This is a genomic window from Spirosoma knui (genome assembly GCF_054780635.1).
In genome coordinates this window covers 804724-862394 of the sequence record NZ_BAAGVY010000002.1, presented here as the reverse complement: position 1 = coordinate 862394, position 57671 = coordinate 804724, and the positions used below count along the sequence as shown (strand labels likewise).

At 50.8% G+C, this 57671-nt stretch carries 47 protein-coding genes and 1 tRNA gene (2 of these 48 only partly in view); 25 read left to right on the top strand and 23 right to left on the bottom strand.

Annotation, left to right across the window (positions count from 1 at the left end; translation table 11 throughout):
• The 9 genes from ACYVIY_RS08370 to hisG all read right to left on the bottom strand — a co-directional run.
• Positions 1 to 76: the start of a phosphatase PAP2 family protein gene (locus tag ACYVIY_RS08370; RefSeq protein ID WP_460975850.1), read on the bottom strand. It extends 782 nt beyond the left edge of the window; the window shows 76 of its 858 coding nt (coding positions 1-76); the start codon lies at positions 74 to 76; its stop codon lies off the left edge, out of view.
• A gap of 16 nt (positions 77 to 92) precedes the next feature.
• Complete coding sequence (locus ACYVIY_RS08365) at positions 93 to 3434, bottom strand: UvrD-helicase domain-containing protein (protein WP_460975849.1); 3342 nt, start codon at positions 3432 to 3434, stop codon at positions 93 to 95.
• Positions 3435 to 3543: 109 nt separating this feature from the next.
• Positions 3544 to 4080, bottom strand: a complete 537-nt coding sequence (locus ACYVIY_RS08360; RefSeq protein ID WP_460975848.1) for a hypothetical protein — start codon at positions 4078 to 4080, stop codon at positions 3544 to 3546.
• Between the two features lie 45 nt (positions 4081 to 4125).
• Positions 4126 to 5250, bottom strand: a complete 1125-nt coding sequence (gene hisC / locus ACYVIY_RS08355; RefSeq protein ID WP_460975847.1) for a histidinol-phosphate transaminase — start codon at positions 5248 to 5250, stop codon at positions 4126 to 4128.
• 38 nt (positions 5251 to 5288) lie between these two features.
• Entirely contained in the window at positions 5289 to 5795 is a 507-nt protein-coding gene (locus tag ACYVIY_RS08350) for a peptide deformylase (RefSeq protein WP_460975846.1), read from the bottom strand.
• A 162-nt stretch (positions 5796 to 5957) separates the two neighbouring features.
• Entirely contained in the window at positions 5958 to 6338 is a 381-nt protein-coding gene (locus ACYVIY_RS08345) for a type II toxin-antitoxin system VapC family toxin (protein ID WP_460975845.1), read from the bottom strand.
• On the bottom strand, positions 6338 to 6580 hold the full coding sequence (locus tag ACYVIY_RS08340; RefSeq protein WP_460975844.1) for a hypothetical protein: 243 nt from the start codon (positions 6578 to 6580) through the stop codon (positions 6338 to 6340). Before ACYVIY_RS08340 ends, ACYVIY_RS08345 begins: the two co-directional genes overlap by 1 nt.
• 33 nt (positions 6581 to 6613) lie before the next feature.
• Positions 6614 to 7903 carry a histidinol dehydrogenase gene (hisD, locus tag ACYVIY_RS08335; protein WP_460975843.1) on the bottom strand — a complete coding sequence of 430 codons (1290 nt, stop codon included), beginning with the start codon at positions 7901 to 7903 and terminating at the stop codon, positions 6614 to 6616.
• Positions 7904 to 7997: 94 nt separating this feature from the next.
• On the bottom strand, positions 7998 to 8858 hold the full coding sequence (gene hisG / locus ACYVIY_RS08330) for an ATP phosphoribosyltransferase (protein WP_460975842.1): 861 nt from the start codon (positions 8856 to 8858) through the stop codon (positions 7998 to 8000).
• A gap of 339 nt (positions 8859 to 9197) precedes the next feature.
• Between hisG and ACYVIY_RS08325 the strand changes: the two genes are divergently transcribed.
• Positions 9198 to 9971, top strand: a complete 774-nt coding sequence (locus ACYVIY_RS08325; RefSeq protein ID WP_460975841.1) for a MerR family transcriptional regulator — start codon at positions 9198 to 9200, stop codon at positions 9969 to 9971.
• Between the two features lie 241 nt (positions 9972 to 10212).
• Here ACYVIY_RS08325 and ACYVIY_RS08320 read toward each other — a convergent pair whose 3' ends face one another.
• The 3 genes from ACYVIY_RS08320 to ACYVIY_RS08310 all read right to left on the bottom strand — a co-directional run bounded on the left by ACYVIY_RS08320 (position 10213) and on the right by ACYVIY_RS08310 (position 12776).
• Positions 10213 to 10896, bottom strand: a complete 684-nt coding sequence (locus tag ACYVIY_RS08320) for a response regulator transcription factor (RefSeq protein WP_460975840.1) — start codon at positions 10894 to 10896, stop codon at positions 10213 to 10215.
• On the bottom strand, positions 10897 to 12474 hold the full coding sequence (locus ACYVIY_RS08315) for a sensor histidine kinase (protein WP_460975839.1): 1578 nt from the start codon (positions 12472 to 12474) through the stop codon (positions 10897 to 10899).
• Positions 12475 to 12638: 164 nt separating this feature from the next.
• On the bottom strand, positions 12639 to 12776 hold the full coding sequence (locus ACYVIY_RS08310) for a tyrosine-type recombinase/integrase (protein WP_460975926.1): 138 nt from the start codon (positions 12774 to 12776) through the stop codon (positions 12639 to 12641).
• Between ACYVIY_RS08310 and ACYVIY_RS08305 the strand changes: the two genes are divergently transcribed.
• The 7 genes from ACYVIY_RS08305 to ACYVIY_RS08275 all read left to right on the top strand — a co-directional run bounded on the left by ACYVIY_RS08305 (position 12721) and on the right by ACYVIY_RS08275 (position 21501).
• Positions 12721 to 13101 carry a hypothetical protein gene (locus tag ACYVIY_RS08305; RefSeq protein WP_460975928.1) on the top strand — a complete coding sequence of 127 codons (381 nt, stop codon included), beginning with the start codon at positions 12721 to 12723 and terminating at the stop codon, positions 13099 to 13101. The two genes, ACYVIY_RS08310 and ACYVIY_RS08305, sit on opposite strands and share 56 nt — an antisense overlap.
• A gap of 3 nt (positions 13102 to 13104) precedes the next feature.
• Positions 13105 to 13266: a hypothetical protein gene (locus ACYVIY_RS08300; protein WP_460975838.1), complete on the top strand. Its 162-nt coding sequence runs from the start codon at positions 13105 to 13107 to the stop codon at positions 13264 to 13266.
• Between the two features lie 239 nt (positions 13267 to 13505).
• Entirely contained in the window at positions 13506 to 16013 is a 2508-nt protein-coding gene (locus ACYVIY_RS08295) for a T9SS type A sorting domain-containing protein (RefSeq protein WP_460975837.1), read from the top strand.
• Positions 16014 to 16353: 340 nt separating this feature from the next.
• On the top strand, positions 16354 to 17133 hold the full coding sequence (locus ACYVIY_RS08290) for a GLPGLI family protein (RefSeq protein ID WP_460975836.1): 780 nt from the start codon (positions 16354 to 16356) through the stop codon (positions 17131 to 17133).
• Positions 17134 to 17211: 78 nt separating this feature from the next.
• The gene (locus ACYVIY_RS08285; protein ID WP_460975835.1) at positions 17212 to 18003 is read left to right on the top strand and encodes a GLPGLI family protein; all 792 of its coding nucleotides are present in this window, start codon (positions 17212 to 17214) and stop codon (positions 18001 to 18003) included.
• 11 nt (positions 18004 to 18014) lie between these two features.
• Positions 18015 to 20771 (top strand): TonB-dependent receptor, encoded by a 2757-nt coding sequence (locus ACYVIY_RS08280; protein WP_460975834.1) that lies wholly within the window; start codon positions 18015 to 18017, stop codon positions 20769 to 20771.
• 169 nt (positions 20772 to 20940) lie between these two features.
• A complete protein-coding gene (locus tag ACYVIY_RS08275; RefSeq protein ID WP_460975833.1) occupies positions 20941 to 21501 on the top strand; it encodes a type 1 glutamine amidotransferase domain-containing protein in 561 nt (186 codons plus the stop codon).
• Between the two features lie 127 nt (positions 21502 to 21628).
• Here ACYVIY_RS08275 and ACYVIY_RS08270 read toward each other — a convergent pair whose 3' ends face one another.
• Both ACYVIY_RS08270 and ACYVIY_RS08265 read right to left on the bottom strand, forming a co-directional pair.
• Entirely contained in the window at positions 21629 to 22015 is a 387-nt protein-coding gene (locus ACYVIY_RS08270; RefSeq protein ID WP_460975832.1) for a ribosomal maturation YjgA family protein, read from the bottom strand.
• A 3-nt stretch (positions 22016 to 22018) separates the two neighbouring features.
• The gene (locus tag ACYVIY_RS08265) at positions 22019 to 22891 is read right to left on the bottom strand and encodes a glycerophosphodiester phosphodiesterase family protein (RefSeq protein ID WP_460975831.1); all 873 of its coding nucleotides are present in this window, start codon (positions 22889 to 22891) and stop codon (positions 22019 to 22021) included.
• 169 nt (positions 22892 to 23060) lie between these two features.
• Between ACYVIY_RS08265 and ACYVIY_RS08260 the strand changes: the two genes are divergently transcribed.
• From ACYVIY_RS08260 to ACYVIY_RS08245, 4 genes are all read left to right on the top strand, one after another.
• Complete coding sequence (locus ACYVIY_RS08260) at positions 23061 to 23648, top strand: TetR/AcrR family transcriptional regulator (RefSeq protein ID WP_460975830.1); 588 nt, start codon at positions 23061 to 23063, stop codon at positions 23646 to 23648.
• Positions 23649 to 23709: 61 nt separating this feature from the next.
• Entirely contained in the window at positions 23710 to 24453 is a 744-nt protein-coding gene (locus ACYVIY_RS08255) for an SDR family oxidoreductase (RefSeq protein WP_460975829.1), read from the top strand.
• Positions 24454 to 24596: 143 nt separating this feature from the next.
• Positions 24597 to 24893 carry an ArsR/SmtB family transcription factor gene (locus ACYVIY_RS08250; protein ID WP_460975828.1) on the top strand — a complete coding sequence of 99 codons (297 nt, stop codon included), beginning with the start codon at positions 24597 to 24599 and terminating at the stop codon, positions 24891 to 24893.
• 78 nt (positions 24894 to 24971) lie between these two features.
• Complete coding sequence (locus ACYVIY_RS08245) at positions 24972 to 25985, top strand: LLM class flavin-dependent oxidoreductase (protein WP_460975827.1); 1014 nt, start codon at positions 24972 to 24974, stop codon at positions 25983 to 25985.
• Between the two features lie 433 nt (positions 25986 to 26418).
• Here the strand turns inward: ACYVIY_RS08245 and ACYVIY_RS08240 are convergent, their stop codons facing one another.
• Entirely contained in the window at positions 26419 to 29409 is a 2991-nt protein-coding gene (locus tag ACYVIY_RS08240; protein WP_460975826.1) for a leucine--tRNA ligase, read from the bottom strand.
• Between the two features lie 138 nt (positions 29410 to 29547).
• Between ACYVIY_RS08240 and ACYVIY_RS08235 the strand changes: the two genes are divergently transcribed.
• From ACYVIY_RS08235 to ACYVIY_RS08195, 9 genes are all read left to right on the top strand, one after another.
• Positions 29548 to 31377, top strand: a complete 1830-nt coding sequence (locus ACYVIY_RS08235; protein WP_460975825.1) for a hypothetical protein — start codon at positions 29548 to 29550, stop codon at positions 31375 to 31377.
• A 128-nt stretch (positions 31378 to 31505) separates the two neighbouring features.
• Entirely contained in the window at positions 31506 to 32699 is a 1194-nt protein-coding gene (locus ACYVIY_RS08230) for a S8 family peptidase (RefSeq protein WP_460975824.1), read from the top strand.
• A gap of 191 nt (positions 32700 to 32890) precedes the next feature.
• A complete protein-coding gene (locus ACYVIY_RS08225; protein WP_460975823.1) occupies positions 32891 to 34033 on the top strand; it encodes a DUF819 family protein in 1143 nt (380 codons plus the stop codon).
• 186 nt (positions 34034 to 34219) lie between these two features.
• Positions 34220 to 35251: a sulfite exporter TauE/SafE family protein gene (locus ACYVIY_RS08220; protein ID WP_460975925.1), complete on the top strand. Its 1032-nt coding sequence runs from the start codon at positions 34220 to 34222 to the stop codon at positions 35249 to 35251.
• Between the two features lie 103 nt (positions 35252 to 35354).
• Complete coding sequence (locus ACYVIY_RS08215) at positions 35355 to 36548, top strand: trans-sulfuration enzyme family protein (RefSeq protein WP_460975822.1); 1194 nt, start codon at positions 35355 to 35357, stop codon at positions 36546 to 36548.
• A 34-nt stretch (positions 36549 to 36582) separates the two neighbouring features.
• Positions 36583 to 37683: a Gfo/Idh/MocA family protein gene (locus ACYVIY_RS08210; RefSeq protein ID WP_460975821.1), complete on the top strand. Its 1101-nt coding sequence runs from the start codon at positions 36583 to 36585 to the stop codon at positions 37681 to 37683.
• 44 nt (positions 37684 to 37727) lie between these two features.
• On the top strand, positions 37728 to 38459 hold the full coding sequence (locus ACYVIY_RS08205; RefSeq protein WP_460975820.1) for a phosphoadenylyl-sulfate reductase: 732 nt from the start codon (positions 37728 to 37730) through the stop codon (positions 38457 to 38459).
• 96 nt (positions 38460 to 38555) lie between these two features.
• A complete protein-coding gene (gene cysD, locus ACYVIY_RS08200; RefSeq protein WP_460975819.1) occupies positions 38556 to 39458 on the top strand; it encodes a sulfate adenylyltransferase subunit CysD in 903 nt (300 codons plus the stop codon).
• Between the two features lie 104 nt (positions 39459 to 39562).
• Complete coding sequence (locus ACYVIY_RS08195) at positions 39563 to 40813, top strand: sulfate adenylyltransferase subunit 1 (RefSeq protein WP_460975818.1); 1251 nt, start codon at positions 39563 to 39565, stop codon at positions 40811 to 40813.
• 56 nt (positions 40814 to 40869) lie between these two features.
• Here ACYVIY_RS08195 and ACYVIY_RS08190 read toward each other — a convergent pair whose 3' ends face one another.
• The gene (locus tag ACYVIY_RS08190; RefSeq protein WP_460975817.1) at positions 40870 to 42741 is read right to left on the bottom strand and encodes a M61 family metallopeptidase; all 1872 of its coding nucleotides are present in this window, start codon (positions 42739 to 42741) and stop codon (positions 40870 to 40872) included.
• Positions 42742 to 42894: 153 nt separating this feature from the next.
• Between ACYVIY_RS08190 and ACYVIY_RS08185 the strand changes: the two genes are divergently transcribed.
• From ACYVIY_RS08185 to ACYVIY_RS08175, 3 genes are all read left to right on the top strand, one after another.
• Entirely contained in the window at positions 42895 to 45918 is a 3024-nt protein-coding gene (locus ACYVIY_RS08185) for a tetratricopeptide repeat protein (protein WP_460975816.1), read from the top strand.
• Between the two features lie 75 nt (positions 45919 to 45993).
• The gene (locus tag ACYVIY_RS08180) at positions 45994 to 47679 is read left to right on the top strand and encodes a TonB-dependent receptor (RefSeq protein ID WP_460975815.1); all 1686 of its coding nucleotides are present in this window, start codon (positions 45994 to 45996) and stop codon (positions 47677 to 47679) included.
• Between the two features lie 18 nt (positions 47680 to 47697).
• On the top strand, positions 47698 to 48831 hold the full coding sequence (locus tag ACYVIY_RS08175) for an HU domain-containing protein (RefSeq protein ID WP_460975814.1): 1134 nt from the start codon (positions 47698 to 47700) through the stop codon (positions 48829 to 48831).
• A 148-nt stretch (positions 48832 to 48979) separates the two neighbouring features.
• Here ACYVIY_RS08175 and ACYVIY_RS08170 read toward each other — a convergent pair whose 3' ends face one another.
• The 5 genes from ACYVIY_RS08170 to ACYVIY_RS08150 all read right to left on the bottom strand — a co-directional run bounded on the left by ACYVIY_RS08170 (position 48980) and on the right by ACYVIY_RS08150 (position 54640).
• Positions 48980 to 49843 carry a sigma-70 family RNA polymerase sigma factor gene (locus tag ACYVIY_RS08170; RefSeq protein ID WP_009282104.1) on the bottom strand — a complete coding sequence of 288 codons (864 nt, stop codon included), beginning with the start codon at positions 49841 to 49843 and terminating at the stop codon, positions 48980 to 48982.
• 75 nt (positions 49844 to 49918) lie between these two features.
• Positions 49919 to 52045: a polyribonucleotide nucleotidyltransferase gene (locus ACYVIY_RS08165; protein ID WP_460975813.1), complete on the bottom strand. Its 2127-nt coding sequence runs from the start codon at positions 52043 to 52045 to the stop codon at positions 49919 to 49921.
• Between the two features lie 235 nt (positions 52046 to 52280).
• Positions 52281 to 52556 carry a 30S ribosomal protein S15 gene (gene rpsO / locus ACYVIY_RS08160; protein ID WP_460975812.1) on the bottom strand — a complete coding sequence of 92 codons (276 nt, stop codon included), beginning with the start codon at positions 52554 to 52556 and terminating at the stop codon, positions 52281 to 52283.
• A 104-nt stretch (positions 52557 to 52660) separates the two neighbouring features.
• A complete protein-coding gene (locus tag ACYVIY_RS08155; protein ID WP_460975811.1) occupies positions 52661 to 54169 on the bottom strand; it encodes an LptF/LptG family permease in 1509 nt (502 codons plus the stop codon).
• 78 nt (positions 54170 to 54247) lie between these two features.
• Positions 54248 to 54640 carry an START-like domain-containing protein gene (locus ACYVIY_RS08150; protein WP_460975810.1) on the bottom strand — a complete coding sequence of 131 codons (393 nt, stop codon included), beginning with the start codon at positions 54638 to 54640 and terminating at the stop codon, positions 54248 to 54250.
• A 112-nt stretch (positions 54641 to 54752) separates the two neighbouring features.
• On the opposite strand from ACYVIY_RS08150, the gene ACYVIY_RS08145 reads away from it, so the two are divergent.
• Positions 54753 to 54826: transfer RNA gene (locus ACYVIY_RS08145), tRNA-Met, on the top strand.
• 455 nt (positions 54827 to 55281) lie between these two features.
• On the opposite strand, the gene ACYVIY_RS08140 is transcribed toward ACYVIY_RS08145, so the two are convergent.
• On the bottom strand, positions 55282 to 56880 hold the full coding sequence (locus tag ACYVIY_RS08140) for a Na+/H+ antiporter (protein WP_460975809.1): 1599 nt from the start codon (positions 56878 to 56880) through the stop codon (positions 55282 to 55284).
• A gap of 173 nt (positions 56881 to 57053) precedes the next feature.
• Positions 57054 to 57671: the 3' portion of a molecular chaperone DnaJ gene (gene dnaJ / locus ACYVIY_RS08135; protein ID WP_460975808.1), read on the bottom strand. 546 nt of this gene lie beyond the right edge of the window; the window shows 618 of its 1164 coding nt (coding positions 547-1164); the start codon falls outside the window, past its right edge — the gene reads right to left on this strand; the stop codon is at positions 57054 to 57056.

Genomic DNA, 57671 nt, shown 5'->3' with positions numbered 1-57671 from the left:
CAGTCGATTGCGCCAGACCAGCTAGCGACTGCACGGCCAGCCACAGAGAAACGAATAAGGTTTTTTGTCTCAACATTCAAAGAATTAGGGGCTTACATGACGCGAACCACCTGCGGTTCGTCGGATAGATACACGATTCGGCCTTCGACTTCGTGAAAGCCCATCTCGCGGTATAAGCCAGTAAAATATTTCAGGGATTTAACGGGATCATAACTGGTATCAGACTCGCTGGCCTGCCATTCTACGCCCGATTCATACTGCACCAGCACAACGCTTCCATCGGGGTAATGCACCACCCGGTGCGGGGCACCGTGAATGCGCGTACGACTTAAAATGCTCCGGTCGGTATCGATACGTAGCGTCGGGTCAAATAAGTCGGCCAGGTTTGGATGCGTCACAATCGTCAGCAGACTCTGTTTGAGATCCGCACATTCGACGCTCCGGACGAGCCCTTCGCTGACCAGTTGCCGAAGTGTTTTGTCGATGCAGCCGGGTCCTTTAATCAGACTCAGGGCCGCGCCCAGCTTACGGTCACGTTCGCGAGTACGCTCAAACGTAGCGACATCGAACACCCGATCGGCCTGCCGACGTAACTGCAAGTCCTGCCCCCGGTGGCCGCTGATGACTTCATCGAGTACAATTTCCTCATCGACAGCATCAACCCGATAATGCGAATTTCCGTCCGTACACTGGCAAATTTCGTACTTCATCTGGCCCTCCTGCCAGGCGTAACCGCAGGAGCGGGCCACCTCACTGTCGCGCAGAAACGAATGCAGCCAGTAGCTAACGTCTTTCTGGCTTCCGCCTTTGGTAAAGTCAGCCGCTTCGGCAATGACGTACAGCCGGTCGGTTGGCCGCGTGAACGCTACGTAGAGCAGGTTCATATTTTCCAGAAAAGTCCGTGTCAGCTCGTCTTCGTACTGGGCCGCCACGGGTTCGGGGGTTTTCGCCAACGTACTGCTCGCGACGACAGGTGCCGCCATGAGCCGAGTTACCTCCCCCGTGTGGCTTTCGTGCGCCAGCAGGTCGGCCCGGATCTCGGACAAATTGAGCCAGATGGAACTGTTTCGGTTGGGCTCAACCGACCAGTTGGCAAACGGAATAATAACGACCGGGAACTCCAGCCCCTTCGATTTGTGAATGGTTTGAATACTAACCGCATTCCGCGCGTTTCCTTCCACCGAAATCTTCTGCCGAACGCTTTCCCAGTACAGCAAAAAATCGCTCAGGTGCCCGCTCCGTTTCTGATTGAACGTCAACACTTCGTCGAGGAATCGGAACAGGAACGGGTTGTGTTCGGCTTGGTTGAACAAATGAAATTGGTCCGTCAGCCGTTCGGCCAGTTCATAGGGGTTCAGCTGCCCCAGCGCATACGGATCGAGGGGGTAGCCCTGCGCGCCGAGGTAGTCATACATGCCGCCGATCTCCCCTTCCGCAACATTCCGAATCGTTTCCGTCAGGGCATCATCGGGAAATACGCCCTGCACCACCCGGTGGAATAAATACAGCAGTTCGTAGCGTAACAGCTTCTGATCGGGTTGCTGAAGCAGCCGCATCAACGTAATGAGCCACTTCACCGGATCGGAAAACTCCAGCGACAACGAATCCGCCGATACCAGCGGAATTTGCCGGGCGTTGAGTTCATTGGCCAGGGCTTTAGCCTGCGCTTTTTTCCGACAAAGAATGGCGATGTCGCCGTATTGATACCCTTCGGCCAGAGCCCGTTCCAGATGCTCGATCGTTTTCTCAAGCATCATCGTCGTCAGGTCTTTAGCTTCTGCTTCGTTTTTGGCGACAAAATCAATCTGTACGTGACCTTCTTTGCGAGCGCTGGGCTGCGCAACCTGATGAAACTCCTGCTTAACGTCGAAAACATCCGCCAGTTTCGGGTGCTGGTGTTCGAACCGGCGGGCGGTGAACTCGAAGAAATCGTTGTTGAAACGCACAATCGGCTCCGCGCTCCGCCAGTTGGTCTTCAATAGTTCGGTATGAATATGCCCGTCGAGCATGTCGATTCGGTCGGCGGTCCATGAGCCCGGCTTATGGGCTTCTTTCAACGTAGTCAGATCCTGCCGATGCAGCGCGACGATCTGGTCCATATCGCCCCCCCGGAATCGATAAATCGCCTGTTTGCCATCACCCACGGCCAGGTTGAAGTGGTCGCCCCCCAGCGAGTTCTCAATGAGCGGCAGCAGGTTGGCGAATTGCAGCCGCGATGTGTCTTGAAACTCGTCGATGAGGATATGGTTGTATTTCGTACCCAGCCGCTCGTACAGAAACGGCACGGGTTCCGAAGCGACGATGCTCAGAATTTTCTTATTGAACTCGGAAATGTGTACGCGCCCGTCTTTCCGCAGCAGGTCATCAAATTCCACACGCATCTGCTTCAACAAGGCCAGCTTCTGCAAATGCGGCAGCAGGCATTCGAACAAGACCATCTGCTTGCCCCGCTCCTCTCGGATGCGGTTAATCTGCTCGATACAATCACAAAGTTCAGCGGCCATGCCGTCGATCATATCCTGTACCGGCTTCGGCGTTTTCTTGCCGTACCAATCGCCGTTGTTTACCGCATTGTTTACCCGCGCCCCAGCTTCTTTCCGGTATTCGCCGTTGGCAATGGCTTTCAGATACCCCCCTACACCCGACGCTCCGTAGGCAAAATCCGTTACGTCCAGCCCCGCATCAGCGACGAGTTTCCAGGCCCGCTGTGCGTGCCCGACGATTTCCGTTTCGGCCTGGCGGTTATAGTCCAGTAATTGCAGGCGAATCGTACGTAACGCCGTCGGCGATAGTTCCTGCGCAGAGCTGACAGCCTCGTAAAACTGGTCGGAGGTGAGGTTTCTCCCAAACTCTTTGAGCAGTTCGGGAAGCATGTTCCAGCTTTTCCCTTCGGCCGCCGTGTGCGTATAGTACTCACCCAGGATGGTCGTAATCTCGTCCATTTCCTCGGTTCCGGCCTTCTCGATCAGGTTGTCGATGGCCAGTTCGAGTACTTCGTCGGTTTCCATCTCGACCTCGAACGAATACGGAAACCCTAATTCGTCCGTAAACGCCATAACGACCCGCTGCGTAAACGAGTCGATGGTAGTAACGCTGAAATCAGCGTAGCGGTGCAGAATGGTTTTAAAAACGGACCCGGCCTTTTTACGCACCTCAAGTTTGGCAGCCTCAAACGCGTCGGTTCCGGGGGCATGGGCATACAGTTCTGCAACCAGGTCATCGAGCAGCGGCATTGGCTTGCCATCGGCAATCTCGCGCAGCCGCTCCAGAATCCGGTTCTTCATCTCGTTGGCGGCCGCGTTCGTGAACGTAACGGCCAGGATGTGGCGAAAGTAATCGTCGCGCGCGTCGGGCCGGAGTGCCAGTTTCAGGTACTCCTTGGTGAGCGTATACGTCTTACCCGAACCAGCCGAAGAACTGTAGATCTTAAACATGAGGAGGAAAGGGACGAGAGGGACGAAAGGGAAGAGAGGGATAGGATGATATGCGTAAGCGCTTTTGTTCCTTCATCCCATTCCTCCTTCTACGCCCTTTTCTCCCTTCTTAAAAATTATACCGCAATCCTAAACCCGTATTGAGGTTCAGGAAAAAGGGTGCCTGAAGAAGTTCGACGTAGAGACCGCCTTCCAGAAAGAAGGAATAGGGCTTATTGGCCGGGAAATACTCCAGGCCGCCCACGCCCGATCCGCCAATGGATAACGCATTCTCGTACTGGCCCACGCTGGCAAGCCGATCGGCGTAGTATCGACGCGTATTGATCTGTCCGCCAAAGCCGTAATATCCGCGCAGACTCTCGCTGCTGGTTAGGGCCTTATGCCAGATGTAATGCCCCTGAACAGCCAGTCCTACGCTTCTGTAATCACCTGAACGGTAGCTCCGCCGATTGCCGTACAGCCCACCATACGTACCAATATTCAGGTCGAATGCGTGATTGCTGCCGAAGTATTTTCGGATGTTTACGCCCGCGGGTTCACCGATGCGGAAACCGACCGACCAGTTGTTGTATTGCGCCCGTGCCTGACTGGGCAGTAGCAGCCAGCCCGAAATGGCCAGCAGCGCGACTATACGTAGTGTTCTCATAAACTGATATTTGCCGTCTGTTTCGCTTCGTTCTATACGTACCAGTTAGGCGTTTGATACCACTTCCGGCCGGGTGGCTATATCCCCTGTTCCTAACGGCAAATTGCCCGTAACCGGTGTATGACTCATAGTCCGTAATACGTCGAGCAGCCGCTCGTTTTCGGCCCGTGTGCCAACGGTTATACGCAGACACCCATCGCACAGTTTTACGTTCGAGCGATCGCGCACGATTACCTGCTGGGCAATGAGGTGTTCAAACGTTCCTTTGGCATCGTCAAACTGCACGAGCAGAAAATTGGCGTGCGACGGATGCACGACCTGCACAGCAGGCAAAGAACGCAGTTTTTCCGCCAAAACGTGACGTTCCGCCAAAATTTGGTCTACCATCTCGTTCTTTTCCGCTTCGCGCTCCAGGGCTTCAAGCGCGAGCTGCTGGGTCGGCGCGGATATGTTGTAGGGCGGTTTGATTTTGTTCAGCACCTGAATCAACTCCTCGGAAGCAAAACACATACCCAGCCGCAAAGCTGCCAGCCCCCACGCCTTTGAAAAGGTTTGCAGCACCACCAGGTTTGGGTATGTATCCAGTTCGCTTGTCCAGGAAGGCGTATCGGCAAAATCGATATAAGCCTCATCGACAATGACCAGCGAATGATCGGCCGCTTCAAGTATCGCTTTAATGGCATCAGCCTGCAAAAGATTCCCCGATGGGTTATTGGGTGAGCAAAGCCAGATCAACTTTGTTGTAGGCGTAATAGCGGCTAACACAGCCTCAACATCAACGTGGAAATCGGGTGTAAGCGGAATCCGGGTGATATTTACGTTGTTGATGGCTGCCGAAACCTCATACATGCCGTAAGTGGGCGGCATAATCAGGATCGAATCGATACCCGGCGCACAGGTAGCTCTGACCAACAGGTCGATGGGTTCATCCGAGCCATTACCCAGAAAAATCTGCTCGGGCCGGACTCCTTTTATTGGCGCTAGCCGCTGCTTGATGGCCCACTGATGCGGATCAGGATACCGGTTATACGTTCCGGTCGTAGTGGACCCAATTGGATTTTCGTTGGCATCCAGAAACACGCCTTCCTTCCCGGTGTATTCATCCCGAGCCGATGAATAAGGGGTTAGCGTAAGGATGTGCGGACGAAGAAGCGATTGTAGGTAAAACATAAGATCTTGCTAGAAAACGTATTGAATCAGTTAGTCCGCTAGTTACGTTCGGCAGGCGTTGGCCGCCAGCGAAACGCCTGTTGGTCAACCGCCCGCATGGTGCATAATACACCATTCAGGTGATCGTATTCATGTTGAATGAGTTCTGACATTGCCCAGTCGGTTACGTGCCAGTGTTGGGGGTGCCAATGCTCATCGCGGTAGCTCATCGTCAGCGAACGATGTCGACGAACGCGAACAAGCAGGTTCGGAAAGCTCATGCAATCGTCCCAAAGTTCCTCGGTTTCGTCGCTTACCGCACTAAATTCGGGGTTTATAATGATCTGCGGCCGGTCAACATTCAGATAGATCAGCCGTTTCATAATACCCAGTTGCGGAGCGGCAATCCCCCGCCCGAACTGGTACTTCGCCCGAATCTCTTCCATTACGTTGTGCAAATCGGCAACCCAACCGGCAACCAGCGATAACTCCGATTCCAGAACCGGTTCGCAGGTTTCATACAATCGCGGGTCGCCAAGAAGCAGTAAGTCGGCAAGGTACTTCATAGGTCAAAGCTTTATAGAACCGCACCGGCCCTATCCCTCATTTTAGAATTTGTGTCAGCGTTAAACCAAGGCGGCAAGATGCGTAGAGCCATTCTGAAGCTTGTCTTTGTTTGTGTGAACGACATGTTCAATATCCGATGCAACGACGCGAAGAAAGGACGATCATGCATTCAGAACATCAGCCAGCGCAATGAGTTGCAAATCATCAATATCGGCGAAGTCGGCTACGTTGTGGGTAAGAACTGGCAACGAATACAGTAACGCTGTAGCCGCAATGATCGAATCGGCCAGCGAACGTTTACGCTGCTGGCGCAGGCGGATGGCTTCCGTAATGACTTCGTGGCTGATGGGTAGTACAGTAATCAGGTCAAAAAATTGCCTAAATTGGCTCTTCTCACTGTCATCCAACTTATAAAATCCCAGCACCTCCAGCTTAGTAATTGATGAGACGTGAATCTCATCTATCTTATTAACTAGATAGTTCAAAAGCCGAGTATAATCAGGCTGAATTGAATAGGTTATGATGTTACTATCTACGATCATCAGTCTCTGCCAGGCAAGGGTCTATCCTGTCGAGCATCCAGTTGCCATTTCGATGGGTCACCGTATTTTTCGGCAACACCGCTCTTAATTAACTGATCAAAGACCGCTCTCAATTGCTCTTTCTTTGCCTGGTCGCTTAGAACGGCCTTCTCTTCGACAACTCGTGCGTTTAATTTTGGTAACAACGCCCGCAGTAAGGCTTCATCCGCTGGCGTATCTATTTCGATCAATAGCTGACTCATGACAATACCTTCTTTTAGGACAAGATATCAAAATCAGGCCGGATTCGCTTCGGCCAGGCTCGCCAGTCGCAGACTTACAGCCCGCTTATGCGCGTCGAGCGACTCAGCTTCGGCCATAGCTTCCACAATCGGACCCAGGTTTTGCAACCCCTCCGGTGTAATGTGTTGCACCGTAATCTTCTTCACGAAACTATCCAGCGATACGCCACTGTAGGCCCGGGCGAAGCCGTTGGTAGGCAGCGTGTGATTGGTACCTGACGCGTAATCACCGGCTGATTCGGGGGTGTAGTTTCCCAGGAAAATAGACCCGGCATTAACGATCTGTTCGGCTACAGCTTCGGCATTGTCAACGCTCAGAATCAAGTGTTCGGCGGCATACGCATTCAGCAAGTCAATCGCTTCGGCCTGACTTTCCACCAGAATCATCTTACTATTCTCCAGCGCCTTCACGGCCAGGTCCTGTCGGGAGAGTCTACTTAGCTGGGTAATCAGAACCACATTGACCAGTTCAACCAACCGTTTGCTGGTCGACACGAGCAATACCTGACTATCGGCCCCGTGTTCGGCCTGCGAGAGCAGGTCAGCGGCCACAAACGCGGGCACAGCCGTGTCGTCGGCATACACAGCCACTTCACTCGGACCAGCGGGCATGTCGATGGCTACGCCTTCTTTAGCAACCAGCATTTTGGCGGCTGTTACGTATTGATTACCCGGTCCGAACAGTTTATAGACCTGGGGCACGGATTCGGTACCGTACGCCATGGCCGCAATGGCCTGTGCGCCCCCGATCCGGAATACGTTTGTGACGCCCACCAGCTTCGCGGCAAAGTAGATCGCCGGGTGATTGCTGGGGGTGCAAAGAACAATTTTGCGGCAGCCCGCCAGTTGAGCCGGTACGCCCAACATCAGCACCGTACTGAACAAGGGTGCGGTTCCGCCGGGGATGTACAGACCCACGTTTTCGATACCCACACTCCGACGCCAGCACGTAACGCCGGGCATGGTTTCTATTTTTTCGACAGGCTGCCGCTGCCGCTCGTGAAACAGGCGGATGTTCTGGTACGCTTGCAGAATAGCCGTTTTGAGCTCCGGACTCAGTTGCGCTTCGGCGGCATCGAGTTCCGCTTCCGAAACGCTTAGGTCAGACTGGGCCAGGTCGACCTTGTCAAATTTCTGGGCAAACTCAACGAGGGCCGCATCGCCCCTGGCTTTTACCTGCGCCAGAATTGGAGCGACCGTTGCTTCAATCTGCTGGTTCGACTGCACGGGCCGGGCTAAAAGAGCAGGCCATTCGGCACGGCTGGGAAAGGGAATGATTTTCATTTTGAAAAGAGTGTGGAGCGAGGAGATACGAGAGAGAATTCAGTCACTTTAGCGGAGCATTCTCGCTTCTCTCTCCTCACTTCTATATACTAGTTCAGTAAATCATTTTCTCAATCGGAATGACCAGAATACCTTCGGCACCGGCCGCCCGAATCGCTTCGATATTTTCCCAAAACTCATTTTCGTTCAACACGGAATGCACGGAACTCCAGCCTTCCGTGGCCAAAGGCGTTACCGTCGGGCTTTTCATACCGGGCAACAAGGCCGTAATCTGATCAAGCGCGTGGTTAGGGGCGTTCAGCACAATGTATTTGTTGTTCTTGGCCGCCTGCACCGATTTGATCCGGAACAGTAGTTTCTCCACTAACGCCTGCTTGTCGGCTTCCAGTTCAGGGCGAGCAATCAGAATGGCTTCCGAGCGAAAAATTGTTTCAACTTCTTTCAGGCCATTGCTCAACAACGTACTGCCCGAACTAACAATATCGCAGACGGCCTCGGCCAACCCAATGCTGGGGGCAATCTCTACCGATCCACTGATCTCATGAATCTCGGCCTTCACGCCCTGCTCGGCCAGGTATTTTCCTAACAGGTTTGGGTACGAAGTCGCAATGTTTTTACCATCCAGGTATTGAATGCCTTTCCAATCGGTGGCGCGGGGTACGGCAATAGACAAGCGGCACTTCGAGAAGCCCAGCCGATGCACGGTTTGTACGGGTCGGCCGGTTTCGACCGCTACGTTCTCACCGACAATACCCAGATCAGCCACGCCATCTTCAACATAACCCGGAATATCATCATCGCGCAGAAAAAGAAACTCAGCCGGGAAGTTCGACGACACTGATTTGAGCTTGCCAGTGCCGTAGTCGAAGCGAATCCCGCATTCTTTAAAGAGCTGGTACGAGTCTTCGCTCAGCCGACCCGATTTTTGTAAGGCAATACGTAATACAGAAGACATAATTCAGGAGAACAAACGCGTTAACCCACAGTCACCGAATCGGCTTTAGTGAGCTATAATCAACAAATTGAGGGCAAAAGTAAGCAAAAGAGAGGGTTCGGCGGGTCAGCGACAAGAACTTAACAGCCGCCATGATGGCGACGATGTCGAAACGAGGAGAAAAGAGCCCAGCCGATAATCATGCCGCAAAGATAGACCGCGATCGCGAATGACAAAAACGAATTTTCGTGGTCTTGTTTCTGCCTCTTCCTCACAAGAACAAAAAAAGTCAAAATTTCCCTTGACTCTCCCCTTACGTCATAGTCTACATTTACCCCGTCAATCAAGCATAGGTAGTTTATGAGGCAGTATTCTGTTAAAAAACTAGCCGCGTTAGCCGGTGTCAGCGTGCGCACCTTACACCACTACGACCGGCTGGGCCTTCTGAAGCCATCCATCCGTACCGAGGCCAGGTACCGGCTGTATGGCGAAAATGAGTTAATCCGACTGCAGCAGATTCTCTTTTACAAGGAACTGGATTTCCCGCTTAGTGAAATCCAGCGCATCCTGGAAGACCCTGATTTTGACACCTTGACCGCCTTAAACCAGCACAAAGAATCCCTACTGCGTCGTAGAGACCAGCTTTCGGTTCTTTTGACTACGATTGACAAAACGATTAAATCACTTAAAGGCGAACAACGTATGTTGACAGACGAAGAATTGTATGAAGGCTTTCCGAACGGGAAAGCGTATCGTCGGGAGGCCGTAGAGAAGTACGGTGCCGACGTTATTGAGGAATCGGAGAACGGGCTCCGGCAACTAGGAAAAGCGGGCTTTGAGCAGCTAAAAGCCGATGCCAAAGACATCGGCGAAAGGCTGTTGTCCCTGATGCACCAGGACCCGACCAGCGCGGTCGTCCAGCAGCAGATCGCCCGGCACTACCGCAACATCAGCGGTTTCTGGGGCGAGTCGGTATGCGCGAGCAAAGACATGGCCGAAGCGTATAAGGGGTTGGCACAATTGTACGTAGACGACCTCCGGTACACGAGCTGGAACGGGCAGGAAAACCCGGAGTATGCCGCGTTTCTGAACAAAGCGATGGTTCATTTTGCGAACACCCAATTGCGTAAATAACCAGCAAGGCCGGGCAGGACGCCCGGCCTGCTTCACAATCAGACTACGATGTCAATCACTTAACGTGAATGAAATGCTGACGCTAGGCCCTTCGACTCCGCACAGGGTGACATTCCACCTCTAGCTGTTTAAGTAAACAAAATAGTAAGCTGTCACCCTGAGCGGAGTCGAAGGGCTGTACGTCAGCAATATTATACCACTCAATTAGTTAACATAGGCACGATCCATAATTCACGTTAGCTCAAATAATCAGTTTATAGCCAATGCCGCGAACGTTGATGATCTGCACTTGCGGATCGTCGCGGAGGTAGCGCCGGAGTCGGGTGATGAACACGTCCAGACTACGGCCGTTGAAAAAGGAATCATCTCCCCAGAGTTCAGTAAGCACAATGCTACGTTCCAGAACCTGATTACGTTGTTCGTACAACCTGCGGAGTAGTTCAGCTTCGCGGTGCGACAGTACGGTTTCCTTGCCATCCAGAAATAATTTTTGTTTGGGAGGATCAAACCGATACCGCCCAACGGCCAGCAGCGTTGGCGTCGGTAGGGTTGTACCCAGACTGGCTGGACGGCGGAGCAGAGCATTGATACGCACGATAAGCTCGTCGAGACTGAATGGTTTTTTGAGGTAATCGTTTCCGCCCAGTTCAAAGCCGCGCACTACGTCGGCGGTCTGCGAACGGGCCGTCAGAAACAGAATCGGTATATGGGCATTGTCCTGGCGGATGTGCTCCGCCAGGGAGAACCCGTCCATTTCGGGCATCATGACGTCGGCCACCACAATATCGGGTTGCTGCTGACGAAACAGGCTAAGACCTTCAGCCCCATCGGCCGCGTAACGTACCGTAAATCCCCGCACTTCCAGGCTATCGCGCACGATCATGCCGAGGGCTAATTCATCTTCAACGAGTAATACGCTGGCCATCTATTTCGAAGCGGGAGAAAAGTCAAGAGGATTCAAGTTGATCCGTAATCGTTTCACGCCGACATGGCCGTCACCACCCGTCTCCGGAATCAACAGGGTAAATTCACTGCCAGCGCCAGGTTCACTCGCGACGTCAATCTGGCCACCGTGTTTCTCGATCACCTGGCGCACGTAAGATAGTCCCAAGCCAAACCCTTTGACGGGATGCAGATTACCGGTAGGTACGCGAAAAAAGCGGTCGAAAATTGCGCCCTGGTACGTCTTCGGAATGCCGATGCCATTGTCTTTTACCGACAGCCGCCAAAGCCGTTCCTGCTGCTGACTCGCAATGTGAATCGTCACGGATTCGTTGGAATACTTAATGGCGTTGTCGATCAGGTTATTGATGGCATTCGCGATGTGAAAGCGATCGATAAGGACCGGCGCATCATCTGCCGATGCGTCGATCGCAAACTGCACGGGCTTGTCGGCTTTGAGCTGATGATCACTGACCACCTGCTGAATCAGTTCAGACGGTTTCACCCACTCCGGATTCAGGACGAGTTCTTTCTTTTCTTCGGCCGCAAGCGTGAGTACTTTCTCCACCAGATCAGAGAGTCGTTGCAGGTTATTCTGCGAGATCGCCAGGTACGTCTGCGTTTTCTGCGGATCGTTCAGCGCGCCGAAGTTCTGCAACGCTTCTACGGCCGCGGTTACAGTGGCGATGGGTGTTTTCAGTTCGTGCGTCATGTTGTTTATGAAGTCGTTCTTGACTTCCGACAGCTTCTTCTGGCGCAGAATCGTGCTTAGCATAAACAGAAAACTGCCCGTCGTCAGCAATACTAGCAACACCGACCCACCAAGCAGCCACCCCATGCGACGTAGCAGATAGTAGGTTGGCGTGTCAAAGGTCACCTGCGCAAACAGATTCCGAACCGGATTGATCGGCACAATTAACTTGTTCATTACGTTCGACCTATCAGTCGGCTTTGCGGGCGCTCCCAATTGACGAACCACTAGATTTTTAGCAGGCTTTTGCGGGTGAACGCTTACCGTATCCAGTTTGAACGCAGGATGTATACCTCGCTGAATCAGCTCAGCCCGATACGCTTCCGACAACCTGGCTAGACTGATACGTGTCCCTTCGGCCCAGTCGAGCAGTAACATAGTCGAAATTCGATGGGCCAGTGTATCGGGCGATTCGAATAGCTGCGTTTCTGTTCCTGGCGGGCCTGGCCGCTGATAAAAGCGATCAACAGTTACGGCACGCGGAGCAGGCTTATGCCCCTTTGCGCTGATTGGGGGGCCGGGTTGTCTCACAATGACCCGAATCTGCTCCTGATTGGTAGTACCATCGAACTGGCGAATAATCATTCGCGTCGGCTTCGGCGACTTTTCATGGCCCTGTCTGGCAAATAAGCGCTTAGCTTCAACCATCTGGCGTTGCTGCAAAACCCAAAACAACGCATCCCGCATCGTTTGGTTGAACTGCTGGCTTTTAAGCTGATACGTTGTCCAGAGCCAATACCCCTGAAACGCATTGATGCCGATGATGCAAAGCGTCATCAGCCAGAATATCGAACGGATGCGTCGGTTCATATACAAATCTACATCGTCCAGACGGGCTTTGGATGGGCGTTAACACTGTTTAACAAAACAAGGGCTTTAGCCAGACTAGAAGGGCACTTTTTCAAGAATGGGGTCACAGGTGGGGTCAAATCAAGACTTGATACGCTTCCAGGCGTCCCGCATCTGATCATCGATCAGCGAAGAGCTGACTTTGGAATTTTTTCGGTAGATATAATCGAACTATGCCCTAAAATCTCCTGCAAGGTCCTGGTCGGCATGCCTCCTTTATTCATCAGGGTCGCAAATGTGCGCCGGGCGATGTGGCTGCTCATCGTCTGGTACTTGGATATGCCGGTTATGGTCGACAAACCAATTGCCAGATTTACGCTGCAACTGGTAACAATGATGGGAAACATCAAGCGAATCAAGGCGTCTGTCTCGGTCGATATTCCAAACGACCGCGCATCGTTGCCCCATCAGCCGACTATGCGTGATGTTGTTTCGCTCGCCCTCAAGCGTCAGCATCCAGTGATTGAGTACGTCGTTGAACAGAAGGGAGTGCTGGTAACTGGTTATTATGAGCAATACACCTTTCAGCAGATGATGAGTTGCATTGAATACAGCTCGGATAGAGTATCAAAACGAATCATTCCGTAGTCAATGAACGAATTAACTCTCATCAAAGGCCGGGAAATGGTCACCGTATTTATTGAAGGTTTGAAGGCGGCAGGCTACCAGACGCTTGTGCATCCCTTATCTACCGATGCGACCAGAGCCGTGTTAGTCGATGGTACCTTGGTGTTGTCTCCGGCAATGGCCTAGTTACTGGAAGAACGCGACGAGGCATTTCTGGATAGTCTGGAGATCGAAATAATTTGGAGTCATCCGCCAAAACCTATTGAATGGTAAACCCCACAGCCCGGCCACCAGACGCCAGGCTGTGGGGTTTACCATTAAGTAATTCTACACATATATTTTGATGGCTACTTGCAGACTACTCTACTGGTAGAGTAGCTTTACAGGTGATTCAACTTCTTAACACTCAATCCAATTCTATTCGTATGAAACACCTGTTTACCTTTCTTCTCCTGCTAACCTGCTCAGTTAAATACTTATCTACGGCTCACGGCCAAAATCAACTCCCTATCCGTAGAGCGGACGGATCAAAAACGGTTATACCAAGTTCAACGAAACCCGACCCTGTCCAGCGAAGCCAGGTAAAACCAGCTCATAGCGTCGTCACTCAGTCGGCTAAGGGAGCACGTGTCGCTGCATCGAATTCAGAAACCTTTAATTATTCTGGCCAAATCGTTACCTGGACGGTGCCCACTGGCGTAACCTCCCTGACTATTGAAGCCCGGGGGGCCGAAGGAGCTGGCGGGAGCTTATACGAACCGGGCAAAGGAGCTATTATCACCGGTACGGTTTCCGTCACACCCGGTCAACAGCTTCGCATCCTGGTTGGAGAGGGACCTTCATCAATAGATAGGCCGGGAGCTGGGGGTGGTGGCTCGTTTGTCGTTACTGGTACTAATCCGGTCCAACCGCTGGTCATTGCCGGTGGGGGTGGTGGGGGTAGTGGGCCTAGTAACAATGCTCAGATTTTTGATGTGGTAAGCAAACAGGGGCAGGCGGGCACTAATGGGGGAGACGGTTCTGGCGGAGGTGGTGGGACTAACGGCAGCGGTGGCACCATTGATAATGAGGGAGGGGGAGCAGGGGGCGGTCTATACACCAACGGGGGAGACGGGTACTTTGCAAATGGAGGGGGGAAAGCCTTTGTTAACGGAGGGCAGGGTGGTTATGGTGGTATTGGTGGGTTTGGGGGAGGAGGCACATCCTATGGTTACTATGGGGCGGTAATTGCCGGTGGCGGAGGAGGATATTCTGGAGGGGGTGGCGGTAAGTTTACCGAAACCGTTGGCTATGGGGTGGGTGGCGGTGGTGGCTCGTTCAACATAGACCCCAATGGCACAGCTAAGACCGGAGCCCAGAACGGCAATGCAGGCAATGGTCTGGTCATCATCTCCTACGAATCGGCCTGCTCTAGCTTTGCTGCTACCCTCAATAGCAACAGCCCGCTGAACTGCGAGCGGACCAGTGTTCGACTCAGCGTGCCCTCGGCGGGTAACAACGCCACCTATGTCTTCAGTGGCCCCTTCCCCATCAGTCAGCCTACGGGTACCAGCAGCCGAACGGCCACCGTCACCAATCCTGGTGAGTATACAGTTCTGGTCACCAACGCTCAGGGCTGTACAGCCACGGCTACGACCCTGGTAGAGGCTAACACCGATCCGCCCCGCAACCTGAGCCTAAGTGTGAGCAACGTAATCACCTGCGCTCAGCCAACGGCGGTGCTGAATGCGTCTGCGAACAACAATCCCGGCTTTGTCATCACTGGGCCGGGTGGTCAGAGCTATTCGGCTAACACGGCCACCGTTAGTCAGCCCGGCGAGTACACCCTGACGGCCACCCGCAACAACGGCTGTAGTGCCACCAGGACAGTCACCGTAGAGACCAACACCACCCCTCCCCAGAACGTGAGCTTAACCAATAATGGTCCGTTGAGCTGTTCTCAAACCAGTGTCAATCTGAGCGCATCCAGCTCCACGACTGGAGTGGCGTATGGCATCACTGGACCGGAGGGTTTTAGCGCCAGTGGGGGTATGACGAGTGTCAACCGCCCCGGCACCTACACCCTGACGGCAACCGGCGCCAATGGGTGTACGGCCGTCCAGACCACTACGGTAGAAAGTAATACGATAACCCCCAGCGTCAGTCTGACTAACTCAGGCCCTTTGTCGTTTACCAATGCAAGCGTTACCTTAACGGCCACAGCTACGCCGGGTGATAACCTTAGCTACTCCTTTAGCTCAAACGCTGCTCAGCAGGGCAGCTCCAACCAGGCCCAGGTCACTACGGCGGGTGTCTACTCGGTGACGGTAACCCGGCAAGACAACGGCTGTTCAACCATAGCATCTACGACGGTGTTAGGTGGCAACAACCCCACCGTCTGCCGGGGAGGAACAGCGGTGATCAGCGTAGCGGTCGAGGGTGACCCAGTCAAGTATGAGTGGTACAAGAACACGCTGACCAGCCCCAAGCTCATGGAGACACCCCAACTCTTCCGAGGCACCGCTACGTCGAGTCTGACGCTGATCAACGCCCAAACCAACACCCAAGGCAACTTCTATCTGAAAGTCACCGACCGCTCCGGCACAGTTAGAGTTTACGGCCCTTACCGACTAACGGTAGACGCCAGTTGCCGGGCCAGAGAGATCGCTAGTCTGGAAACACCTTTGCAAGTAGAGCTGGCACCCAACCCCATCCAGCAGGACCGACTGCGGGCTGTAATTCGTGGTGCTGAGGGGCGTCCGTTGCAAGTTGAACTGGTTGATCTAAGTGGTAAGCCAGTCCGTCAGCACCACTGGCAGCAGGCCGACGGCCAGCATTTAATTGACTGGGATATGCAGGAACAGGCCAGTGGGTTGTACCTGTTACAGGTCGTCAGTGAAGGCAGTGCAGGTCTACCGACTCAGCGGCAGAGTGTTAAAGTTGTCAAGCCGTAAATACTCTGATTAACCTAAGCCGCATACCTTTGTCGGCTAAACAATGTTTCATTAAGCAGACTGAAGAAAAGCCCGGCCGCTATGCAGCCGGGCTTTTTTGTGTTCCCACCAAAACCCGTGACCCCTCTCTTTTAAAATGGGGTCAAAATTACCTCATCCAAACCCTACCACCCTTAAGGCTCACTACCCAAAATCCTAGAAAAGACCAGCAACAACCAAGTTTGGCGGGGTATGCCTGTAGTGAGCCAGAGTTTCAACTTAACACTGTTTAACACTATGTAGCAGTGCGTTACAAAACTCCAGCTGACCTTTGAGGGGTCAAACCAAACCAGCTTTTTTCATGAAAACACGCATTATCGCAGTTGCCAGCTTTATAGCCGCCTTGCTCACAACTCACCCAATTATCGCACAGACGGCCGCTGCTACATGGTCTGGCCAGATTACGTACGAAGGCGTTCACAAAATCGACCCGGCAAGTCTGAAATTCCTCGACAGTAATGGCGAGTTGATGAAACCCGGCGATCCCAATTTCCCAACTGACATTCCCGACGCGCGTATGTCTGAGCAGAAGGTACTGGTGAACGGTACGAACGCGAAAGTACTGCGCGAGGGGGAAGTCGTAGGACCAGGGAGTCAAAGCCAGGTTGGGCGTTTGATTGTCGAGCAGACGTTTGTCGACCTGAAGACCCTGAAAAAAGTAACGATCCTCACGGTCGGTAAAGATCCGGATGCTAAAACGTATCAGGCCGAATCACAAATTCAGCGTGTACAGGGCTGGCAGCTAACCGACCAGACCAGAAAGATTGCCGGGTACACCTGCCGTAAAGCTCTCGTCCCCTTTCAGAAGGAAACCTTCGCCGTCTGGTTCACCACCGAACTGCCCATCACCTACTCGCCCATTGAAGCGCTCACGCCCGACACCGGCACGGTCCTGCTGATTGAGGGTAGCAAAGTGCAGTTCAAAGCCACCAAAGTGGCTAAAACCGCGCCTAATCCGTCGTTGGCAGCCAAACCCAAAGTACAGGCGCAAAGCGTTACGCCGGAGCAATTAGTCGATCTACGCCAGAAAGCCATCGCCGATCTCATGCAAAAGTACGGCCACCCAGGAAACGGGGGTTAACCCTGTTTACCACTATATAGCAGTCTTTTTGAAAGCGCTGCCAGAAGTTTGTCCCATCAATTTCAATCAATTATCCTTATGAAAACGCACCCCATTTTAGTACTCCTTCTCTCACTGCTCGCAGCAGTCAGTCATCCAACGCTGGCCCAAACATCAGGGCAAATTAATTACGAAGTTGTCCGGAAGATTGACCCGAACAGTATGCGCATCATCATTAATGGCGAGCAGGTGAAACCGGGCGACCCGAACTTCCCGAGTGATATACCCGACACGCGTACCTTTGGGCAGAAGGTAGTTTTTACGAAGCAGTACGCCAAAGAAAGCCGTGATGAGCAGAACGCAGTCGTGCGCACATTCGTGGGTGGACCGGGCGGAGGTGGCGCACCACAGGTTACGAATATGGGACGCCCCTACGAAGAGGACGTATTTGTTGACCTCGCCAATCAAAAAACCATTATGCTGCTGACCGTCGGCAAGGGTGACGAAGCCAAATCGTACCGCGCCGAAGCCCCAATCAATCATACGGCAGGCTGGCAGTTAACCGACCAAACCAAGAAAATTGCCGGCTACACCTGCCGCAAAGCTACGGTGCCTTTCCAGAAAGAAACGTATACAGTCTGGTTCACCACTGAACTGCCCATCACCTACTCGCCCATCCGTGAACTGACACCAGAGACCGGAGCCGTGCTCCTGGTCGAAAGCAGCCGGGAGCAGTTTCGGGCGACGAAAGTGAATCTGTCAGGCGTCAGTGATAAAGACGTTCAGCCAGCCCGTAAAGCCGAGACGGTTTCGCCCGAAAAAATTGCCGACCTGCGGGAAAAGGCCAGAGCCGACTTCCGCCAGCAACTGATGATGGGTGAGCGAAACTGATTACACCCCGCATGAAAACCTTCCCTCTTGTTATCTTCCTACTGCTCAGTTGGACGGTCGGCCTTGCCCAAAAAAGCAAGGGCAAGGCCGAAATTCAGGGCGTAGCTATTGATTCGGTAAGCAGCAAGCCGTTACGTATGGCGTCGGTCTCGTTGCTGACGGCGCGGGATTCAGGCTATGTTGATGCGACGACCACGGATGGCGACGGCCGGTTTAGCTTTCGCAACGTAGCGGCTGGCAACTACCGGCTTCTTATCACCTTTCTGGGATATGGAAATGCGTCACGTTACGTAACGGTACCTGCTGATGCGCCAATCGTCGATGCCGGAACCATCCGCATGAACGAGCAGGCCAGCATGCTCAACGAGGTAGTCGTCAAGCAGGAACGCGCGCCCATCGACGTCAAAGGCGATACGTTGGAGTTCAACGCTAATTCGTTCAAGACGCAGCCCAACGCGCAGGTGGAAGAGCTTTTGCGGAAGCTGCCCGGTGTAGAGGTCGCTAGGGATGGCACTATCAAAGCGCAGGGCCAGGCAGTTAATCGTGTACTCGTAGATGGAAAACCGTTTTTTGGCAACGACCCCAAAATGGCGACCCGTAACCTGCCCGCCGACATCATTGATAAAGTACAGCTGTATGATCAATCGTCGGATCAATCGCAGTTCTCGGGTATTGACGACGGCAACCGCGAACGTACCATCAACCTGACCATCAAACGGGATAAACGGAAAGGATATTTCGGACAGAACTCGATTGGTGCCGGAACCCAGCAACGGTATCAGGGGCGGCTAAACCTGAACCGCTTTAACAACGGCCGACAAATTTCCTTGATTAGTCAGGCCAATAACCTCAACCAGCAGAACTTTACACTAGGTGATGGGAGCGCACCCGGACAAGGTGGTTCGGGGGGACCCGTTTTTGTCGGTGGACCGGGTAATACGGGGCCGGGAGGCAATCAGACGCCTACGAACATTATCGAGACAAAAGCGGCTGGTCTGAATTATCGGGATAAAGTAGGCAAACGGGCGGAGCTTGCGACCAGCTATTTCTGGAATCAGGCCATCACGACTACAGACCAGCAAAGTCGTCGCGAGAACATCCTGCCGGACCGGTCCTTCAACACCGATCAAAGCAACTATTCGCAGAACCGCCAGCATTCGCACCGATTCAACGCCCGACTCGACTGGCAGCTCGACTCGTTAACCAGCCTTCGGCTTACGCCCACCCTCTCGTGGCAGACCACCGGGTTCAACAGCCGAACTGACAGCCGTTCGTATCTATCCAATGGGGTATTGCTGAACACCGGGCAAACGCAGTACGGCTCAACGGGCGATGGCTTCAACGGGTACAACAACTTGCTGCTCATGCGGAAATTCAGGCGCGAAGGACGAAGCTTCTCCGCTAACCTGAATTCGGTTCTGGTGAATGGAGAGACCAACGCGTTAAACCAGTCGTTGAACACCTTTTTCGACTCGACGGGTGCCAATTCAACAAACACCTTCCGGCTCAACCAACGAAATCTCCAGAGTAGCTATTCGTTTCAAAATACGTTAACGCTGTCGTATACGGAACCCCTATCGTTGACCCGGAAATTAGAATTTCGCTATGCGTACGGAAGCATTCAGAACCGGGCCGAACGCGACGCCAGCGATGCGAACGAAATAACGGGTCTGTATGACCGGCCCAACCTGAGCCTGAGTAATCGCTTTGCCAACTCGTTCAGTACGCATCGGGCGGGCGCAACTGTGCAAACCCGTCGACTGCGCTATACGTACGCCCTCGGAGTTGAGGTGCAGCAGGCCGAACTTCGCGCAGACAACCGTTCGGCAGACACTAGCCGAACGAGCCGGTACCTGAACGTACTGCCCAACGCCCTGTTCAGCTATACGTTCTCGGGAAATCGCAGCCTGCGCATTCAGTACCGAACCCGCATCACGCCCCCCTCGGTGACGCAGTTACAACCCGTTGTCGACAATACAAATCCGCTGAACATTCGCCTGGGCAACCCGTCGCTACAGCCAGAATATTACAATACCGTTACGTTGACGGTCAATGGATCACGAAATATGGGAACGCGGAGTTTGTTTTTGTTTGCCAGCCTGAACCAGAGCAACAACCGCATCAGCACAGCCACTACGGTCAACAGTGCCGGTGCGCAAACGACTCAGCCGATAAATGCGGGTGGGTTCTGGTCGGCCAATGGTTTTCTATCGCTAAGTCGAACGTTCCAGCCGATCCGACATAGCCTCAATCTCACCACAAACGGCGGCCTTACCCGTGGCCTTAGCTTTGTCAACGACCAGACGAACGAATCCCGAACCGTTACGCTTGGGCAGGGTTTGCGAATACAATCGACTTACAACGGCAAGTTTGACTATGGCATCAGCGGCAACATCAGCTACCAGACAGCTACCTACTCGCTGCTTCCCCGGCAGAATACCGCCTTCTGGTCGCAGTATGCCACCGCCGATCTATACTGGGAATTACCGTTCCGTTTCGTTCTCACGAGCGACGTAACGTACACGGCAACCTCGGGCCGGTCGGCGGGATACAATCAGCGATTCACGCTTTGGAACGTAGCGCTGGCAAAACAATTCCTGAAAGGTAAGCAAGGCGAGGTACGCGTGCAGGTATTTGATCTACTGAACCAGAATCGCAGCCTGGTCCGCAATACAGCCGACTCGTACGTAGAGGATATACAAAGCCGTGTCCTGAAGCGCTACTTCATGGTCAGTCTGGTGTACAACCTCCGCCGGTTTGGCAGCTAACAACCGGTTTCTTTGAACAATCAGAGATTCACATTTAACACGGTTCATAATTAATTACGATACTTCACATTCAACTTACTAGTTAAGCATCGGCTAAAATCGGTTTCTCGGCTAACTTTTCCGGGTACATACGGTTAAGAAGTAGTGCACTTAAATCACTCGACGAACCATGGAAAATCAGGAACAAAAAAAGATAGCCATCTTACTGACAGAGGGTTTTGAGCAAGTTGAAATGACCGAACCCCGCAAAGCGCTCGAAGCAGAAGGATTTCTAACCGATTTGATTACGCCCGAAGGTGGCGACGTAAAGGCGTGGAACGAAACCGATTGGGGTGATACGTTCAAAGCCCATAAAGCACTCAATGAGGCAACGCCCGGTGATTACGACGCCCTGCTCCTGCCCGGCGGAGTTATGAATCCAGACAAATTGCGCATGAACAGCGACGCGGTATCGTTCGTGAGCGCTTTTTTCGAGGCTGAAAAACCGGTAGCGGCCATCTGCCACGCGCCCATGATGTTGATTGAAGCAGCGGTGGTTGACGGCAAGAAAGTAACCTCTTACCCTTCACTCCAGACCGACCTACGTAACGCGGGAGCCGAATGGGTAGATGAAGAAGTGGTTGTTGACGGCAACCTGGTTACCAGCCGTACGCCGGACGATATTCCGGCGTTTAACCAGGAGCTAATCAAGATCATTAAGGAAGGCATTCACGTCGGCCAGCAGGTCTAACAATCCTTAGCCGACTCCGGGTTATTTTTATTTTGACAGGAGTATAAAACTAAGACCTCCTTTTCCAGCCACGCATCACATCATGCAACGCCAGGAAGGAGGTCTTTTTCGTCAATTTGTAACCCATTTACGCGCTTTGCCGACTCAGATTCGTCTGCGCGATCAACAGCCCCGCCAGAACGCCGATGGTATAACAAAGCAAATCGCTCCAGACAAAGCTGAACCCAAGTACCAGCCCACCCAGCCGAGTCGCCCGCAGACTGTCTATCCAGGGGGCATGGTAGAGTTGACTAGCTTCAATGCCAAACGAGAAAAGCAGCGCGGCCACGGCTACCCGTCGAATCGGCAACTGATTCCAGACGCAGGCGATACCGAGAAACACCATCAGCGCCCAGAGTACATCGCCGACGTACGATCGTACAAACGGTACGTCGCCCCAGAAATGCCGGGACGCCAACCCCGCCAGCAGGACTAGCATGGTAAGCACTACGTAATTCAGCCGGTTGCGACGCATGATTTATTTCACCGCGTTCCAAACTTCAAGTGGCCGGTCGGTAGACATGATGTCGGCTCCGTTTTGGGCGAATGTCTTATACACCTGATCGCCCTTGGCCACGGCTTGCTTGTCCAGGTTGCCAAGTGTACCAAGAATACAGGCGATGCCTTTTTCATGCAAAAATTGATACAAGTCTTTTTCGGGTTCTTTCACCCCCACGAACGCCACCATCCGATTGTCGGGGACGCCTAACTCCCGTAGTCGATCGTATTCAGCCCGGTTGCGAATCGTAACCGAAATCATCAGATTCGGATCCAGTTGGTGGAGCTTAGCCGCATCCTGCGCGTTATACGTAATCACGGCCGCAATAGCGCCCGTGCCGGTTTTGTGAATCATATCCACCACCTTCGCGAATGATACGTTCCGTTTTACATCAAGGGTGAACGTAACCCTGTTTTTTCCCCACCGAAGTACCTCTTCGAGCGTCGGTATTTTATAGGGCGTCACATTGCCCAGGTTGTCTTCCAGCCGGTATTGGGCAAGCTCAGCGTAGGTTTTGTCGATCAGTTTACCCGTGCCGGTAGTCGTGCGGTCGAGCGTAGCGTCGTGCATCATCACCATCACACTGTCTTTGGTCAGGTCAATGTCGCACTCAATAATAATAGGTTGCGCTGAGCTGCCTATTCGCTTAGCCAGATAGTCGAACGACTCGATGCAGTTTTCAGGATAGCCTTTCAGATCGCCCCCACCCCGGTGAGCACTGATTCTGGCCGTCTGATTCGGCTTATACGAAAAATAATCATAGGCTTTGTCCGACGTGTTCTTTGAGCCGATTTTAGGCGAGCAGGCTCCTATTGATACGAGTACAAAACTAATTAGAATGCGGTTTTTCATACTGCAAAGGTAGGTCAACTCTGTATGCCGCCGAAATAAGTCCGTATATCGCTTTATGAAGTTTTAGTTTAGCACAACATAGTTACCCTCATCGTTCAAATCGACCAATTGAAAATAAATCAAGTAAACAGTTGCAAAAATAAACCGATCGGTCTAAATTTACAACATCATGTCAAAGTCAGAGCGAACCCGTCAGTTTATCATTGAAAAAGCGGCCCCCATTTTCAATCGGAAGGGAATGGCCGGTACGTCCATCAGTGATATTATGGAAGCCACTAAACTGGCTAAAGGGGGTGTTTACGGCAACTTTGAGAATAAAGATGAGATATGCCTTGAGGTATTCAACTATCTGTTGAAGAGGCTATCCACCGAAATTGATGGCTATGCCAGCGAAGAGGTTACCGCCAAGGGAAAATTATTTGCTTTATTGGACTATTACCGTGATAATCTGCTCCGTAGCGATTTTGGCGGTTGCCCTATCCTGAACTTTGGCGTGGAAGCTGATGACACAAATCCAGTGATTAAACAGCGTGTCAATCAGTCGATCAAAGCGATGCAGTCAAGAATATCGAACTTAATCATCCAGGGAATCGCGAACGGAGAATTTAACGACACGTTCGATGCTGAACTGTTTGCTATAAAGATGTTTACCATGTTAGAAGGCGCTATATTAATTGGCCGGATTCAGAACAGCAACCACCAGATGAGCTTGCTTGTGGACCTTCTCAAAACAGAAATTAACCAGTATTCACGTTAATTTTTTTACCCAATTACAGACCGATCGGTCTTTTTTTTTTAAACAAATCAATTTCACAACTATGAACACAACGAATAACACAGTCCTGATCACCGGTGGTGGATCGGGCATTGGATTAGCCATTGCCAACGTACTGGCCAAACAGGGAAACCGCATTATCATCACTGGTCGTAATGCCGAAAAGCTTCATACGGCCGCTGCTTCTTTACCCAACACAACCCCCATCGTTTCGGACGTTACGAATGCCGATGATGTTGACCGGTTAGTCGAGCAAATCAAACGTGATTTTGGTGGAATCGACATTCTGGTAAACAACGCTGGCACCGCTTATGCGTATCAGCTTTCGGCAACGGCGGATGCCTATGGTAAAGCCAAACAGGAAATGGAGGTTAACTACCTCTCGATCATTAGGCTTACCGAAAAATTTCTTCCTCTATTGGCCGAGCGACAAGAAGCCGCGATAGTCAATATTTCTTCGGTTGCCGCTTACGTACCTGTTCAGTTTATTGCTACGTATAGCGCGACTAAAGCCGCTCTTCACGCCTATACCCAATCGTTGCGGTTAACCCTGGAACAAACTACGCCTACGATTAAAGTTTTTGAAGTATTCCCTCCATTCGTGGCTACCGACATGACCAGTGCCTTAACCATTCCTATGCTGCCAACCTCTGTAGTAGCCGAAGATCTCTTAGAGGGTTTAGCTACGAATCAATACGAGATTCAGAATGGCGATACGAAGCATATGTATAAGCACTATCTCAGCTCGCCAGAAGCTGCTGTTCGAGCTTATAATGCGGCTGCCTAGTACGTTATTCGGTGTTTGCTGACGCGTATTCCCGGCACGGAGGGATACGTGTCAGCTTTTTTTCTGCAAGTCATATGTAAACGGAACAAGAACGAAAGCCATAAGCATTTCGTTATTTTACGAAATGACGATTAACTAACCCGATGCGCGACGTTTTCAAAGCTTTATCCAACGATGTCCGGCTGAAGATTTTAGAATGGTTGAAAGACCCGGACCTTCATTTTTCGGCCTTGGAAAAACAGCATGTCCATGAAGTTGGCATTTGCGTCGGCGCGATTCAAAAAAAGGCAGGTTTATCACCGTCAACGGCATCGACGCATTTGTCTATTCTGCAACGCGCCGGTTTGGTTGATGCGACCCGCCTTGGTCAATGGACTTATTATAAACGCAACGAAGCGGCCATTCGCGCATTAGCTCAACAGATAACGACTTCGCTATGATTCAGTTATCTGTCTCTCATTACGACTTTCGTTCAAATGCATCTCTGAAGCACCCAGATGCAAAAACCGTTTAAACAGATGATTCCCTTTTCAATTTTAGACCTCTCTCCCATTGTATCGGGAAGCTCAGCTTCGCAGGCCCTACGAAACTCCCTGGATCTTGCCCAACATGCCGAGCAGTGGGGGTATAACCGGTACTGGCTCGCTGAGCATCATAATATGCCGGGCATTGCCAGTGCTGCTACGTCGGTCGTTATTGGCTACGTGGCGGGAGGCACGAAAACCATTCGGGTAGGCTCTGGCGGCATTATGCTGCCGAATCACGCCCCACTGGTGATTGCCGAGCAGTTTGGTACGTTGGAATCCCTTTATCCGGGTCGTATTGACTTAGGTTTAGGCCGCGCCCCTGGTTCAGATCAGGCGACATCTCACGCCCTACGACGGGATGCGAACGTACATGATACGTTTCCGCACGATGTTGTGGAGTTACAGCAGTATTTCCAGCCCGACGATACGAATCAGTTTGTGCACGCCGTTCCTGGCGAAGGATTGAACGTCCCGATCTGGATCTTGGGATCTAGTCTGTACGGTGCCCAATTGGCAGCTATGCTGGGATTACCGTATGCCTTTGCTTCCCATTTTGCGCCGGGCGAATTGATGCGGGCCCTGCAAATTTACCGGACACGATTTAAGCCATCAGCTCAGTTAGCCGAACCCTATGCTATGGTAGCGGTTAACGTAGTAGCCGCGGATACGGATCAGGAAGCCGAACGTTTGTTTACCTCTGTGCAACAGCAGTTTCTGCACATCCGACGCGGTAAGTCGGTACAGATGCAGCCTCCCGTCGATGACTTAACCGCCGTTTGGCCGGACTATGAATTAGCCGGCATTGGGCAAGTCCTGGGCTGCTCAGCCGTGGGGTCACCCAAAACGGTGCAGCGCCAATTGGCCAGCCTCATTGCCCAAACGCAAGCCGATGAACTGATTCTAACCGCTCCCATCTACGACCATAAAGCGCGAGTCCATTCGATCGAGATTGCCGCACAGGTTCGCACAGCCCTGGCAAATCAGGAGGCAGTGGCCGAAGTGTAGATAGGAAAACGTATTGTTTCTAAAACTAGTAAGGCCACACCGCGCGATGTGGCCTTACTAGTTTTAGAAACAATACGTTTTCCTATTAACAAACAATTGAAACCGATGGAGTAATCTTTGAAGGGTTTATCACAGTCCAGATCGCAATCTGTGTGTCAACCAAATAAGCGCCTTCCATCACATATATTCGTTCAAATCATCTAGTGGGGCGTTGAAATCGTCAGGTATGCTATACTTACCTTTCAGACTTCCTAAACGTACGCCTTTCTTCGAATCAGATACGGATTCATCAAGAAACAATACCACAACTTTTGTCCGACGATTAGTTGGTGGCTGCTCAGTCAGCGTTAATTGACCGTTTTCGTAAATTCCATCTACAGCGGTATACATTGCCTTTTCGTCTATTCAACAAACTTACCTGATTCTCGTCAGTTTAAACGACTACGTTAACGATACGCTTCGGCACGACGACTACCTTTTTAGGCGCTTTACCTTCCAGCCATTTCTGAACAATTTCATCAGCTAATACTTCTTTCTCGATTTCCGTGGGTGCGCGGTCGATGGCAAAGCTAATAGTCGTACGTACTTTACCGTTGATCTGGATTGGGTACTCGAACGCGTCTTCAACTAGATAAGCCGGGTTGAATTTGGGAAATGATGCTTTTGAAACCGTGCCCGGCTCATTACCCAACGCGGCCCAAAGTTCTTCCGTGACATGCGGTGCGTACGGCGACAAGATCAAAACCAAATCCTGCAAGATGGCCCGTTTGTGGCAGTTCAGGCTCGTCAGCTCGTTCACGCATACCATGAAGGCCGATACCGATGTATTGAACGAATACGCTTCAATATCGCTCTCGGCTTTCTGGATGGCCCGATGTAGCACCTTCAACTCGGCAGGTGTTGGTTGCTCATCGGTTACAATCCAATGGCTTATTCCATCGGCATTGTCTTTATAAAACAACCGCCAGAACTTGCGAATAAAGCGGTACACGCCGTCGATGCCGTTGGTGTTCCAAGGTTTAGCTTGCTCAAGCGGACCCAAGAACATTTCGTATAGCCGCAGTACGTCAGCGCCATATTTCTCAGCCACGTCGTCTGGATTCTCAACGTTTGAGTACCGTTTCGACATTTTTTCAACCAGAAAGTCGCAAATGAATTCGCCGTTTTTACCAAGTAGAAAATATGCGTTCTCCATCAAATCAGGGCGCAATTCTCTTAACTTTTTTAAGTCAAGTACGTCGTTACTTACCGCTTGAATAGGCACTCTGATTGGTTCACTTACCAAAATATTGTCATGATTATCAACCAATTTATTAAAGACCCTTCCAGCAATAGCTTGTTCGACTTTTTCTGCAATATCAAATCCGAACTGTTCACGAGTAGCATTAACTAAAGCCTCATAACCATCCTTGTTAGCTAATTGTAATATATCATGACTGATGCACAGTTGCCCTACGACGGTAGATGATTCTTCATTAGCATTTTCTATCATTCCCTTATAAAATGATATTCTTCGATAAATGCTTGACCGTCCCTGAATCATGCCCTGGTTGATGAGCTTTTTGAACGGCTCCTCCTGCGGTACGTAGCCCCGGTCTTTCAGGAACTTGTTCCAGAAGCGGCTATATAACAGGTGACCCGTAGCGTGCTCCGTTCCGCCAATGTATAGGTCGACGTTCTGCCAATAGTTAATGGCCGCTTTCGACGCAAATTCACCGGTGTTGTGCGGGTCCATATACCGATACCAGTACCACGACGAACCAGCCCAGCCGGGCATAGTGCTTAGCTCATAGTCGTACTCGCCCTGATATTTCCAACCTTCGGCCCGGCCCAGTGGCGGCTCGCCGGTTTCAGTTGGCAGGTATTTGTCGACCGATGGCAACCCCAACGGCAAGTCCTTCTCATCAATCAGATAAGGTAGCGCCCGGCCGTTGCCGCCATCTTTAAAATAGACCGGTACGGGTTCGCCCCAGTAGCGCTGGCGGCTGAATACCGCATCACGCATCCGGTAGTTTACTTTACCCTTACCTAGTCCGCGCTCTTCCAGCCAGGCAATCAACGTAGCCGTTGCTTCCTGGTAGGTCATGCCGTTGATGATACCGGAGTTAATGTAATGCCCTTCTTTCGTGTTATCAGCCTGCTTGTCAATATCTTTCTGGGTATCCAGAATCGGAACAATCGGTAGGTTAAAATACGTAGCGAACGTCCAGTCACGCTGATCGCCCGACGGTACAGCCATGACCGCACCCGTGCCGTAACCGGCCAAGACGTAATCAGCTAACCAGATCGGCACCGGCTCACCGCTAAACGGATTCACGCAGTAACTTCCCGTAAATACGCCCGAAACGACCTTGGTTTCGGCCATACGGTCGCGCTCGGAACTAAGTTTAGCCGCGTTCACATACGCGTCGACAGCGGTACGCTGCTCGGGCGTAGTTAGTTGATCGACCAGTTCGTGTTCCGGAGCCAGCACCATGAACGTAACGCCATAAATAGTATCTACCCGCGTTGTAAAGACTTCAATGAACTGGTTTTCATTCACCGCTAGCGGAAACTTAACCGACGCGCCCACGGATTTACCAATCCAGTTACGTTGCTGTTCTTTGATCGATTCAGTCCAGTCTATGGTGTCCAGACCCGTCAGCAAACGATCAGCATAGGCCGTAATGCGCATCATCCACTGGCGCATCTTTTTCTGCTCAACAGGGTACCCGCCCCGCTCTGATACGCCGTCTTTGACCTCGTCATTGGCCAGTACGGTCCCTAACGCCGGACACCAGTTCACCACCGCATCAGCCAGGAAGGTTAACCGGTACTTTAAGGTAATCTCGTACGACTCCTGCTTCGACATGGCGTTCCACTCGGCAGCGGTGAACGTCGGCGCGTCTTCGTCGCACACGGCGTTGACATCCGTCGTACCATTGGTAGCGAATTTGTGCAATAACGTTTCGATGGGTTCGGCACGATCAGTGTCTTTGTTGTACCACGAGCGGAACAGCTCCATGAAAATCCACTGCGTCCACTTGTAATACGATGGATCGGACGTGCGGACCTCCCGGCTCCAGTCGTAGCTAAAGCCGATGTTTTTCAACTGCTCGATATAGCGGGTCAGGTTCTGTTCGGTCGTAACGGCCGGGTGCTGCCCCGTCTGAATGGCGTACTGTTCGGCGGGCAGACCGAACGAGTCGAAGCCCATCGGATGCAATACGTTGTAGCCTTTCAGCCGCTTGTAACGCGCAACGATATCCGACGCGATGTATCCCAGCGGGTGCCCGACGTGCAGGCCCGCTCCCGACGGATACGGAAACATATCGAGGACGTAGTATTTCGGCTTTTCGGAGTGATTCTCGGTGCGATAGGTCTGGTTTTCGTCCCAAAACCGTTGCCATTTCTGTTCGGTTTCGCGATGGTTATAATCGGCCATAATAGTATGGCGGCTGGAAAGCCGCTTAATCCGTATCTGAATGCGGCTTTCCAGCCGCGTTACGTGTTTTCTTGCAAAAATAGCCGTTTACCAAGACTTTTGCTTATTCAGGCTTCGCAGAAGACCCGCTAATACGGAATGAAGGTAACCCACCACGTCTCTCTAACCTCAGCTTCCAACACCGCCCGATCCGTTTTTGGGTTTAATTCCTGGTTCTGGCCATTGCTGTTAGGCATTCTGACAGCCGCGTTGAGTAGTTGGTTTATCGGCGACTTTCGACACCCACTTTCCGATGGCAAGGATACGGATGTGTATGAGTACGTGGGCTATTTTTTTGGTAAGAACCTGTCGCTTTTTCCTGTCCCGCATTTAGACCTGATTAATAATCAGACGTTTTATCCGTACGGGACGAATCAGGTTTTTCTGGACTGGGGCTTCGAGCGCGACTACTGGTATGCCACCTGTTATGCGCTGTTCAATGGTGCTGGCCCCTATCTTCAATTTTATTACGTCTTTAGTCTGATTGTTACCGCGGTCGGCTCGTTCTTATTGCTGCAACCTCGCTTTGGTGTGGCTAAAGCATTCCTTGTTGGGCTGATTGTATCGGTATTTAATTTCTACGCCATCTACAAATTCCCGGTCCACATGAACGTATGCACGGCGCACTGGACTACGCTGTGCATACTTGCTACGTATCGGCTCTTATTCGATTTAATCAGGAACAAGACAATCTCTCTGGCGTACGTACTGTTGTGGATGTGGCTGCACGTGCAGGTGCTCAGTCAGGAGTTAGCGTACGTAGCGGGCTTTGCGTTAACAGTTACAACGATTACGGCACCGTTTCTCCTATTTACTCTGTTCACTTCAAAGCCGCTTTCCTGGAAGAGCATCCAGTCTTACGTAGTCACAGAATACCATAAACAGCCGTATACAATCTGGGTTTTGGGTTTATTGCTTGTCTTAAGTATCTACCTGTACCTGCCTTTAACCCTACAGATCGCGTTCACGGCCTGGCAGTTTGATTTCGAGGCTGTACCTGAATTACGCGCCTGGTCGCACCCCCTTCGGCTTTTTATACCGTACTTACCTTCTGTCGATACGTTTGCAGTGCCCGGCTATCAACGCTGGCTACTCGATACGTATGAGAGTTACGGGCAAGGTAGTCCTGGCTTATACCTGACTATTCTGGCGGGTGTTGGCCTTTGGCAAACGCGCCAACGTATAACCCTATGGTTGCCCATTGTGCTGACGCTGGCGCTGTGCCTGTTGTATCACCCAACGGCGCTGCCGACGCTCAAATTATTTCCCTGGTTCAGCTTTAATCGGCACGGTGGTCGTGCCAGCCTGATCTATCCAGTCTTATTCTGTTTACTGGCGTTACCAATTCGCTGGCCAGCGACCCGGACCGGATGGACGGTGGCTTGCTTACTCAGTCTTTTGATGCTTTCCGAATGGACGCATGCGTTTCGTTTGCGGGTCAGTCTACCAGTCAATGTTGCGTCGGAAAGCCTTATGAACTACTGCGCTCTGGTTAAGCAACAGCCCGGTGTCGCCGTGCTCGACTGGCCGTTTTGCACGGTGGGTGCTGACGGCGTTGGCGCGCAGGAAGGGCTGTGCCCGTACTACGAGCGACAGAATTCCGTGTTTACGTATCGTCGCTTTCACGATAAGCACGTAGTCGGTCAGTATTTCGGTCGACTGCACCCTAATCAGATTCAACCGTTTTTGCGCGATGGCTGGCCACGACTCCTGGCACCGGGGCGGGTATTCACGAATCAAGACTGGCGATTCCTGGACAGGTTTCTCGCGAAAAATAACTTCGCTGGCATCAATCTATATACCGACCTGCTGACGCCCCAACAAGTCGCTGGCTTTCACACGCGTTATGGACTACCAATTGCTAAAACGAGCTTTCCGGAAGCCGGACGAGTGGAGTTTATATCGTTGAAAAATGGCATTAAAAAGTAGTGCATTCAGGACACCATATTTCGTTCATTTGCGTTATTTCTTCACAATAACTACCTGACTTCCAACAACGCATGAATTAATCTGTACGTTACTTATTTTTCGATTCTCCCCTGTTTTCGTACACATTCATGCAACGTTTCTTCACCCTGGCGACGCTCATTAACGTGGCTCTTTTAGGGTTAGGTATGCTTAGTTGTCATTCTGATCAGGATGTGCAACCGGCCAGTATCTCCCCCGATTGTCTGGTTAAAGCATCGGCCAACAACGGCCAGACTATAGCCGGTTCCTATATCGTTACGTATCAACCTACCCAGGCGCTACCGACGGCCCCAAACGCCCGGTCTAGCGCTGCCCAGACAGCCGTTGACCAGCTGCTAACCCGCCATCATATCGCCAACAAGCAGGCAACTTTATTAGCATCTGGTGAGCAGGCAAGTTTTCTGGCTCAACTGACCGACGAAGAATCGATGCAGCTCCGGCAAGATCCGGCCGTTGCCATGGTTGAGCCGGACCGCATTATGTCGATCTGCAATTGCGTTGATGTGACGGTGTCTTCAACCATTACGTGGAATATTCAACAAACGGGCTACGGCCGGGGCGACTTGCAAACCGATAAAACAGTCTGGATTATCGATACGGGCATTGACCTCGACCATCCTGATCTGAACGTCGATACGCAACGTAGTAAATCGTTTGTGAGTGGCCAAACGTCGGCCGATGACGAGAATGGGCACGGCACCCACGTAGCGGGCATCATAGGTGCTAAGAACAATACGGTCGGCATCACGGGTGTTGCGTCGGGGGCTCGACTAGTCGCCTTAAAAGTGCTGGACGACGAAGGCGAAGGACGCCTGTCGGGCATTATACAGGCCGTTAATTACGTGTCTAAGAATGGCAAAGCGGGTGATGTCGTCAACATGAGTTTAGGCGGTGAAGGTACATCGGCTACCCTCGACCGAGCCATTACGCAAGCGGCCAACGCCGGTATTTTATTCGCGATTGCGTCGGGTAATGAGGGCAAGAACGCCGATGAGTACTCGCCCGCCCGGGTCAATCACCAGAACGTATTTACCGTATCGGCCATGGACCGCGCGAATAAGTTTGCGTCGTTTTCTAACTACGGCAGCAGCGTTGATGTCTGCGCCTACGGCGTTCGCATCACCTCTACGTACAAAGACGGCAAATACGCTATCCTGAGCGGTACATCAATGGCCACACCGCACGTAGCGGGTTTGCTGCTCATTCGTGGCAACAAGCTTCCAACGCGTGGTTTTGTGCAGGGCGACCCTGACGGTAAGGCCGATCCAATGGCTGGGGAGTAGATTTAGCTTAGATCCGTATACAAAGGCGTCAGAACCAGGTTTTGACGCCTTTTTCATAGCACAGCCAGCATCATGCTTACTAACTTATTATTCTGCAAAATCCATAACTACCAAAACTTCATTTTGCATTTAATGACTTTATCTGATAGTTTACATGCTTAAGCACTTTTATTCATTATACACTTGCCTTCGTGTCAGACTCGGTCTTCATCCTGTTCGTTCTTTCGTTGAATGTTGTCATTTGCGAATGGCTAACCCGTAAGCCTGGCTTTAAACATATCGGAACTGCCCTTTTGGTCATTATTTTGACCGCCATCGAGGCTAATCTGCGGATTATACCCACCACTGACACGCTGGTTTATGATGGCATATTCAGTTATGTCGCTCCATTCGCGCTTTTCCTGCTCCTATTGAGTGTCAATCTAAAGGACCTCAAACAGGCTGGTTTGCCTATGCTTAGCATGTATCTGATTGGTTCCGCAAGCGTTGTTATCGGTGTTTTCACGGGTGTCTGGTTGTTTTCAGCGTCTACTACTGTTGGTTACCACTATTACGCACTGGCGGGTATGTTTACGGGGACCTACATTGGTGGCAGTATCAACTTTCATGCTGTTGCCCTGCATTATGGTGTTTCGAAGGCGGGCAATCTATTTGTTGCGGCAACGGCTGCCGACAACATTATGACAGCACTTTGGATGGCGGCCACCATCGTGTTACCCAAATTCTTTCAGCAACGGTATCCGCGCCATTTGTTAAAAACAGCCCCCGCCGGTTCTTCTGTGGTCGACGATTCCTTTTCGGACGCCGAGACAATGAATCCCAATGATCTGGGCTTACTGCTTGGCTTGGGGTTTGGCTCAATCTTCCTGGCTAAACAGATTTCTGCGGCTTTTCCCACTCTTCCTTTTGTGTTGGTCTTAACGTCCCTTGCGTTAATTCTGGCGCAATTTCGAAGGGTTAATAAGCTGCGTGGAGCAAGGCTACTAGGTCTGTTTGGTGTTTACGTATTCCTAGCTGTCATTGGCGCTTACTGCGACGTAGCGGCATTGATTAGTGATGGTCAACTAGCCATTGTCTTATTTGGCATGATTTTTCTACTGGTGTCTATTCATGCTGTACTCTTGTTTGGGATTGGCGCTTTATTCAAGCAAGACTGGGACATTCTGAGCATTGCGTCCCAGGCAAATATTGGAGGGGCTACTTCAGCTTCAGCACTCGCTAAAAGTCTGAATCGTCCTGACCTTCAACTACCGGGCGTGCTTGTTGGCACGTTGGGCAATGCAATCGGAACTTACCTGGGCATTCTAGTAGCCGAAATACTTCGAGCGGGCTAAGTACTTTACGCGGACTCTTGTGAGTTGGTTTCTTAATTCCTTACCTTTGCAGCAACTCCTTCATCTAACAACGCGGCACAGCTAAGTGCCGTTTTTCATAAAGGAATTAATCTATTTATTCTATAGAATACAAGCATTATGAATAATCAGGAGGAAACCGATTTAGATGCGACGGGTGATTCTACGATGGTCACAGCACCCGTTATCAATCTAAATGGCCTGAAAATTAGCCTCCAGGGTGACCCCGAGCGTGCTTCGGAGCAAGCTGATGCCTTACGTGCTGCGTTTCCTGATGCCAAAATCAGTACGCCAAATTCGGCCCCTAATCCGCTGCTGCGTCGACGTAATCGAACGGAGATTGCCATCTACGTCTTTTCGGCTTTGTCTCTGATGATTGTTGGTCATCTGCTCTTCAGTTACTTCACCTTAGACCGGCTGACGCTAATGGCCGGAGCGATTGACCTGACGCCCGATATTTTTTACTTCCTGATGGCCGGCTTCGTTGCCCAGATGATCGACGGTGCCCTGGGAATGGCGTATGGGGTTACCGCCACAACGTTTCTGACCAGCGTAGGCATCAGTCCGGTATTCGCTACGGCCAGCGTGCACAGTTCAGAGATCTTTACGAGTGGCGTATCGGGCTATATGCACCTGAAATTCGGCAACATCAACAGCCGCCTGTTCAAAGCCGTCCTGATTCCGGGGGTTATTGGCGCTGCATTGGGCGCATTTCTAATCACCAAACTAGCCGACCTAGAAGTCGTCGCCGATTACCTGTCACCGGCTATCTCGGTGTATACGGCTATTCTTGGTATTCTGATTATCCAGAAAGCCCTCACCAAACGGATCAAGAAAAAGCCGGTGAAGCGCATTGGCCTGTTAGCCTGGTTCGGCGGCTTTGTCGACGCCATTGGTGGAGGGGGCTGGGGGCCTATCGTTAACTCAACGCTGATTGCTGCAGGTCGGCATCCGCGCTATACGATCGGTTCGGTAAACCTGGCCGAGTTCTTTGTATCCTTTGCCTCTTCTGTAGTATTCGCCCTTTATGCTGGACTGGGCAACTACGGTATGGTTATTATTGGGTTGATTCTGGGCGGTATGATAGCGGCTCCGATCGCAGCCATGTTATCGCAACGCTTGCCCGTTAAAACCATGATGGTACTCGTCGGGATCGTGGTTATCCTCGTAAGTTTGCGGAAAATTATTATGTTCTTTTAGTCATTCACACTACGTCATTAACCCGTTCTTCAGTTTTTCGTAGCCGCAAGGCTACACCTTAAAGCAACGCAATGACCCAATGACAATCAACGACAACTGATTGATGAAAAAACAAACTAAAGCGATTCGTACACAGACAGCGAAGTCGCAAAATCGGGAGCACTCGGTTCCACTATACCTAACTTCCAGTTTCGCCTTTGAAAGTGCTGAACAAGGCAAAGCGCTCTTTGAAGAAACCGAAGCCGGTAACATCTATTCGCGCTTCTCCAACCCCAACGTAACGGAGTTTGTCGACAAGGTTTGCATGCTCGAAAATGCGGAAGAAGGAATCGCCACCGGAACCGGTATGGCCGCCGTGTTTGTCAGCATGGGGGGTTTGTTAAAATCGGGCGATCACCTGGTAGCTTGCCGCGCCCTTTTCGGGTCTGCTCACCAGATCATCACGCAGATTCTGAGCAAGTGGGGCATCACCCACACCTATGTGGATGCGACGGCTACTGAAGCGGAATGGGAAGCGGCTATGCAGCCCAATACACGCATGGTTTACCTGGAGACCCCTTCAAACCCCGGTCTCGAACTGGTTGACCTGGAAATGCTGGCTCGCCTGAAAGCTAAGTACGGCTTCATCCTGAACGTCGATAACTGCTTTGCTACGCCAATTCTGCAAACACCCATTGATTTAGGTGCCGACCTTTCTGTACATTCCGCTACGAAGTTCATGGATGGTCAGGGTCGTGTATTAGGGGGTATTGTCGTGGGGCGTGCCGATTTGATTCAGCCGATTCGATTCTTTGCTCGCCATACTGGCCCCTCCTTGTCACCTTTCAATGCCTGGGTACTGTCGAAAAGTCTGGAGACGCTAGACCTACGCATGGAGCGCCACTGCCGGAATGCATTACAACTGGCCGAAGCGCTGGAAGCGCATAGCGATGTTGATCGTGTCTTGTATCCGTTCCTGTCTTCGCACCCACAGTACGAATTGGCTAAACGGCAGATGAGCGCGGGTGGAGCGGTTGTTACGATCGAACTAGCCGGGGGCTTTGAACGGGTAAAAGCTTTTTTCGACGCCCTGCAAATCCCGACCCTCTCCTCAAACCTGGGTGATTCACGGACGATTGTTACGAATCCGAACACGACCACGCACGCGAAACTGAAGCCTGAAGAGAAAGCAGCCCTGGGAATTACGCCGGGACTGATCCGGATATCAGTAGGTTTAGAGGCTATTGATGATTTAATAGAAGATTTTACCCAAGCCGTTGAAAAGTCGGCGGAGGTCGTCAAAGAAAACGTCCACTAATGGGTTAGTCCGAAACTCTAACCGATTGTTAATCATGCGTATTACTCTCCTGCTAGTGATGGCTCTCATAAGCTACGTCACCTCGGCTCAAACATCTAAAAAACCGCTACGGGTTGGCGTAGTCGGTTTAGTACATACGCATGTACATGGCATTTTTTCGAAAGCGTATCGTCAGCAGAATCAGACCGACATCGAGATTGTCGGCATTGCCGAGCCGAACCGACAACTGGCCGAACGGTACGCCAAACAGTACGGGTTTCCAATCAGCCTGGTTTACCCGAGTATTGCCGAAATGCTCGAAAAGACCAAGCCTGAAGCGGTTACTGACTTTGGCCGGATTGTCGATCACCTGCAAACGGTAAAAATCTGTGCTCCGCTGGGCGTTCACGTCATGGTTGAAAAGCCACTGGCAGTGAGCCTCGATCACGCGAAGCAAATGCAGGCGCTGGCCCAGAAGCATAAGATTCAGCTACTGACGAATTACGAAACAACCTGGTACAGCAGCAACCACAAAGCCTACGCGCTCGTCAATACCGACAAGGCTATTGGTGACCTGCGCAAGATCGTTGTCCACGACGGTCACCAGGGTCCAAAAGAAATCGGCGTAACCAGCGAGTTTCTGGATTGGCTAACCGACCCGGTTACCAACGGCGCGGGCGCTTTGTTCGACTTCGGCTGTTACGGAGCCAATCTGTCGACCTGGCTCATGCATAATCAGCGGCCAATGTCCGTATTTGCCGTTACGCAGCAGATCAAACCCGACATCTATCCTAAGGTAGACGATGAAGCCACGATTATCCTGACGTATCCGAAAACGCAAACCATCATTCAGGCGTCGTGGAACTGGCCGTTCGCCCGGAAAGATATGGAAGTGTATGGCCAAACTGGTTACGTTCTTACGCTCGACGGTACGCGAATGCGGGTCCGGTTGAAAGATGAAAAAGCGGAACGACCCACCGAAGCGGCCAAGGCGGATGCGCCTGCTACTGACCCGTTTGCGTATCTGGCGCAATTGCTGCACGGTGAAACTAAATCCGACGAATTGACGTCCTTAGAGAACAACATGATCGTCATGGAAATCCTGGATGCTGCCCGTCAGTCAGCAAAAAGTGGCCGACCCGTGGCGTTGAAGTGACTATATTTTTTGAAAACAGACAGGTATAAAACCTGACACCAACTATGATTGCCGAACCAACTCCCACCCTCGCGTCGCTGACGGAGCAACTACGTGGCAAGAGCAACGTAGAGGCCTTGCGGACATTGGCCGAACTCTTCCCTGGTGAGGTTGTCTTTTCAACCAGTTTAGGGTACGAAGATCAGGTCATCACCGATCTCATTCTGGCAAACGACATTCCGATCAAGATCTTCACGCTGGACACGGGTCGCATGTTTTCGGAGACCTACTCCGTCTGGAAGAAAACGAACGACCGGTACGCTACCAAGATCGAAACGTATTTTCCGAAGCAGGAGATGGTCGAAAGCCTGATGACGGGTAAGGGACCATACAGCATGTATGAGTCGATTGAAAATCGGAAGGAGTGCTGCTTTATTCGTAAGGTGGAACCTCTGAATCGGGCGCTGGCCGGGCAAAAAGTATGGATTACCGGTATCCGTTCTGAACAGTCAACCAATCGGCAAACCATGACTCAGCTTGAATGGGATGACTCGCACAATCTGTTCAAGTTCCACCCGCTGTTGAGCTGGTCTTTCGACGAGGTTAAGCAATACATCAAAGATCACCACGTACCGTACAACCCTCTTCACGATCGGGGCTTTGTCAGTATAGGTTGTCAGCCTTGCACACGTGCCATCCAAGAGGGCGAAGACTTCCGCGCTGGTCGCTGGTGGTGGGAAGACAATTCGAAGAAGGAATGCGGACTACACACGCACGAAGAGGCATTTAAACCGTAAAGAAAAGAGAGTAAAGCTGAGAGAGTTCAGTAAACGCGTATGCACCGCTCCGGCGGCCCGGTCTCTCGCTCATGCACTCATTCACTCGTTCACTTTATGAAACTGGATTATTTAGATCAGCTCGAGTCCGAAGCTATTCACATTATGCGGGAAGTAGCCGGGCAGTTTGAGCGCCCTGCGTTGCTTTTCTCGGGTGGCAAAGATTCCATTACCCTGGTGCATCTGGCGCTGAAAGCGTTTCGCCCCGGCAAATTCCCTTTTCCGCTGGTTCACATCGACACGGGGCATAACTTCCAGGAGGCTCTCGACTTTCGCGATGATCTGGCCAACCGAATTGGCGAGAAGCTTATTGTCCGTTACGTAGAAGACACCATTCGGGAAAAGAAGCTAAAAGAGCCTACCGGACGTAATGCTACGCGCAACGGCCTCCAGACGTTCACGCTACTCGACGCCATCGAAGAGTTTGAATTCGACGCCTGCATCGGCGGGGCCCGGCGGGACGAAGAGAAAGCCCGTGCCAAAGAGCGCGTCTTCTCCGTACGTGACGAATTCGGCTCTTGGGACCCCAAACGCCAACGGCCTGAATTGTGGAACCTGTATAACGGCCGAATCCATAAAGGGGAAAACGTCCGTGTCTTCCCAATCTCGAACTGGACTGAACTCGACGTCTGGAACTACATCCGGCGCGAAAAAATAGACTTACCGAGCATTTACTTTGCCCACGAGCGCGAGTTGATCGTTCGCGATGGCAAATTGATGGCAACGGCTGGTGGGGTCATCAAATCAGAACCCGATGATCAGATCGTTAACCGCCGGGTTCGTTTCCGCACCGTGGGTGACATTTCCTGCACAGCAGCCTCCGAATCGCAGGCCGATACATTAGATGCTGTTATCGACGAGATTCAGGCTACCCGCATCTCCGAACGGGGCGAAACGCGTATGGACGACCAGCTCTCCGAAGCCGCTATGGAAGACCGCAAAAAAGGCGGGTATTTTTGATTGAGCGAAGAGTACAGTCAAAAGCAAGTAGCACCACTCATTAGCTCACTCACTCCGCTTCGGCGACGGTCCGCCGTTGCGGTCCGATTTCACTCATTACAAAAATGGATCTTCTTCGATTTATAACCGCCGGTTCCGTTGACGACGGCAAAAGCACGCTCATCGGGCGATTACTATACGATTCAAAATCTATTCTGGCTGATCAGCTGGAAGCCATCGAACGCGCCAGTAAAAGTCGTGACGACGGCGAAATTGACCTCGCCTTACTGACCGACGGTCTGCGTTCTGAACGCGAACAAGGCATTACCATCGACGTAGCCTACCGCTATTTCCAGACGCCTAAGCGTAAATTTATTATCGTCGATGCACCGGGACATATTCAGTATACCCGAAACATGGTAACGGGCGCGTCAAACTGCCAGTTAGCTATTGTGCTGGTCGATGCAAGGCATGGCGTGGTCGAGCAGACGCGTCGTCACTCGCTCATTGCCTCATTGTTAGGCATTCCGCACATCGTGGTAGCCGTCAACAAAATGGATTTGGTCAACTACTCACAGGATGTCTTCTCCAACATTTGCATTCAATATGCTGAGCTGGCGAAAAAGCTGAACGTTAATGAAGTGACTTATATTCCGCTTAGCGCGTTGAACGGTGATAACGTCGTTGATAAATCCAGCGCTATGTCCTGGTATGAAGGGCCAGCCCTATTAGAACACCTCGAGACAGTCGAGATCAATGACGAAGTAAACACCGAACAGGGACGTTTCCCGGTTCAGTACGTCATTCGGCCACAAACCGCTGAGTTGCACGATTACCGGGGTTATGCTGGTAAAATCACTAGCGGTCACTTCCGTAAAGGCGACTCGATCACCGTGCTTCCATCGGGGGAAACGTCAACCATCGACGCCATCGAGATCGCCGAGAATCATTACGAAGAAGCGTTCGCGCCGATGTCGGTGGTGATGCACCTCGCCAACGACGTAGATATCAGCCGGGGTGACCTCATCGTTCGCACAGATAATCAACCTATCGTGAGTCAGACGGTCGAAGCGATGCTTTGCTGGATGGACACGAAAGAGTTTAAAGTTGGCAACAAATACGTCTTACAGGTAGGTACGGCGCGTACGCGCTGCTCCGTGCGGGAAATCGTGTATCAGTTGAACGTCAATACCTACGAAGAAACGGAGGGCGTCGACAGCCTTAAACTGAACGATCTGGCTAAAGTTGTACTACGTACTGCTCAGCCGATCAGCTTTGATACGTATCAGCAAAACCGGGCTACGGGGGGCGCTATTCTGATCGATGAGACCAGCAACGTAACAGTTGGAGCACTTATGCTCGTTGGCGAAGCTTAGCAGTAAACTTTATTATAAGCAAAACGGGCTCGGCGAATTGCCGAGCCCGTTTTGCTTTACTTAATGTACAACCATTTGTTATATAACGTTCGTTGCGCTGGCGTCGGACTTGACACCGGCTCTAGGCGATAGCTAACTAACGGATTTTGAGTAAGCGTGACCGGAATCTCGCGCAGCAGCCCCGCCCGGTTGACCAGAATGGTAAGCTTGTCGCCCACGCGACGCCCGCCGATAAATCGTAGGAGATCATCCCCAACGCGGACACCATCCACCGAAATCACTTCATCACCGACGTTCAATCCATCCGTGTAAGCCGCGGAACCGCGCCGAACACTCGTTATTACGGCTTTCCCATTTTGTACACTTGTTCCCACGCCCAGAAATCCATCCTGCACTCTGGCGGCTACATTGGTGAGTTTTAAGCCAACCGGTGCGAAATAGGCGTTGTAATCAATAGGATTGGTACTGTTAACGGCTACGTTGAAGAAATCGTCCAGACTCCGTCCGGCAATCTGTTCGGCCGCCCGACGGAATTCTTCATCGGTAAATCCGCGCTTCTGCTTTTTGTAATACTCATTGTACAGTAAGCGCATGAGGTCGTCCATGCTCCGTTCGCCGTTGCTTCCCGCCAGAATAGCCAGGTTAAGCAAGGTGCCCAGTACGCTGCCTTTGCTGTAATACGAAATCGTACTGTTCGCCGAGTTTTCATTGGGCCGGTACCCTTTGATCCACGCGTCGAAACTTGATTCTGAAGCTGACTGCACACGGCTACCTGGCTGATTTTCAATTCCGTTAATGTCGTTGGCAACGATATTCAGATAAGCCTCCGGCGTATGGAAACCGGCCCGACGAAGGATGTAATCTTCATAAAACGACGTGCAGCCCTCCGACAGCCAAAGCATGTGCGTGTAATTCTCGTTTTCGTAGTCGAACGGCCCTAACGCAATGGGGCGAATCCGCTTTACATTCCAGAGGTGGAAGTATTCGTGCGCTACCAGCGTAAAAAAACCTTTATAATTGGATTCTGTAGCGTAGGCATAGCGGGTGGTTTCTAACGTAGTCGAGTTCAGGTGTTCCAGGCCACCCCCACCCTGAGGAATGTGGTGTACAATAAACGTGTAATCCTGGCATGGATGCTCACCCACTACCGTAGCAGCCTCCTCACAAACCCGTTTGTAATCGGCGGCTAAACGCTGCTCGTTATAATCAACTTCACCGAACATAGCCACCCGGTGCGGAATGTTGGAGGCTGTAAAGGTGAATATGCGCTGATTACCGATCTCAAAAGGCGAGTCAACCAGCAGGTCGTAATCTGGTGCTTCGAAGGTATTAGCCTCACCAGAAACAGACTTCAACGACGTTGTTACGGTTTTCCAATCTTTATACGGCTGAACAACCACACGTAACGGCTGACTCTTCAGCGCGTCGTGGTACATGAACATGCTGGCGGGCGTTACGTAGCCGTGGTCAATATCCACGTAGCTGGTGCGCACGGTCAGTTCATTGGCGTAAACCCGGTACCGAATCGTTAGGTTGTCGTCGCCGGAATAGACGCGCCAGGTGTTCTTCCGAATTTTCTCACTACGCACCGGTTTACCCGATGCCGCGTCGCGACCCGAAAACGCCGTAAACCCTTCGACGTTTTTGGCGTACTCCCGAATCAGGTAAGAGCCGGGTGTCCAGACGGGCATCTTGATGTCGACATACCCGTTTTTCTTCGCGTTTGTTGCAGTGGCGGCATTAGCGAGCTGCATCTCCACTTCAAAATAATGGGTTTGCGGCTCGGGCATTGACAGTCTGTACGTTATAGCCGGAGCGGGTGCTACTGGCGTTTCATCATTGATTAATCGTGGTTTAGCAGACGTTTGTTGAGGAGCAGAAAGTGTCCAGACAGTAAGTAAATAAAATAGCCAGGCGTTTTTTTTCATACGGAAACGGGAATACCTTCGTTTTTTGTCCAGATTTGAGTTGAAATTTGCCAATTTGTCGGCGAAACTACGACGCATTCCAAGTATTCACAACCGTTGATTTCGTTTATGCCCCATCCTCAACCCCAACCAGGTCAGTTCCAGCCAATCCGTATGCATTCTCATCGATTGCTGTTGTTAGTGACCTTTGGGCTGCTTACTACGCTAACTACGCTCGCTCAGCGCACCCAGAGTTACTCAGAACCCGATTACCACTACCGGAATGGCCTTGAGCTGTTCGAAAAAAACAACTACGCAGCGGCCCGTTATGAATTTCGTCAGTACCTCGAACCGCGCCGGGGCGATGGCTCGAACACGCTGCTCAACACAAACGATCAGAACGCCGTTGATGCGGAATATTATATAGCGCTGACGAGCCTGTACATCGACGAGCCCGGTGCCGAACTGCTGGTCGACCGCTTCGTTAAAAACCACAGCCAACACCCAAAAGCCGGGCAGTTGTACGGCGATTTAGGCACGTACTACTATACCCGTCAGGATTATACCAAAGCCATCGACTTCCTCGAGAAGGCCGTAGCGCAGGGAGGTAGCAGCACTCAGCAAACCGCCTACAAGTATCAGTTGGCCATTTCCTATTTCAACACGCAGGACTTGCAGCGTGCGCTACCCCTCTTAAACGAGGTTAAAGTAGATCCTAATTCGCCGGATGCTCCGGCCGCATCGTATTACGCGGGGGTCATCAACTTCCGAAACCAGAACTTCAATGAAGCCGTTGCCGATTTCCGGCGCGTAGAGAACAATCCAACGTATCAGAACCAGGTTCCGAACTGGATTGCCCAGGCCTTGTACCGGCAGCGTCGCTTTGACGATCTTCTTACGTATACTGAGCCTTTGTTACGTCGGAACAACGGATCGGGATTGAGCGAGGTGGCTTTGTTCACGGCTGAGGTGTTCTATCAGCAGAACCAGTTTGCCCGAGCGATTCCTTACTACAAGCAGTACCTGAATGGGGTTGGAGCTAAAGCGCCGGGCGCGATTCGGTTCCGGTACGGTCAGTCGCTGTTTCGCACCGGTCAGTATCAGGATGCGATCACGCAGTTGAAACCGCTGGCCGCTGGCAAAGACACCACGGCGCAGTACGCGGCTTATACGCTTGGCGTTAGCTATCTACAGACGCAAAATCCGTCGTACGCACTGAATGCCTTTGATCAGGCCGGGCGTTTGTCGTTCAACAAGGCCATTCAGGAAGAAGCCCGTTTTAACCACGGGAAGCTTCAACTCGATCAGAACAACGGGGCCGACGCGGTAAAGGAGCTTACTGCTTTTCTGAAACAGTACCCCGACAGTAAGTTTGAGAACGAAGCGAATGAACTGGTTGGCGAAGCATATTTTGCGTCGAATAATTACCCAGCTGCTATCGCTTACATTGAAGGCTTGAAACGGCGTACGCCAAAAATTAACGCTACGTATCAGCGACTAACGTATAATCAGGGCGTTAACGATTTTAACTCCGAACGCTATCCCCAGGCGGTCGCTAATCTCGATAAATCGTTACGTTACCCGGTCGACAACGAATTGCAGCAAGCCGCTCAGTTCTGGAAAGCGGAAGCCTATTCGGCGGGTAAACAATACGATACAGCAATTCCGTTGTACGCGAGCGTATCGAAAGGTAGCGGAGAGTACGCAACGCGAAGCTTATACGCCCTTGGCTATGCCTACTATAACAAGAAAGACTACAACCGCGCCTTAACCTACTTCCGGGACTTTGTTAGTCGCGGAGCTAACGCGGGTGACCGGGCTCAGGTTCTGGACGCGACGATACGCCTGGCCGATACGTATTTTGCCAGCAAGCAATACGAAAACGCAATGCGCTACTACGACCAGGCTATCGCTCAGAATTCACCGGATAAAGATTATGCATCCTATCAGAAAGCAGTAATCCTGAGCTACGTCGGCCGCGATGCCGAAGCCAAAGCGCAATTTGATCAGGTCCAGCGGCAATACCCAAACTCGCGCTTTGTCGATGAATCGTTGCTTCAGGCGGCCAATGTCGATTTCGAAAAAGGATCCTATCAGGCCGCCATTCGTGGCTTCTCCCGGCTAATCCAGGAAAAACCAAACAGTGCGCTTGTCCCGGCCGCTTTATTAAAACGAGCGATCGCTTACGGCAACCTGCAACAGTACGATCCGGCCGTTGCCGATTACAAACGCATCCTGGACAACTACGGCGACTCTGAACAGGCGCAAAGTGCCTTGTTAGGGATTCAAAATACCTTAAATGATGCTGGTCGGCCCGAAGAGTTTTCACAGGTGCTGGGTCAGTATAAGAAAAGCAATCCGGGTAGTACGGAGGTAGAGCGGGTGCAGTTCGAGAACGCCAAGAACATCTACTTCAACGAGAAATATCAGCAGGCCATTCAGTCGTTGCTTTCGTTCCTACAGGAGTACCCATCAAGCCCGAACACCAACGAAGCCCGTTTTTACCTGGGTGAGTCGTATCGGCAAACCAACGATCCGGCGAATGCGCTGCGGTATTACAACCAGGTCATTGCCGACAACCGCTCCGACTTCCTGGTACGGTCGGCCACCCGTGCAGCCGACCTGGAAGCAAAACAGAAGAACTACCCACGTGCCATTCGGAACTATCAGATTATCCTGAACCGGGCCAATGGTAAAGCGGAGCAGGTGACGGCACAACTCGGGTTAATGGATACATACTTCATTTACCCCAAGCTTGATTCAGCGGCCACAATTGCGCGCGATATTGTCGCAACGGGTAACGTAGTACCGGGCGCTCAAAACCGGGCGCAGCTGATGTTAGGGAAAGTCGCTTTCAGCAAGGGAGATTATAAGGCAGCCCAGACTGAATTTGAACGTACAATCGCTTTGGCGAAAGACGTAAACGGTGCCGAAGCCCAGTTCAATCTCGGTGACATCCTGTTCCGCCAGAAAAAGTACAAGGAGTCCGTTGCTCTTCTGTTAAAGTTCAACGAACAGTTCAGCGAATTTGAATACTGGAAAGGCAAAGCGTTCATTCTGGTGGCTGATAACAATATTGCGTTGGAAGAATTCGCCCAGGCCAAAGCAGTATTGAACTCTATTATTGAGAACTCGACTAACGAAACCATCATTGCCGAGGCCAGGCAGAAGCTGGCCGGAATTGAAAGCAAAAATTAATGTACGGTAGGCAAACTAGCTGGCGTAAAAACTAGCTAGTCTCTTCCAGTATTACTTATAAATCATCATTCATTAATGTCTGCACGTTCCCTACTCACCATAAGCCTTCTTTCGGTATCGGCCACGCTGTTTGCCCAGCAGCAACCGCGACCAACGCGTCCGACAAAGGAAGGCGAAGTTGATAACCAGGAAATAACCGTTGAAAAAAGCCGGAAGATTGAGCTTCCTCCGGCGAATCGGATCTTTAACAAGATTCCCTCCGTCAAACCATCGGCCGAGCAGCGCAAGCTTACCTATGAGTTCGAAGACCGTAAGCTTACGGTGGGTGATCCGCGCATAACACCCGGTGTGTTGTCACCAGCCACTACCGAACCGAATCAAACGTCGGCTTATAACAACTACGTAAAAGTTGGCGCGGGGAACTACAGCTCGTTTTTAGGCGAAGGCTTTGTCGGTCTTAACAATCTATCAAATCTTTCACTTGAAGCTTCTGCTCGTCACCTTTCTTCAGCCCTTGGCCCGGTTGATGGTAAAAATTCCGCTCAAAGTGATACACGTGTTCGTGTAACGGGAAAATACCTGACGGATGCGTTTAAGGTACAGGCTGACCTGGGTTTCGACCGCAACGCGTATCATTTCTACGGGTACAGTCGGGAGTTTGCCCAACAGGAAGGCTTCAATCGGGAAGCCATTCGGCAGCGACTCAACACGATTAATTTTCGCGTCGGTATCGAGAATGCCAACAGCGAAAACGCCATCGACTACTCCCTTCGAACTGGTATCACGAGTCTTCGGGATTTATACAATGCTTCCGAAACGGATTGGGCCACTAATTTTACCGGCTCGCTCGGCATCACGGACAATGTGTTCGCTCTGGTAGCCGCCGATGCCTACGTAACGCAACGCTCCGACGGCTCAATCGTCGACAACCGAAACTTATTTCGGGTTAAACCTACGTTCAAATACAGTTCGCCCTTATTTACGCTAACGGCGGGTATAAACGCCGTCAACCAGACGGATCAGCGACAGTCGATCAATGATACCAGAGCGTTCCCAGTAGTCGATATTGACGTAGTACCGGTAGGAAACATTCACTTTTTTGCCGGAGTCGACGGTGACATCAATCGAAATACGTTACGTTCCTTGTTGACTGAAAACAAATGGCTTGCTCCACAAGTACTTTTAGTTAACACTGTTAAGTCGTTGGATATCTACGGTGGATCGAAAGGAAATTTGGGTGGAGGTTTCTCGTATGAAGCAAAAGTGTCCTACGCCAGCTACCGGAATTTCTCGACGTTTAACAATACAATACCCGATACAACAAAATTCTTTGTTCTCTACGACGGTGGCGTATCGCGGGTGCTGACTATATCTGGTCAGTTGGGCTACGCCCAGAAAGACAAGTTTCGTTCGACCCTTAAAGGCGAATTTTTCCGCTACGGTCTCGACCGGCTGGAAGAGGCCTGGGGCCGTCCGCGTTTAGCCGGTACCTGGACGAATTCTTATATCCTGAACAAAAAATTATTCGTCACGGCTGATTTGTATTTTTACAAGGGGATCAAAAACAAAAACTTCGTATCAAACACCACCTACACCCTAAAACCGATTTACGACGCGAACGTTAAAATTGACTATTTCTTAGGCAAGCAGCTATCAGCGTTTGTCTCGTTGAATAATATCTTCAGCCAGAATTACCAGCGGTATTTGTATTATCAAGTTCAAGGACTTAACTTTCTTGGAGGAATTAGTTATTCATTCTAATCATCCACCACTCGCGTCATGGCTTCCGTAAACGAATACTTGAAAAAATTGCTGTATCAGTACGATTGTGTGGTCGTACCCGAGTTAGGCGCATTTCTGACGCACTATCAGTCAGCAACGTTTACAGAAGCGAGTGGTTTGTATTTACCGCCCCGCAAACGCGTTGCGTTTAATGAAGCCTTACGGCTCGACGATGGAATTTTAGCGAATTACATCATGCTCCACGAGCCTCTTACACGCGACGGTGCTCAACGCCATATCAGCGCCTTTGTGTATGAGCTTCGGCAGCAGGTTTCCAGCACCGGCCGCTTCGAACTCGATGGTATTGGCACGTTTACTCATAATGACGAAGGCCGGCTGCAGTTTGATCCTAGTTTACGGCACAATTTTTTCGGCGAAGCGTATGGCATGAATGCCATACCAGCCCAATCGGTTGTGTCTAAAGCCGTAGAAGCGGTTGTGGTTGAGCCATCTGAAACGGCACTTGGTCCGGTTTTAGTGCAGGAGGACACGGCAACTCTGGTGCCCCTACGTCGTTCGCAGCCTTACTGGCGGGTAGCGGCAGCGGCTCTTCTGGTTGGTTCATTAGGGCTGGTCAGTTATTTCTCGGTCATCAAGCCTGGTCAACCATTCCAAAGTAGTTTAGACCCAGGCTCTTTACTACGTTTCCCAACTGAACTGTTCGCTAACCAAAACTCGGCTGAAACACCCAAGGCGGCAAAAATTGCGGTTCCTCAGCAATCGGCACCTGAGCCGGCACCTGTAGCAGTTGTTGAGCCCCAACCAGCAACACCAATATCCACTGGCGAAACGAAACCAGTTACTCAACCCCATAGCGAGTCCGTTGACGTAACCGCAACGGGTGTTGCGGCTGTAGCTCCAGCAACAGCACAGGCAGACGTAAAACTTTCACGGACAACACCTTATTTTACGGTTATCGCCGGGAGTTTCTCTAATAAGGCGAATGCCCTGCGTTTCCGTCGTAAACTGCGGAAAGTCGGTTATGCGGATGCGTACGTGATTATCCCGGCCGAAAAAGGCCAGTTGTATAAAGTAGCTGCGATAGGATCAGCCGATCGCTCTGAAGCCGTTGCGAGTATGTCAGCCATCAGTGAACTGGCTGGTACGGAAGCCTGGATTTACAAAAACTAAACGATTTCATTCTTTCGTAACTAAAAAAGGGGCATCATCACGATGCCCCTTTTTTTGGTTGCAGGTGATCTGCACAAAACATAAGATCATTAAAAATAAAAAACTCCCGCTTTCGCAGGAGCCTTTTATCAAACGCAAACAGGATCTTTTATCCTAAGTATGTCTTCAACGCTTTTGAACGCGACGTATGACGTAGACGACGTATAGCTTTTTCCTTAATCTGGCGAACCCGTTCACGGGTTAAGTTGAACTTTTCACCGATTTCTTCCAGCGTCATGGCATGTTCGCCATTCAAGCCAAAATAGAGCGTAATTACGTCAGCTTCGCGCTGTGTTAAGGTCGAAAGCGCCCGTTGTACTTCTTTACGTAACGAATCGTTGATCAAACCGGAATCAGGTTTGTCTTCGCCATCGTTTTCGAGTACGTCGAGAAGGCTGTTCTCTTCACCCTGCACGAACGGAGCATCCATTGATACGTGACGACCCGAAATTTTCAGGGTGTCAACAACTTCCGCAGCCGAAATTTCAAGCACCGCAGCCAACTCTTCGGGCGACGGTTCGCGCTCAAATTTTTGCTCAAGATCAGAGAACGTCTTCGAGATTTTGTTCAGCGACCCAACCCGGTTCAGTGGAAGACGTACAATCCGTGACTGTTCAGCCAACGCCTGCAGGATAGACTGACGAATCCACCAAACGGCGTAGGAGATGAACTTAAACCCACGTGTTTCGTCGAAACGCTGCGCAGCTTTGATCAGACCCAGGTTTCCTTCATTAATTAGGTCACCAAGAGAAAGTCCTTGGTTTTGGTATTGCTTAGCTACGGATACCACAAAGCGGAGGTTCGCTTTGGTGAGCCGCTCCAGCGAAAGTTGGTCGCCTTCGCGAATTTTTTGGGCCAGCGTTACCTCCTCGTCAGGCGTAAGCAAGTCCACTTTACCAATCTCCTGCAAGTACTTGTCTAACGACTGGCTCTCGCGGTTGGTAATCTGTTTTGAAATTTTTAGCTGTCTCATGATACGTTGCCCCGGTCTGGGTGGCTATATAACGCTAACTTTGGACGTTGCATTACACAAAAAAGTAACAATACCCTATGCATTTTTGTTCTCAGGCTTCGGCAAAAGAACTTTTCGTGATAGGCGATACTTTCCAGTCTTTTTATCAATATCAATCAATTTTACCGTTATTTCTTCACCTACCTGCAGGACACCTTCCATGCTCTCAAGCCGTTCCCACTTGATCTCGGAAATATGCAATAATCCGTCTTTCCCCGGCATAAATTCGATAAAGGCGCCAAACGGCTGAATCGTTTTTACTTTGCCGACATAGACTTCGCCAACTTCAGGAACAGCCACAATACCTTTAACGCGTGAGACAGCTTTGTCCATGCTTTCTTTGTTGGTCGCAAAAATGCTCACCCAACCGGCATTGTCATGCTCATCAATATTGACAACTGCACCCGAGTCTTTCTGAATATCCTGAACGACTTTACCGCCCGGTCCGATAACTGCACCAATCTGGTTTGTGTCGATCTTGATAACGATAGCACGCGGAGCATGAGGTTTCAGATCTGATCGTACTTCAGCGATTCCTTTCCGCATCTCACCCAGAATATGCAGGCGCCCCTGGCGGGCTTGCTCCAGCGCTTGGGCAAGTACTTCATACGATAAGCCTTCTACTTTCAAGTCCATCTGGCAGGCTACTATGCCTTTTTCAGTGCCCGTCACCTTGAAGTCCATATCCCCCAGGTGATCTTCATCACCAAGGATGTCGGACAGAACCGCGTATTTCTCGCCGTCAGAGATCAAGCCCATGGCAATACCTGCTACGGGTGCTTTGATCTTGATACCCGCATCCATTAGCGCCATCGTTCCGGCGCAGACTGTTGCCATGGACGATGAACCGTTCGATTCCAGAATGTCAGATACGATCCGGATCGTGTATGGATTTTCGTTTTCGGGCGGCAATACCTTCTTCAACGAGCGGTGTGCCAGGTTGCCGTGACCAATTTCCCGGCGACCTGCTCCACGATTGGGTTTTACCTCACCCGTCGAGAAGCCCGGGAAGTTGTAGTGCAATAAGAATTTGCTGTATCCCTGGAACATAGCCTGATCAACAATTTGCTCATCAACCTTTGTACCAAGTGTTGCGGTTGTCAACGACTGGGTCTCGCCCCGCGTAAATAATGCAGAGCCATGAGGACCGGGCAAATAGCCAGCCTCAGCCGAAATAGGACGTATTTCGTCTAATCTCCGACCATCTAACCGGGTACGCTCGTCAAGTACTAATCGACGTGACGCTTCCCACTCCAAATCGTGAAGATAGGTCTTAATCAGGCCTACGTTTACTTCAGCACCTTCGGGAAAGGTAGCTAGATACTCTTCCCGGATCGAACGAAACCCTTCAGCACGCCCTTTCTTGCTGGGGTTCTGCCGACGGGCTACTTCGTATATTTTATCGTAGGCATACGCCCGAACGGCCGCCCGAAGTTCTTCGTCGTGCGTCTCGTGGTTATATACCCGCTTTTCAGTCTTACCGACTTTCGCTTCTAATTCTTTCTGAGCCTGGCACTGCACCTTGATGGCTTCGTGGGCGGTTTTTAAAGCCTCCACAACTTCGGCTTCTGAACATTCGTCCATTTCGCCTTCAACCATACAAATGTCTTTCTCGGTAGCGGCTACGATTAGATCAAGCGTAGCCCGATCCAAATCGGCAGTTTTTGGATTGATTCGATACTCACCGTCAATCTTCGCAACGCGAACTTCTGAAATTGGTCCGTTGAAGGGAATATCAGATACGGCAAGGGCCGACGAAGCAGCTAAGGCAGCTAACGCATCCGGCTGTACTTCAGGATCGGCCGAAATCAACGTAATGATAACTTGGGTGTCGGCGTGATAGTTGTCCGGAAAAATAGGACGTAACGCCCGGTCAACCAGACGGCTGATAAGAATTTCGTGGTCGCCTAAACGACCTTCACGCCGTTGAAAGCTACCGGGAATTCGGCCAGCGGATGCAAATTTTTCTTGATAATCAACCGATAAAGGCAAAAAATCAACACCTTCTTTAGCGTCCTTGCTCGATACAACAGTAGCTAACAGCATGGTGTCGCCTAACCTCACGACCACCGCTCCGTCGGCCTGTCTGGCCAGTTTGCCGGTTTCGATGGTAATTTCCCGCCCGTCGGGCAGCGCAACGGATTGCGTGGTGATTTGAAACATACAACAGTTTTTAAATACGCCCTCTTACAGCTTTTTTGTTGATTGTGGTTTACTTCCGTAGCGGTCGCTGGCTTTCAATTGGGGATTTCTACCAGCTAAACGCACAATCAACGAACATCAATCAATACGCTTTCCTCAACCGCTTTCACCGCAGCAATCACCGCTTCAGTAAGGAAACTACAAAAATGAGGGAATCTACTGTTAGTAGATTCCCTTTTTGTACGTGGTACCTGCCTTATTTACGCAGGCCTAAGGCGGCCAAAATCGCCCGGTATCGGGTAATGTCTTTCTTTTGCAGGTAGTTTAGCAAACGACGACGTTTACCTACTAGTTTTAAAAGTCCCAGTTGAGTGCCGTAATCGTGCTTGTGAACCTTCAGGTGATCGGTCAAATGACTGATCCGGTACGTGAAAAGCGCGATCTGGGATTCGGCCGACCCGGTGTCCGTAGCACTTTTGCCATAACCCGAGGTGGAGAAAATCTCCTGTTTCTTTTCGGTCGTTAAATACATCTTCAGACAGCTTATTAAATAAACAAAAATAAATTCGGGTGCAAAGATAGGTAAAAATAAAGAGTTTACGCCCCTCGGGCGACCGTTTTATAGAAAGTATCTACTTATTGCAAACTCGCACTGGCAGACTGCTGGCGACGAGCGGCCCACTTCTGTTTTAGTCGCTCCCACGCGATTACATACACATCTTTGTCGAACAGCCGAGAATCATGGCGGGCACGCTGCATTAAGAACAAGCCGACCGGAAACAAAACCAGATTCGCCATCCAGGCCCCAAGCGGCACCCAAAGCAAGCCATCCTTCGCGTACTTGTCGCCGGTCAGCGTTAGAACATACAGGACGATGAAAAAAACAATCGACACAAGAACGGGCAATCCAAAACCGCCCTTCTTGATGATTGCCCCCATCGACGCGCCGATCAGGAACATCACGAAGATGGATATGGACTGGGTAAACTTATGATGGCTTTCCAGCTGATACTTCCAGACGTTCTTTTCTTTTTCGGTCAGATACGTAACGTTTGAGGTAGAGTACGACAGAATGTTCTGAGCCTGACTTAGGGCCGCCTGGGCCAGTTCAAATGGGCTGATTTTTTGCTTCTTCAGTAACGAGTCCACCCACTTGCCATACGTAAGCTTCTTTTGCAGTACCGTCGCATCAGCCCGGAACTGATAGTTATAATATTGGCGCGAGGTGCTGGCAACACTCAGGCTGGTGCTTGTGTATTCCTTACGTAATGAATCCGTCAGGGCCGACAACTCACTGAGGTTTTTCATGTACTCATGATACTCAAACTGATTTTCGTCGGTACGTTTAATCCCGAATGATTCAAGGCTGATCACGAGTCGGTAATCCTTGAATCCGTTCCGAACAAACTGTCCACCTTTACCCGACGGTCCGCTGCTGGCATACGATACGGAGCTGTTGTCTGAATACTCCTGATAGTCGTTACCATTAAATAGCTCAAAAACCAGATAGGTTCGGTCCTTATCCGTATACATTCGCCCCGAGTCGGCCAGAATAATCTCCCGGTTCCCCGTCTCTGTACCGCTGTTTGAGTGTTTATAAATAACCAGTCCTTTAAGCAGATCGCCGGTTGTGCTGCCCTTAGGCGCTTTGATCTTCTGATCGACTTTGATACTATAGCCAGGTAGGTCGTTATAGAAGATACCTTCTTTTAAATTAAGCGCAGCCTTTGCCGTTTTGATATCATACAGCAGGCTATAGCCTTTCAGGTTAGCCCAGGGTGATACGGTATTATTGAACCAGAACGAAAACAGGCTGATGCCGATTGCCACAATCAGCAGTGGCCGCATGGCTCTGGTGAGCGAGATGCCCGCACTCTTCAACGCGGTTAGCTCAAAGAATTCGCCTAAATTTCCGAACGTCATCAACGATGACAGCAGCACCGCGAGCGGAAGGGCTGTCGGAATTGTCAATAAAGCAAAGTAGAAAAGCAGTCGGCCGAAGGTGGCGATATCAAGATCTTTGGAAACGAACTCCTCGATGTAAAACATCAATAGCCGCATCAGGAAGATAAAAATGACGACGGCGAGTGTTAGAAAAAACGGCCCCCAGAACGAGCCGAGTATTAACTTATCTATCTTCTTCATTCAGGATTTATGATAGATGATCTTTTATTACTAACACCTAAACGGTGATAAATCATCGATCAACAATCATAAATAATGTTAACTACCGACAATTTCTTTTAACTTATCCATTAAACCATCCCAGAGGTCTTTGAGTTCGTCCTCGTCAGTGGTCGATGAGTAGTCGGTTATGCGCAAAAAAGTAGATTGGGTCAGTTCACTCTGATCCACCCGAAAGTCAACGTAGTTATTGTCGGAGCCATTTAAAGCGGTATCTAGAAACTCAAATCGAACGCCTTTATTTTGTCGCATCGACACTTGGCGGGCAATATGACTTTCATTGTCCCATTGAAAATCAAACCGTTGTTCTGGTAACGTATTGACCTTGCTAGCGAACCATTGCGACAAGCCCGATGCGGTGCTGATGTAAGGAAACAGCATTTTTGGGGATGCCCGGAGTTCGTATTCAGCAACAAATTTGAGTTTCTCCATAACAGCTACTGGGGTAAAGGGGACGTGAGCAAAGGTAAACGATTTTTTTTGCGAAAGTCAACGCTGTTCATTGCACTACGCCAATTTTTGTTTAGTTTTGTGGCATCAAATCGGCGGGGTAGCTCAGATGGTTAGAGCGTAGGATTCATAACCCTAAGGTCGGCAGTTCGATCCTGCTCCCCGCTACTCTGAAACGCTTAGCAACTGGAAAATCAGCTTGTTAAGCGTTTTTTATTTGTTACGTCTACACTGGTTCTTACTTCTTACGGATACAGCCTATCTAATACGTTCGCGCAGGAGCCATAGCTACAACCCACCTATGTACTACGTTACGTGGTGCGTACGGTCAATTCACAAAAAAGACCGGCTGCAGAGCGACCGGCCTTTCGCACACATAACTTTTTTACTCAATAGGGTGGCAATTTACGAAAAAATAAGGTGCGTACTAGACTAGTCATTACGCGCCTTATTTTTTGGTTACCCTATACCGCTCCTACCCTTATTTTCATAACGGCAGCTTACGTCTATGTCTTCACTTGTCCGTATATAGTCAACTAACTGAGTAACGGCTAAGACATTTGCCAGTCCATTTATTGCTGGAAAAACCTTCGGGCATTGTAAAGTGCTTCGGCTCCCTACAGTCAGTGAATTGGATGATCAATCTTCTCTTCCTCCAGATCAATTCGGGCTTCTTCCTTCCGGATCACATCGTCGTCGAACTCCTGTTTAGTACGTAGTTTATGAAGTTCCCGGCGTTTGACGGCCGAAATCTCCACAAGGATTTGGTTATACTCCCTCACCTGCTCCTCGTTACATGCTAACGAATCCAGATGTTGCGTGGTCAAATATACTTCGCTTTCGATTCGATTTTTTAGATTACCGACCAGCTCGTTGTTAAGCGCATGCAACGAGTATTTTTCGTTTAACTGATTTAAGGCGGCCTGCATGAGTTTCAAACGAATGATCGACTCCTGTTCATCTTCTGGAATACGCTGTTCGAGGTCCTGATACTTAATCCATCGGATCAGCAGCGGCAACGTCAGCCCCTGGAACACCAGCGTAACCAGAATAACAACGAATGTGATAAACAGGATCAGGTTCCGGTGGGGAAACGGTTCACCATTCTGTAGGGTTAGCGGAACCGACAGAGCCGAAGCCAACGAAACTACCCCGCGCATACCCGCCCAGCCAAGTATAATCGGGCCCCGCAAGCCGGGATTACGTTGGGCAACAGTAATGTATCGACCAATGAATCGGGTGAAAATCGACGCACATACGGCAAATACTAATCGGGTGACAATAACGACCAATGTAATCAGGAGCGCGTAGCCAACAGCTTCTGTCTTTGAATAATCGCCCAGACCATTGATGATTACGGGTAGCTCAAGCCCGATTAGGATGAAAACTAACCCATTCAAGGCGAAAACAACGGTAGACCACATGCCCAACCCCTGAATTCGCGAACTATGGTTTAGAATGACATGGCTTTGATTAGACAAAAATAGTCCTCCGCTGACAACCGCCATCACGCCCGAATAGTCAAACTCCTCAGCCGCCAGGTACATGATGTATGGTGCCAGAAAAGTCAGCAGGATACTGATGCGCGTAGACGTTGGTAGCCATCGGTGAATACAGTAGAATACACCCGCCACGAGCAGACCAACAACTATACCCATGAACGTAACCATCACAAAATCAGTAGCGGCCTTTTGCCAAACAAAGGAACCAGACAACACAGCCGCCAGGGCAAATCGAAACACTACTAAGCTCGACGCGTCGTTTACTAAGCTTTCGCCTTCCAGAATACTGGTCGTAGCTTTGGAAATCTTGACATTTTTCAGGACGGACGTAGCCGCGACGGCATCGGGTGGCGAGATAATACCGCCCAGCAAAAAACCAAGCGCCAAGGTAAAGCCAGGGATATACGTACTCGACATATACGCTACAGCAAAGGCGGTAATTATGACCAAGCCGAAAGCCAGCACGATGATAATACGTCGCCAGCGCCAGAATTCTTTCCACGATGTATACCAGGCGGCTTCATATAGCAAGGGCGGGAGAAAAATCAAGAAAATAAGGTCTGGATCAACTTTAATCAACGGAATACCCGGAATGAAGCTGAGAACCAATCCGCCGATTACTAAAAAAATAGGTACTGGGATACGTAATCGTTGCCCGATCATGACGAATAATGATACAGCCAGCAACAATGATAAGCACAGAAATAGTGTTTGGTGCATACGATTACAAAGGGATGTTGGAGACGTAGCTCAAATCGGGCCAACAGCGCGTGTGGACAATTAATCTATACACGCTAGTGCATAGCAACCTGAAAATTAAGAACCAGCCGCTTAAAATACGAAAAGCCCCGATTCAATATGACCGAGGCTTTCCCTTTTCTATCTATCAGCTATCAACCGTGAAAGAAGTCTTTCATCTTGTCGAAGAATCCTTTTTCATTCTTGTTTGGCTTGGGCTGGAAGTTAGGTGAGTTGCGCAGCTTCTCGAGTATTGAACGCTCCTCAGCCGACAAGACCTTCGGTGTCCATACGTTGACGTGAACCAACTCGTCGCCCCGGCCATAGCCATTTAACTCTTTAATACCTTTTCCCTTTAGCCGCAAAATTTTTCCGCTCTGCGTACCTGGTTCAAGAGTGATACGTGCCTTTCCGTCAATCGTTGGCACTTCTACACTCGTACCGATAGCCGCATCGACAAAGTTTACGTACAGATCAAATACGACGTTGTTGCCATCGCGCTTGAGATCGGCATCTTCTTCCTCTTCAACGACAATGAGCAGGTCGCCGGCTACACCACCGCGGGGCGGTACGTTTCCTTTACCGCCGACCGACAGTTGGATACCTTCGGCTACACCCGCGGGAATCTTGATTGGGATAACGTCTTCCTGTAGAACACGTCCCTCACCAAAACATACCTCGCACCGATCCGTTACCAGCTTACCTTCTCCATTACAGGTCGGGCACGTACTGGTCGACACCATCTGCCCCAGCATCGTATTGACCACTTTTCG

Bases quoted from the DNA above. Each gene is read 5' to 3' on its own strand.
- ACYVIY_RS08365 (WP_460975849.1), bottom strand. From the start codon at position 3,434: ATGTTTAAGATCTACAGTTCTTCGGCTGGTTCGGGTAAGACGTATACG.
- ACYVIY_RS08360 (WP_460975848.1), bottom strand. From the start codon at position 4,080: ATGAGAACACTACGTATAGTCGCGCTGCTGGCCATTTCGGGCTGGCTG.
- hisC (WP_460975847.1), bottom strand. From the start codon at position 5,250: ATGTTTTACCTACAATCGCTTCTTCGTCCGCACATCCTTACGCTAACC.
- ACYVIY_RS08350 (WP_460975846.1), bottom strand. From the start codon at position 5,795: ATGAAGTACCTTGCCGACTTACTGCTTCTTGGCGACCCGCGATTGTAT.
- ACYVIY_RS08345 (WP_460975845.1), bottom strand. From the start codon at position 6,338: ATGATCGTAGATAGTAACATCATAACCTATTCAATTCAGCCTGATTAT.
- ACYVIY_RS08340 (WP_460975844.1), bottom strand. From the start codon at position 6,580: ATGAGTCAGCTATTGATCGAAATAGATACGCCAGCGGATGAAGCCTTA.
- hisD (WP_460975843.1), bottom strand. From the start codon at position 7,903: ATGAAAATCATTCCCTTTCCCAGCCGTGCCGAATGGCCTGCTCTTTTA.
- hisG (WP_460975842.1), bottom strand. From the start codon at position 8,858: ATGTCTTCTGTATTACGTATTGCCTTACAAAAATCGGGTCGGCTGAGC.
- ACYVIY_RS08325 (WP_460975841.1), top strand. From the start codon at position 9,198: ATGAGGCAGTATTCTGTTAAAAAACTAGCCGCGTTAGCCGGTGTCAGC.
- ACYVIY_RS08320 (WP_460975840.1), bottom strand. From the start codon at position 10,896: ATGGCCAGCGTATTACTCGTTGAAGATGAATTAGCCCTCGGCATGATC.
- ACYVIY_RS08315 (WP_460975839.1), bottom strand. From the start codon at position 12,474: ATGAACCGACGCATCCGTTCGATATTCTGGCTGATGACGCTTTGCATC.
- ACYVIY_RS08305 (WP_460975928.1), top strand. From the start codon at position 12,721: ATGCCTCCTTTATTCATCAGGGTCGCAAATGTGCGCCGGGCGATGTGG.
- ACYVIY_RS08310 (WP_460975926.1), bottom strand. From the start codon at position 12,776: ATGAGCAGCCACATCGCCCGGCGCACATTTGCGACCCTGATGAATAAA.
- ACYVIY_RS08300 (WP_460975838.1), top strand. From the start codon at position 13,105: ATGAACGAATTAACTCTCATCAAAGGCCGGGAAATGGTCACCGTATTT.
- ACYVIY_RS08295 (WP_460975837.1), top strand. From the start codon at position 13,506: ATGAAACACCTGTTTACCTTTCTTCTCCTGCTAACCTGCTCAGTTAAA.
- ACYVIY_RS08290 (WP_460975836.1), top strand. From the start codon at position 16,354: ATGAAAACACGCATTATCGCAGTTGCCAGCTTTATAGCCGCCTTGCTC.
- ACYVIY_RS08285 (WP_460975835.1), top strand. From the start codon at position 17,212: ATGAAAACGCACCCCATTTTAGTACTCCTTCTCTCACTGCTCGCAGCA.
- ACYVIY_RS08280 (WP_460975834.1), top strand. From the start codon at position 18,015: ATGAAAACCTTCCCTCTTGTTATCTTCCTACTGCTCAGTTGGACGGTC.
- ACYVIY_RS08275 (WP_460975833.1), top strand. From the start codon at position 20,941: ATGGAAAATCAGGAACAAAAAAAGATAGCCATCTTACTGACAGAGGGT.
- ACYVIY_RS08270 (WP_460975832.1), bottom strand. From the start codon at position 22,015: ATGCGTCGCAACCGGCTGAATTACGTAGTGCTTACCATGCTAGTCCTG.
- ACYVIY_RS08265 (WP_460975831.1), bottom strand. From the start codon at position 22,891: ATGAAAAACCGCATTCTAATTAGTTTTGTACTCGTATCAATAGGAGCC.
- ACYVIY_RS08260 (WP_460975830.1), top strand. From the start codon at position 23,061: ATGTCAAAGTCAGAGCGAACCCGTCAGTTTATCATTGAAAAAGCGGCC.
- ACYVIY_RS08255 (WP_460975829.1), top strand. From the start codon at position 23,710: ATGAACACAACGAATAACACAGTCCTGATCACCGGTGGTGGATCGGGC.
- ACYVIY_RS08250 (WP_460975828.1), top strand. From the start codon at position 24,597: ATGCGCGACGTTTTCAAAGCTTTATCCAACGATGTCCGGCTGAAGATT.
- ACYVIY_RS08245 (WP_460975827.1), top strand. From the start codon at position 24,972: ATGATTCCCTTTTCAATTTTAGACCTCTCTCCCATTGTATCGGGAAGC.
- ACYVIY_RS08240 (WP_460975826.1), bottom strand. From the start codon at position 29,409: ATGGCCGATTATAACCATCGCGAAACCGAACAGAAATGGCAACGGTTT.
- ACYVIY_RS08235 (WP_460975825.1), top strand. From the start codon at position 29,548: ATGAAGGTAACCCACCACGTCTCTCTAACCTCAGCTTCCAACACCGCC.
- ACYVIY_RS08230 (WP_460975824.1), top strand. From the start codon at position 31,506: ATGCAACGTTTCTTCACCCTGGCGACGCTCATTAACGTGGCTCTTTTA.
- ACYVIY_RS08220 (WP_460975925.1), top strand. From the start codon at position 34,220: ATGGTCACAGCACCCGTTATCAATCTAAATGGCCTGAAAATTAGCCTC.
- ACYVIY_RS08215 (WP_460975822.1), top strand. From the start codon at position 35,355: ATGAAAAAACAAACTAAAGCGATTCGTACACAGACAGCGAAGTCGCAA.
- ACYVIY_RS08210 (WP_460975821.1), top strand. From the start codon at position 36,583: ATGCGTATTACTCTCCTGCTAGTGATGGCTCTCATAAGCTACGTCACC.
- ACYVIY_RS08205 (WP_460975820.1), top strand. From the start codon at position 37,728: ATGATTGCCGAACCAACTCCCACCCTCGCGTCGCTGACGGAGCAACTA.
- cysD (WP_460975819.1), top strand. From the start codon at position 38,556: ATGAAACTGGATTATTTAGATCAGCTCGAGTCCGAAGCTATTCACATT.
- ACYVIY_RS08195 (WP_460975818.1), top strand. From the start codon at position 39,563: ATGGATCTTCTTCGATTTATAACCGCCGGTTCCGTTGACGACGGCAAA.
- ACYVIY_RS08190 (WP_460975817.1), bottom strand. From the start codon at position 42,741: ATGAAAAAAAACGCCTGGCTATTTTATTTACTTACTGTCTGGACACTT.
- ACYVIY_RS08185 (WP_460975816.1), top strand. From the start codon at position 42,895: ATGCATTCTCATCGATTGCTGTTGTTAGTGACCTTTGGGCTGCTTACT.
- ACYVIY_RS08180 (WP_460975815.1), top strand. From the start codon at position 45,994: ATGTCTGCACGTTCCCTACTCACCATAAGCCTTCTTTCGGTATCGGCC.
- ACYVIY_RS08175 (WP_460975814.1), top strand. From the start codon at position 47,698: ATGGCTTCCGTAAACGAATACTTGAAAAAATTGCTGTATCAGTACGAT.
- ACYVIY_RS08170 (WP_009282104.1), bottom strand. From the start codon at position 49,843: ATGAGACAGCTAAAAATTTCAAAACAGATTACCAACCGCGAGAGCCAG.
- ACYVIY_RS08165 (WP_460975813.1), bottom strand. From the start codon at position 52,045: ATGTTTCAAATCACCACGCAATCCGTTGCGCTGCCCGACGGGCGGGAA.
- rpsO (WP_460975812.1), bottom strand. From the start codon at position 52,556: ATGTATTTAACGACCGAAAAGAAACAGGAGATTTTCTCCACCTCGGGT.
- ACYVIY_RS08155 (WP_460975811.1), bottom strand. From the start codon at position 54,169: ATGAAGAAGATAGATAAGTTAATACTCGGCTCGTTCTGGGGGCCGTTT.
- ACYVIY_RS08150 (WP_460975810.1), bottom strand. From the start codon at position 54,640: ATGGAGAAACTCAAATTTGTTGCTGAATACGAACTCCGGGCATCCCCA.
- ACYVIY_RS08140 (WP_460975809.1), bottom strand. From the start codon at position 56,880: ATGCACCAAACACTATTTCTGTGCTTATCATTGTTGCTGGCTGTATCA.